This window comes from Hydrogenophaga sp. 2FB (assembly GCF_005503365.1).
Lineage (GTDB): Bacteria > Pseudomonadota > Gammaproteobacteria > Burkholderiales > Burkholderiaceae_C > Hydrogenophaga.
This window is the reverse complement of sequence record NZ_SCML01000016.1, coordinates 1-55,822: the sequence shown is the minus strand read 5'-3', so window position 1 is coordinate 55,822 and position 55,822 is coordinate 1. Positions and strand designations below refer to the sequence as shown.

Sequence of the window (55,822 nt, the reverse complement as noted above, 5' to 3'; positions counted from 1 at the left end):
CTACTGGTTCGACGAGAAGCGGCTGTACGTGCAGGCGGTTCTGGAGCCGGCCACGGGCGCCGAAGTGCCACCGCCACCGCGCGAGATACCCGTGCGCGGCACCACCGGCGGGCAGCATTTTGTGGAGTTCCACTACAACCTGCACGGTGGCACGCTGGGTTTGTGGGTGGTGGCGATCGCGGCCATGACCATGCTGGTGGCCCTGGTCTCCGGTGTCATCACGCACCGCCGCATCTTCAAGGACTTCTTCACCTTCCGAACCGGCAAGGGCCAGCGCAGCTGGCTGGACGCGCACAACGCGGTGGCGGTGCTCAGCCTGCCGTTCCAGTTCATGATCGCCTACACCGGCATCGTCTTCACCGCCACGAACTACCTGCCGGCCGGGGTCATGGCGCACTACGGCGCCAGCGAACCAGACCGCGTGCGCTACATCGCCGACCTGCAGTCCGCGCAACCCCACGCGCGCACCGGCACGCCAATGGCGGTGCCCAACCTCGAGCCCTTCGCCGCACGCGCCGAAGCCTTGATGGGCCAGCCCGTGCGCGCCGTGGTGGTCGACCACCCGGGCGACGCCGGCATGCGCATCGGTGTCTACGGCTGGAACGACGCGAAGGACCTGGAACGCCGCATGTCCGCCGCCAGCGGCATGGTCGAGTTCCTGCCGTCCGGCGAGGTGCTGCGTGTGCGCCACCCGGGGGGCGCGCAAGACGGCGGACCGAGCTTCCTCAGCGAGGTGATGGGCAACCTGCACATGGCGGGCATGGGCGGTTGGGTGGTCAAGTGGTTTTTCTTTCTCTGTGGGCTGGCCGGCACCGCGATGATGGGCACGGGCGCGGTGCTGTTCATGGTCAAGCGCCGCACCCGGTCGCTGGGCGAATTCGGCGCGCGCACACCGCAGGTCTACCGCGCCATCGAAGGGCTCAACATCGCGGCCATCGCCGGGCTGGCCCTGGCCTGCGCGGCGTACCTTTGGGCCAACCGCCTCGTGCCGCTGTCGATCGAGGCGCGCGCCGGCTGGGAGATCCGCGTGTTCTTCGCGGTGTGGATGCTGTCGCTGGTGCACGCGTTGTGGCGCGCACCGGCGCGCGCGTGGGTCGAGCAGCTTGGCGCACTCGCCGCGCTGTGCCTGCTGTTGCCGGTGCTCAACCTGCTGGCGACGGGTGACCAGGTGCTGGCGCAACTGGTGCGCGGTGACGGGGAGAGCGCGGGTGTCGAACTGATCGCGCTGGCCTTCGGTGCGCTGGCGGCCTGTGCCGCGTGCGTCTGCCACCGCCGCTGCACCTCGCCCTCGCGTGGCGCGACGCGCGCACGCCGCGCATCGGTGGAGGAGGCGGCGTGAGCGCAGCACGGAGGGTAGTCCAGTGAGCGCGCGGTACGGCACGCTCTGCGGGGTGGTGCTCGCGTACGCCGGCATGGCGGCCCTGTGCCTTGCCATGGACCGCCACCATGGGCAGGTTTTTGGCGGGCGCGAGCCCTCGGTAGGCCAGCGCGCGCAACTGCGCATCGCCGGTGCCGCGTTGCTGGTGGCGGCGCTGTCGGCCAGTCTGCTCGCCTGGGGCTCGGGCGTGGGCTGGGTCGTGTGGCTGGGCTGCCTCAGCGCGGGTGCGCTGCTCACGGCGGGCCTGTGGCACGCATGGCCACGCACGGCCGCAGCCGTGGCCGTTCCGGGCGCCGCCTGGGGCCTGATCGCGCTGGTCGCCGCGATCTTCTGATGGGTTTCACGAACACATGACACGTCGATGGATTTCGCGCCCCTTCGCCTTGCGCGCGGTGGGCGGCTTGTTGCTGCTGGCCGCGCTGGTCGCCGTGCTCGCCTGGGGCATGCGCGAGCGCATCGACTATGCGAGCGAACCGGTGACACGCCGCGACGTGGAGGTCACGGTCACCGCCATTGGCACCTTGCACCCGTTGCGCTATGTCGACGTGGGCGCGCAGGTCTCCGGCGAGATCAAGCGGCTGCACGCGGGCGTGGGCGATGCGGTCACCCGTGGGCAGTTGCTGGTGGAGATCGATCCCAGCGTGCAGCAGGCCACGGTCGATGCCGGTCGCGCCGCGCTGGCCAGCCTGCAGGCCCAGCTCGCGGACCAGCGCGCGCAGCACACGCTGGCGGCGCGCCAGCTGGCGCGGCAGCGCGCGTTGGCACCCATTGGCGCGACGCGTGAGGAAGACCTGAACGTGGCCGAGGCCGGTTTCGATTCGGCGGTGGCAAAGATCGCGCAGCTCGAGGCGCAGATCGCGCAGACCCGCGCCAACCAGCGCGCCGACGAAGCGCGCCTGGGCTACACGCGCATCTACGCGCCCATGGCCGGCACGCTGATCTCGCTCGAAGCGATCGAAGGCCAGACGCTCAACGCGACCTACCAGACACCGCGCCTGCTGCGCGTGGCCGATCTGGGCACGATGACGGTCTGGACCGAGGTGTCCGAAGCCGACGTGCGCCGCGTGCGGCCCGGCATGGCCGCCACGTTCACCACGCTGGGCGCGCAGGCCGACGAACGCCAATGGGCCGGCACGGTGCGCCAGGTGCTGCCCGCGCCGCCGGTGCGCGACCCGCAGGCCACCGGCGGCGCCGCACCAGCGCCTGCCACCAAGGCCGTGACCTACACCGTGCTGTTCGACGTGGCCAACCCCGATGGCGAACTCATGCCCAACATGACCGCGCAGGTGGCTTTCATTGCCGGGCGTGCGGCGCGCGCCATCGCCGTGCCGCTGTCCGCGATCCAGGCCGACGAGGACCGGCCCGGGTGGTACCGCGCCCGCGTGCTGCGTGCCGATGGACACGCCGAAACACGCGCGTTGCGCGTCGGCCTGCGCAGCCGCCACCTGGCCGAGGTGGTCGAGGGGCTGGAAGAGGGCGAGCGGTTGATCACCGGCGAAACCCGCCTCGGTGGCATGCCGGCGTGGCTCACGTGGTGACGCCACCGGAGGCGGTGCCGCTGATCGAGCTGCGGCACGTGCGCAAGCACTACGGCGGTGGCGCGCAGCCGGCGGTGGAGGTGCTGCACGGCGTCTCGCTCAAGATTGAAGCGGGCGAGTTCGTGGCGTTGGTGGGCGCGTCGGGCTCGGGCAAGTCCACCTTGATGAACCTGCTCGGGTGTCTGGACCGGCCCAGCTCGGGCGCGTACCTTTTCGAGGGCGAGGACGTGGCCGGCTTCGATGCCGACCGCCTCGCCGCGCTGCGCCGCGACACCTTCGGCTTCGTGTTCCAGGGTTACCACCTCATCACGCGCGAGTCGGTGCGCGAGAACGTCGAGATGCCCGCCCTCTACGCCGGCATGCCCGCGGCGCAGCGCACCGAACGCGCCTTGCAATTGCTGGAACGGCTGGGCCTGCAGGCGCGCCAGGACTACCGGCCGCACCAGCTCTCGGGTGGGCAGCAGCAACGTGTGTCCATCGCGCGGGCGCTCATGAACGGCGGGCGCATCATCCTGGCGGATGAGCCCACCGGTGCGCTCGACAGCAAGAGCGGCGCCGAGGTGCTGGCCTTGTTGCGCGAGCTGGCGGCCGCCGGGCACACGGTGATCCTCATCACGCACGACCGCGATGTCGCGGCACAGGCGCAGCGTGTGGTCCAGATCCACGATGGCCATGTCGTCGCCGACTCGGGCAATGGGGTGGACGAGAACACCGCGATCGCCGCGCCGCACCACGCGCACATGAGGCCGGCCGCCCTTCACCGGACCGCCAGCAACACCGCAGGCCTGACCGAGAGCCTGCGCTCGTCATGGCGTGGCATGCGGGCGAGCCGCGTGCGCACCAGCCTCACGCTGCTGGGCATCGTCATTGGCGTGGCGTCGGTCATCGTGATGCTGGCGGTGGGCGAGGGCGCGCGCCGGCGCGTGATCGAGCAGATGGGCACCCTGGGCACCGCGATCATGTACATGGGCAGCAGCGCCCCCGCCACCGGTGGACCGCGCGGCGAGCTGACCCCGGAAGACCTGGAGGCCGTGGCCGAGCTGCCATCGATACGCCGGGTGATGCCCGTGATCGGCAACGAGGTCACGGTGCGGCGCGGCAGCGTCGACCGCGAGGTCTACGTGTTCGCCGCGAACCAGGAGATGCCGGCCGTGCACCATTGGAAGGTGGCGCAGGGCCGCTACTACAGCGAGGCCGAAGACCGCGACCTGGCGCCCCTGGTGGTGCTGGGGCACAAGGCGCGCGAACACTTCTTTGCGGACGACCCGCACCCATTGGGCAAACAACTGCTCATCGGCAGCTCCCCATTCGAGGTGGTGGGTGTGATGGCCGAACGCGGCGCCGACTCGGGCGCCCAGGACTACGACCAGATGGTCTTCATCCCCTACCGCAGCGGCCGCGCCCGCGTGTACCAGGCCATGACGCAACCCGACTACGTGGTGCTCGAAGCCGCGTCCCCGGCCGACGTGGTGCCCGCCGAAGCGGCGGTGCGCCGCCTGTTGACCGCGCGGCACGGCGGGCGCGAGGACTTCGCCATCGGCAACGCCGCCGCACGCCTGCAGGCGGAGTCGGCCACACGCCGCAGCCTCTCGGTGATGCTCGGCCTGGTCGCTGCGGTGTCGCTGGTGGTGGGTGGCATTGGCGTGATGAACGTGATGCTCATGACGGTGCGCGAGCGCACGCGCGAGATCGGCATTCGCATGGCGGTGGGGGCGCGAAGGGCCGACATCCAGCGGCAGTTCCTGGCCGAGTCGGCGTTGATGACGGTGCTCGGCGGCGTGGCGGGGGTGCTCGTCAGCCTGGTCATTGGCACGGCGCTCGTGCTGTCGGGTGTGGCGGTGGTGTTCTCGATCGCCGCGATCCTGGGCGCGTTCGCCTTTGCCGTGGTGACGGGGGTGGTGTTCGGCTGGATGCCGGCGCGTTCGGCAGCGCGGCTGGACCCGGTGGTGGCGCTGGTGGGGGAGTGAGGCGCCTGCGCGGCGTTTCCGTCAAGGCGTCGACAGGAACAACGCCAGGTCATTCGCCATCGCACTGCGGCTGTTCAGCGGCGACCACAGCAGTTCCAGCGCCATCTGCGGCGACTGTCGGATGGGCACACTCACCAGGCCGAAGTCGGGCGCGTACTGCCGGCTCAGCGAATCGAGAATGGCCACGCCCCATCCGTCGCGCACGAAGGCGCAGGCGGTCGAGTAGTGCATGACCTCCACCGTCGGCGCGTACGAAAGCCCCGCGCCTTCCAGCAGACGCACCGTGGCAGAACCCACGGTGAACTGCCGCCCCAGCGACACATAGGGCAGGCCCTGAATGTCGGTCAAGTCGAGCGCCTTGCGGCGCGCCAGGCGGTGACCGGCCGGCACCACGCAGCAGAGCGAGAGCGCCGCCACGTGCAGCTGCCCGGGACCGGGCGGTGAAGGGTCGCGCACGACCAGACCAAAGTCGATGCGCGACTCGCTCACCTGGCGTTCGATCTCCACCGACATGGCGGTGCGCACCGATATCGCCATGCCCGGCACCGATTCACGCAAGCGGCGCAAGGCGGGCGGCAGCAAGGTGGCCGCAGCCGACGCCACGCAGCCGATGACCAGGCGCTGCGGTGCGTCTGCACGCAGCGAATCGGTGAGCCGGCTCAGGCTGTCGAGCGCGGCGAGTGCGTTGGCGATGTCGGGCAACAAGGCTGCGCCCTTGAGGGTGAAACGCAGGCGCCTTTTCTCGCGCTGGAAGATGGCAAACCCCAGGCGCTCTTCCAGATCGCGCAAGAGCGCGCTGGCCGCGGGCTGCGACATGGCGACGTGTTCGGCCGCGAGCGTGACCGAACCCGTGCGGTGCACTTCCCAAAGGAGCTGCATCTCGCGCTGCTTCATGCTGCTTTTCATATGGAATCAGGCGAAAGATCAATTTGACCGACGGGCCGAACGGCGTCGACACTGCGGCGGCGACATGCGAAAGCGCTTTCGGCGCATTACAACATCAGGAGATATTGCGATGGCATCACGACTCGGCCTGCGCCTCATGGGCGCTGGTTTTGTGGCACTGGGACTGCTGGCCACCACCAGCCTGAGCGCCTTGGCGCAGGGCAGCTATCCGGCGCGGCCGATCCGCCTGGTGGTGGGCGCGCCACCCGGCGGCGGGCCAGACAACGTGGCCCGCATCCTGTCGCAGCACATGAACCTGGGCCAGTCGCTCGTGGTCGAGAACCGCAACGGCGCTGCCTCGATGATTGCCACCGAGCATGTGGCCAAGTCGGCGCCCGACGGCTATACGCTGCTGTTGACCAGCCAGACCGGCATCGCGGTCTCGCCGCTGATCAACAAGAGCAAGGCCTACGACGGGCAAAAGGATTTCAGCGGCGTGGTGCTGCTCGGCAACGCGCCGCTGGTGCTGGTCGCCGGTCCGGCGCTGCAGGCCAACACCGTGCCCGAGATCATCGCGCTGGCCAAGTCCAAACCGGGTGCTCTGGACTACGGGAACGGCGGCGTGGGCACGTCGCCCTACATGGCCGGCGCCTTGTTCGGCGCGATGACGGGCACCAGGCTGATGAGCATTCCCTTCCCCGGCGAACAGGCGTCCATGACAGAGATCATTGCCGGCCGTTTGCCCATGATGTTCGCCAACGCGTCGGCCGCCATGCCGCATGTGCGTTCGGGCCGGCTGCGCGGCATCGCCGTGACCAGCGCGACGCGGGTCGACGTGGCCGAGGGCCTGCCGACGGTGGCCGAGTCGGGCGTGCCGGGTTTTGAAATCGGCACCTGGCTGGGCATCGTCGCGCCAGCGGGAACGCCGGCTGCCGTGATCGACAAACTCAATATGGAAGTGCGCCGCATCGTCGCGCTGCCCGAGGTGAAGGACAAGCTGCGCGGGCAGGGCTTCGTGCTCGCCGACAACAGCACGCCAGCCCAGTTCAACACCTTCATGAAAGCCGAATACGCGAAGTGGAGCAAGCTGATCCAGGACGCGGACATCAAGGCCGAGTGAGCGACCGCACCTTATTCATGAAACCCTATGTTTTCGCGGCGGCCCCGTCGCAACCGGGCGCGGCTCCCGTGCTGGGCGCCTGGCACCGCCGGCCCGGCTTCGAAGTGCCTGCGGGTGCTTGCGATTGCCACGTGCATGTCTTCGGCCCCAGAGAGCGCTATCCGCTGGCGGCGGATCGGTCCTTCTCGCCTGGCATCGCGAGCGTGGCAGATCTGCTGGCGATGCACGATCGCATCGGCATCGAGCGCGTCGTCGTCATCCAGGCCAGCCCGCAAGGCACCGACAACAGCGGCGTCGTCGACGCGCTGGTTGAATTGCGCCGCCTGGGGCGCCAGGCGCGTGCAGTGGCCGTGGTGGCGCCCGACGCCTCGAACGCCTTGCTCGGTTCGCTGCACGCGGCCGGCGTGCGTGGGCTGCGGGTGAATCTGCAGTCCTACGGGCAGACCGACCCGGCGTTGGCTGCGGCGCGCATGCGCGCCTGCGCAGGCCAGGCGGCCACCATGAACGGGCATGTGCAGACCTACACCACGCTGCCCGTGATCGCCGCGCTGCAGGACACCATCCGCCAGTTGCCCGTGCCGCTGGTGGTGGACCATTTCGGCCTGGCCGACCCGGCGCTGGGCGCGCAGCAGCCCGGGCTGGACGCGCTGCTCGCGCTCGTGGCCGAAGGGCGGGTGTGGGTGAAGCTCTCGGCGCCTTACCGCCTCGTCGAGCACACGGACGGACACGATGGCCGCTGGTTGGCGCGCGCCTTGATCGACGCCTGCCCCGAGCACATGCTGTGGGGCACCGACTGGCCGCACACCGGGCCCTGGCCCGGCAGGCTTCGCGAGCTGGTGGGCGAAGAGCCATTCCATCCGGTGGACGACGGCGCGCAACTGGACATCTTCGCCAACTGGACCACGGTGGCGGAGCGCCAGCAAATTCTGGTGGACAACCCGCAGCGGCTGTACGACTTTGCGCTCGCCGCAGACTCTGCCGAAGAGCAGGTCTCTTCGCGAGGGAGGGCGCCTTGGCCTCAATCCGTCGCGTAAGCACGCTCAAGCTGCGCCTGCCTTTCGACCACGGCGCGCCGCCGCCCCTGTTCGCGGGCAAGCCGCGCACCACGCTCGACAGCGGCCTGGTCCGGATCGAGCTGGACAACGGCCTGATCGGCTGGGGCGAGGCGTATGCGCCCGACCCCGAGGCACTGGTGTCCTTCGTGCGCTCGCGCATCGAGCCGCTCTTGCTCGGCCTCGACCCGCAAGACGAGAAGATCGTCGCCGCGCTCGACCGCAGCCTGCACAACATGGGCCGCTCCGGTCTCGTGGCCCACGCGATCAGCGGCGTCGACATTGCGCTGTGGGATCTGCGCGGCAAGTTGCAAGGCCTGCCGGTGTACGCGCTGCTGGGCGGCGCGCGGCGCACGTTCATTCCGGCCTACGCCTCTCTGCTGCAGTACTACGGCGACATCGATCGGGTAAAGCGCAATGTGGGCAACAGCCTCGAAGCAGGCTACGGGCAGGTCAAGCTGCACGAGCGCAGCGTGGCGGCAACGGCCGCGGCGCGCGAGGTCATGGGTGCGGACGTGCCACTGATGCTCGACACCAATTGCGCCTGGACCGCCGACGAGGTGCAGCGCGAAGTGGCGGCGTACGAGCCGCTCGACCTGCACTGGATCGAAGAACCGATCTGGCCGCCCGAAGATCTGAGCACACTCGCGCGCCTGCGCGAATCGACGCGCATACCGCTGGCGGCGGGTGAGAACGCCAGCAGCCGCTTCGAGCTCGCCGAGATGGCCCGCCGCCAGCTGGTGGACTATCTGCAGCCCAGCGCGCTCAAGGCCGGCGGCATCACGGCACTTTGGCAACTGTCGCAACAGTGCGCGGGAACGCCCGTGCAGCTGGCGCCGCAGTCGGCCTTCTTCGGGCCGGGCTTCCTCGCCACCTTGCATGTGCTGGCCGCGCAGGCGCAGCCCGTGGCGGTGGAGCGGCTGTTCTGCTCGCTCGGCCACGTTCCCTATGCCGATTCGATCCCCTTCGTTCGCGGTGGCTTTCAGCTCAACGACCGTCCCGGGCTGGGTGCGGACCCGGAGCCCGAGCTGCTCGCCAGTGCTTTCGTCAGCGCCTGACCCGGTCGTTCCATTTCTTCAGGAGACATCCCATGCCAAACCTCCATCGACGCCATCTGCTGGCATCGGCTGCCGCCGTGTGCCTCACGCCGCTGGCCGGCACCGCGCGCGCGCAAAGTTATCCGAGCGGCCCGGTCAAAGTGATCGTGCCCTACGCCCCGGGCGCCGCCACCGACAACCTGGCCCGGCTGCTGAGCCAGGCGCTCGAAGGGCCTATCGGTGCCTCCTTCATCGTCGAGAACCGCGGCGGCGGCGGCACGCAGATCGGCACCAAGGCCGTCGCCTCGGCCACGCCGGACGGGCAGACACTGGGCTTCATCGACACCGCGTTCGTCATCAACCCCGGGCTCTTCGGCAGCGCGCTGCCCTACGACACGCGGCGCGACTTCGCGCCCGTCTCGCTCATGGCCACGGCGCCGCTGGTGCTCATCGCGCACAGCTCCGTGGGGGTCAAAGACCTCAAGGCGTTCATCGAACTGGCCAAGGCCCAGCCGGGCCGCCTGGCCTATGGCTCGGCCGGCGTGGGCAGTGCACCGCACCTGGCGGGCGAGCAGTTGCGCCGCGCGGCCGGCATCGACATCAACCACGCGGCCTACCGAGGTGGTTCCACCGTGCTCAACGACTTGATCGGCGGCCACATCCAGTGCGGCTTCACGACGGTGCCGACCATGGTGGAACACATTCGCGCCGGCACTGTGGTGGCGCTGGCCGTTACCGCGAAATCCGCTCAACTGCCGCAATTGCCCACCTTCGCGGAACTGGGTCTGCCCGCGGTGGACACCACGCCGCTCTTCGGCATGATCGCGCCGGCACGCACGCCCGCGGCCGTGCTGCAGAAGCTGTCTCAGGCCGCCAGTGGCGCCGTGCAGTCCGGCCCCCTTCGCGCGCGCTTGTCAGAGCTGGGCTTTCTGCCGGTGGGCAGCTCCGCCGAGGCGTTCAAGGCGCGCATCGACAGCGAAATTGCCAAGTGGACCGAGGTGATCAAGGCCGGCAACATCAAGCCAGCGTGAGCACGCGCACGATGCACCCGACACCGCGCGACCGGTTTCCCCCGCGCGCCCGCGAGGCCATGTCGGCCGCCGAGCTGGACGCCCACGATGAGATCGTGGGCACGCGCGGCATGTTGCCCGGCCCTGCCAGCCTGATGCTGCATGCGCCCGATGCGGCCCGTGCGTACGACGCCTGGTCGCGCGCCCTCTGGGTGGGCGCGCTGCCCGCGCATGTGGGTGAGCTTGTGTTCCTGTACCTGGCGCGGGTGCACCGTTGCCGTTACCAGTGGATCAACCACGCGGGCAAGGCGCGCAAGGCCGGCATCGCGGCGCCATTGATCGACGCGCTCGGACGCGGCGACACACCACCGGCCGGCACGGCCCCCGAACTGCTCGAAGCCTGGCGCTTCGTGGACGAGCTGCACACGCGGCATGCGGTGGGCGACGGAACCTTCAACGCCATCACGGCGCGCTTCGGCGTGCGCGGCGCTGCGGAACTCGCGGCCTTCTGCGGACTGGCCGCGTCGGTGGCGCTGCTCCTCAATGTTCGGCAGCCGCCGCTTCCTGAAGCAGGGTCGGCGCCGTTCTAGCGGTGTTCACGCGAGCACGGCGGCGCGCACCAGCAGGCCCGCCACCATGCACACGATGAAGTTGCGCAGCAGACGGCGGAACCGTTCCTCGTCGAAGCGGCCGGCGAGGTGGTTTCCCGCCGCGTACGCCGCCAGACTGGCGGTGGTGCACGCCAGCAGTGGCCAGCCACCGGCCGCCGCGGGCCATGTCAGGGCGGTGAGCGCGAGCTGTATGCCTTTGCCCAGCGCGAAGCAGACGTTGAGCGCCAGCAACTGCTCGAAGCGGCTCAGGCGCGCCAGCGAGCCATAGAGCAGCATGAAGGGGGCGCCCACGTTGAGTGCCGACTCCGTCATGCCCGCCAGCACGCCGAAGCCCGGGGCAGCGCCCCGCACCGATGCCACACGAAGGGCCGCTGCGCGTTGCGTCAGCCATGGCACCGCCAGGCTGGCGCTCAGGAGCAGGGCCAGCAAGGTGATGGAGATCACCTCGGGCAGGCTCATCTGCATCAAAGTGCCGGCACCCGCGCCGATGGCGATGCCGGGCAGCAGCCGTGTCTGGCTGGCCAGCGCCGCGCGCGAGCGCACGTGCACCGCCAGCCAGCCCAGCGCCATGGCGAGCAGGGGAAACGCCGCGAGCGCCACGGCGAGCCGGTAGTCGAGGAACAGCGCGAGCAACGGCGTGGCCATCATGGCGAAGCCAAAGCCGAACAGCCCGTGCGCGAAACCCGCCCCAGCGAGGATGGCCGCGGCGGCCAGCAGTTCTGCGTGGGTCACGCCGTCAGAGCACCACGTTGCGGCGCACGCGCTCGGCGGCTTCGTTCAAGCGCGCCACCGCTGTGGGCATGTCGACCGCGAGCACGCGGCCGTTCTCCACGATGGTTTTGCCGTCCACCATCACGCGCTCCACATCGTCGCCCGTGGCCGACAGCACCAGGAACATGAAGGGGTCGTAGCTCGGCGCGGCCTTGAAGGTGTCGGTGCGCACGAACACGATGTCGGCCTTGCAACCCGCCGCGAGGCGGCCCAGATCGGGGCGACCGAGGCCGTCGGCGCCGCCCACCGTGGCCATGGTGAACACATCGAGCGAGCTGGCCACGTCCGCCGAATGCTCCACGATGCGACAGACCGTGGCCGCCATGCGCATGTCGTTGAACATGTCGAACGGAAAGGTGTCGGTGCCCAGGGACTGGCGGATGCCGAGCTTGCGGTACTTGTGGATGGAGTTGATCACGCCACCGCGCCGGGCCTTGACCCAGGGCAGGTGGACCACCGTGGTTTGCGAGTCGCGCAGCGCGGCCACTTCGTTGGCGTCGAGCGAGTCCATGTCGCCGTCGGCCGTCATGATCTGGCCGTGGCCGATGAAGCAGTCGGGGCCCAGCATGCCCGTGCTCTGCATGAACGCCACGGTGGACATGCCGTGTTCCGCACGGATGCGGGCGTATTCGCTCGGCGACTGGCCGGCGTGCACGTGGATCGGGAGCTGGTGCGCGTCCGCCACGCGCCGGGTCTCGCGCAGCATGTCGGCGTCGCAGGTGTCGATCTGCCCTGGCGCGAGCATGGTGTGCAGCCGGCCGTCGAACTTGCCGTCCCAGCCGATGCAGAAGTCGACGCAGTCGCGAAAGCGCTGGCGGCCGTTTTCGGGATAGGGCTCGTACCAGACCTTGCCGCCCGGCGCGTGGCCGTAGTGCATGGCGCGAAAGCGCGGCGCCGACCAGCAGCGCAGGCCGATCCGCATGGCGGTTTCGGCCACCTGCTGCGTGATGGCGATGTCGCCGTCACCGCCGACTTCGTAGTCGTAGCCCATCTCGACCACGGTCGTGGAGCCGGTGCGCGCCAGCTCGGCGAAGGCGCATTCGGCGGCGATCACTTGCGCTTGCGGATCGCAGGCATGGCGCACGGCCGGCAGTGTCTTGTACAGCGTCCCGTAGTTGGTTTCGGTCGCCTGGTTGCTGACGTTGGTGGACTCTTCCAGGTAGCCCTTGGTGAACAGCGTGTCGGTGGTGTGCAGGTGGGTGTTGACGAAGCCCGGCGCCACGATGCGACCGCGCGCATCCAGTTGCTGGTCGCCCGGGCCGGGCGGGTGGGACGCGGCCGCGCCCACCTCCACGATGAGGTCGTTCTCGATCACCACCACGCCATTGGGGATGACCTGGTGCCGCCCGTTGCGCCAGGCGATGACGGTGCCGTTCTGGATGTAGGTTTTCATGGTCTGCTTGCGTTTTCAATCAATGTCAGATGGCGGTGCGGCCCGCATCGATGCGCGGCGCGGGCCGGCCGCCATCGCTCAGGACGAGGATGACCAGGATTTCGTCGGCGCGCGGCGCGTCCTCGAAACCCAGCGTGAGCGTGTCCAGTTCGTCGAAGTGCCAGGCGTCGTCCTTGTGGCTCAAGGGCACGTCGATGCGCGCCCCCATGGCCGCGACCTTGGCCGTCGACGGGATGAGCGCGGCACCGCCACCGATCAGCGCCCGCATGGGCTTGCCCAGGCGCGGATGCAGCACCGCGGCGGCGTGTTCGACCTCGCCCAGCGTGCCGACGATGGCGGCCTTGCCGTAGGCCACCGCAGGGCCGGGCAGCAGGGCGATGGCTTCCGGCAGGTAGCGTTCGGCCAGTTGGGGGCCCAGCGCCTCCAGCACCGACAGATCGCTGGCTTGCGTGCCGACGCAGGGGTTGGCGATGGCCACGGCAACGGCCACGCGCGTTACTGGCCGCGCGGCGGGCGTTGGGCCATCGCGGTGCACCGTCTCGCGCCACACCCAGGTCTTGCGCGGTGTCATGCCAGTGCCTCGATACCGGGTCGCAATTGCACGTGCGCCTGGAAGCGTTCGCCCAGGGCGAGCAGGCGCCCGTCTTCACCCGCCCGGCCGATCAACGAGATGCCGAAGGGCAGGCCGTCCGCGCGCAGCGTGGCGGGCACCGCGAGTGCGCAGAGGTCCAGCGGCCCGACGCCGTAGGTGTAGAAGCCGACCTGGTTGTTGAGCACCAGCGGCTCGGCCAGCATCTCCTTCACGGTGAAGGGGCGCGGCACGGTGGGCGTGACCAACACGTCGACACCTTCCAGCTGGTTGCGCACCAGGCGGCGCAGCGCGCCCAGCCGGTACTGGGCCTGGAAGCCGTCCACGGCGCTGTAGCCACGGGCGCGTTGCAGGATGGCGGCGACCTCGGGCACCAGTTCATCGGGATGCGTGTCCAGCACCTCGCCGTAGCTGGCCGCCCGCTCGGCCACGAGGGCGCTCTCGAAGACCAGGTTCCCTGCCTCGCGAAACGCCGCGAACGGCATGCGCACCGCCGTGCCGCCCAGTTCCTCGAGATGCCGCATGGCTTGCGCGAAGCAGCGTTCGGACTCGGCGTCGCCGAAGAATTCCAGGCGATCCGGCACCGCGAAGCGGAACTGCGCGGGGAACCGGGCGTCGAGCGACCAGGGCTCACCGGGTGTCATCCGGCCAATGGGATCGTCCGCGTCGTGGCCGGCGATGGCCCGCAGCACGGTGCGGGCCTCTGCCACCGTGGGTGCAAACACGGGCACGCAGTCGAACAGGCGGTTGTTGTAGACCATGCCCCGGCTGCTCACGAGGCCAACACTGGGGCGCAGGCCAACGATGTTGTTCATCGCGGCGGGAATGCGGCCCGAGCCACCCGTGTCCGAGCCGAGTGAAAAGCTCACCAGCCCGGCGGCCACCGCCACACCCGAACCCGTGCTAGAGCCGCCGGGGATGATGGCGGGGTCGAAGGTGTTCAGGCAGTGTCCGCCCAGTGCGCGGGTGCCGTTCAACCCGGTGGCGAACTGGTCCAGCGATTGTTTACCGATGAAGATGGCGCCCGCGTCCAACGCTTTCTGCACCGCCACGGCGCTGTGCTCGGCCATGCGCGAAAAACCCGGGCAACCACAAGCGGTCGGCATGCCGGCCACGTCTACGTTGTCCTTCACACCGAAGGGCAGGCCGTAGAGCGGCAACAGGTCAATCTCGCCCAGGCGAGCGGCCAGCGCGTGGGCGCGCGCGGCGATGGCCTCGGGGGAGGCGAGGGCGGTCCACACGTGGTCGTCGCCTCGCTGCTGGATGAGCGCCAACACCCTTGCGGCCACCTCCATCGGGGTGAGGGCGCCGCTGGTGTAGGCCTGGCGCAGGGCATCGAAGCGCAGGGAAACGGTCATGGTGTTCACGTCCTCATTCGGGTTTGATGCCGGCGGCACGGAAGGCATCGCCCCATTTGCGGTTTTCCGCCGCAATGAAGCGCCCGAACTCCTCCGGCGTGGAGCCCAGGGGCTCGATGTACTCGGCCCTGAGCCGCGCCGCCACCTCCGGCAGGGCAAGCACCTTCATGAACTCCGTGTGCAAGCGCGCCACCACGGCGGGCGGCGTCTTCGCCGGCACCAGAACACCGAACCAACCGTAGGCCTCGATGCCCTGGATGCCGAAGTCCGCCAGCGTGGGCACGTTCGGGATCGTGGAGTCGCGTTGGGAACCCAGGACAACCAGGGGCGCGACCTTCTTCGTCGGGTCCTTGGCGTGGGCCATGAAGTTGGCGGGGTTGGTGGCGCCGTACTGGATATGGCCGCCGAGCAGGCTGTTGATCATGGGCGCGGGGCCGGGGTAGGTGATGTGCTGCATGGCCATGCCGGAGTGGCTCTTGAGCATCTCCACGCCAAGGTTCGACAGCGAGCCCGTGCCGGCCGATCCATAGTTGAACGCCGAGGTCTTGCTGCCGGCCGCGACCAACTGCTTGAAGTCGCGCACCTGGGCGCTGGGCCCGACCACCAGCACGTTGGAATAGCGGACCAGCTGGCCCACCGGCGCGAAATCCTCCCGCTTCCAGCGCAGGCTGGTGAAGGCGAATTCGTTGGTGGCGATGTTGGGCGCCTGGAGCAGTACGGTGTAGCCGTCGGGCGCGGCGCGGGCGACGTGTTCGGTGCCGATGTTGGTCGATGCGCCCGGGCGGTTTTCAACGATCACGCCCTGCTTGAACACCTCACCCAGCCTGGGCTGGAACAGGCGCGCCACGAAGTCGCTCGCGCTCCCCGGTGGATAGGGCACGACGATGGACAGGGGCCTGGAGGGGTACTCCTGGGCCTGCGCGAGCGCCGGCGTGGCGCCCAAGGCCACGGTGACGGAGAGCGCGAACAGCGCGGGAAGGAACACGGGCTTGGCGGAGCACGCCGGGCGGTTGAACATGATGAACTCTCCGGATAGGCCCGGCGGATGTGCCGGTCGAGTTCAGTGTCCGCATTGCCCGCTGCGCGGACAAGCAACTAATTGCGGGGCCGTTGCATCGGCGGGCTAGCGCACCGCACGCAAGGCGGCTTCGTCTTGCACCAGGTAGGTGCCGTTCGGCAGGCGCTGCAGGATGCGGGCGTCTTCCAGACGGGACAGCGATATCGAGACCCATTGCCGGGTCGATCCAATCATGCCGGCCAGCTCGGCGTGGCTGAGGTCGATGACGCCCGCGTGCCCGGCGCGCGAGGCCAGCATGACCAGTAGCCGTGCCAGCCGCACCCGCATGGAGTGCGTGGCCAGGAGCTGCAGCAAGGCGCAATAACACTGGGTCTTGTGCACCAGAACGTCCACCAGTGCCAGCGCAAGGTCGCCGTGCCGTTCGCTCAGCGCCCGCAGTTGCGGGCCGGGCAGCCACAGGCAGCGCGCCTTTGCCATGGCCACCGACGTCCAGGCATGCCGGCCGCCGCCGAACACCTGGGGCGCCCCGACATAGTGCCCTTCGCTCCAGTAGCCCAAGGTGAGTTCACGCCCATCTTCGGACACGTAGAACGACTTGATCATCCCGGCTTCGATGAGGTGGATGCCGTCGTGCAGGTCACCCTGGCGGAACAGCTGTTCGCCCGGCTGGTAGTGGCGCGTCTGGCCCAGCGCGAGCACGCTGGCTCGGGTGGCGGGCTCGAGCTGCTGCAGCAGGTTGGGCGGGCCGTCGGTGCGGTCCGGGGGGGAGGACAGCAGCACGGTCTGCTGCAACCAGGGCGAGGTGCGACGGGAGTTCTTCATGGATGCGCAAGGGAGGTGCAATCCGCGAGATTACGGCATCCCTGCCGCGCAGCCGTTCTGCCCTTCCTCAGACGAAATCGATGTGCTTGCTGAACGGCATCTCGCGCAAGCGCTTGCCGGTGGCCGCGAAGATCGCGTTGGCCAGCGCCGGTGCGGCCGGCGGCACCGGGGGCTCGCCCGCGCCGCGCACCTTGGCCGCGTGCTCCAGTCCTTGCACGGTGATCTCGGGGCATTGGTACAGCCGCATGCCCTGGTACGCGTGGAAATTGGTCTGCTGCGCCTTGCCGTCGGCGTAGGTCACTTCGCAGTTCATCGCGTGCCCCAAACCCCAGACCACGGCACCCTTGACCTGGTTGTCGAAGTTGATGGGGTCGACGACCTTGCCCACGTCCAGCGCCACCCACACCTTGTCGATGCGAATGCCCTTGGGCGTGTTCGTCACCTCGATCACCTGGGCGCAAGGCACGCCGAACGATTCGACGAAGGCCACGCCGCGCCCGCGCCCTTCGCCCAGCCGCGCGCCTTTCCAGTTCGACATCTGGCCCACGGCTTCGAGCACCTGGCGCGCCACCGGGTCCTGCATGAGGCGCAGGCGCTCCAGCAGCGGGTCCGCGCCTGCCGAATGGATCAGCTCGTCCAGAAAACCATCGGCAAAAAAACCCGCGCTCGACGCGCCCACGGAACGCCAGGAACTGGTGGGCGCGAGTTCGGGCACCCGGTAGGCGCGCATGCGGAAGTGCGGCAGCGCGTAGGGCAGGTTCCAGGCGCCGGCGGCGATCTGGCGGTCCGGTCCGGGCACCGATTGCCCCAGGCGCTTCATCTGCGAGGCGCTGGACGACACCGAGGCAATGTCCAGCGCGTACGCGTCGACCTGGCCGTTCTTCGTGCTGCCGCGCGCGCGGCTCATGGTGATCTGGCGCGGGAAGTCGTGCGCGAAATCTTCTTCGCGGCTGAAGGTGAGCTTGATCGGCACGCCGGGCATCTGCTTCGCGACCTCGGCCGCGAGCGTGATGTTTTCGCATTCGAGCCGATGGCCGAAGCTGCCGCCGCAGTACTGGTTGTGCAGGTGCACCTGTTCCACGGGCACGCCGGTGAGCTTGGCGACCTTCTCTTGCGCGAAGCGCGGCACCTGGCTGCTGACCCAGATGTCCACGCGCTCGTCGCGCACCTGGGCCACGGCGGAGATCGGCTCCATCGGCGCATGGGCCAGGTAGGGCGCGCGGTACTCCGCGGTGATGGCCGCGGCGCCGAGTGCCGCGTCCACATCACCGTCGTTGCGCCACTCCTTGTCCAGCCGGTCCGCCACGAAGGACGCCGCCACCGCGCTCCAATGCTCGGCCTGTTCGGGCGGGTAGGGGGCCGGCCCCCAATCGAACTGGATGGCGTTGGCCGCCTGGAACGCGCGCCAGGTGTTGTCGGCGATCACCGCCACGCCGTTGGTGACCGGCACGATCTTCTTGACCCCGCGCATGGTCGAGGCGGCCTTCGCATCAAAGCTGTTGAGCTTGCCGCCCTGGCGCGGATTCACTTTGACGGTGGCGTGCAGCATGCCCTCCATGCGCAGGTCGATGCCGAAGGTCAAAGTGCCGGTGGACTTGGGGACGATGTCCAGCCTCGGCATGGGCTTGCCGAGCAGGCGCCACTGCGAAGGGTCGCGCAGCGGCACTTTCTGCACCGGCTCCAAGGTGCCGGCGAGGGCCGCCAGCTCGGTGTAGGCCAGGCGCTTGCCATCGGGCAACACCACCGCGCCGTTCTCGGTCTTGAGCTGATCCACCGGGATGCCGCTTTGCTTCGACGCCGCTGCCTTGAGCGTTTCGCGCGCCACCGCGCCGGCCTGGCGCAGTTTGACGAAGCTGTCGGGCACGGTGCTCGATCCACCGGTGAGCTGCATGCCCATCACCTTGAACAGGGCGCCCATCGTCGCCCGCAGTGCCTGGGCCGAGGTGCTCGTGTCGGTCGACATGAAGGGCACCTGTTCTTCGGCCAGGGCGGTGTTGTAGTAGGCCGCGCTGGGGGGACCAGGTTCGACGGTGAACTGGCCCCAGGCCAGATCGAGTTCCTCCGCGATGAACGCGGCTTGCACCGAGCGCACGCCTTGGCCGAGGTCGGTGTGCGGTGCGATCAGCGTGATGCCGTTGGCGTCGATCTTCACCCAGGGGTTGAACACGGTCTGGCCATCGCCCCGTCCGTTGAGCAAGGGGTTGGCCGGTGTTCGCCGCACCAGGTAGGTACCAAAGACCACACCACCCGCCACCGCCACCGAGGCGATCAGGAAGGTGCGGCGCGTGGCGTTGGCGAGCTTGCTCATGCTGCACCTCCCTTCAACGCCTTGGCCGAGGCCTTCACCGCTTCGCGGATGCGCGGGTAGGTGCCGCAGCGGCAGAGGTTGCCCGACATCGCCTCGTCGATCTGCGCATCGGTGGGCGTCGGATTGGACGCGAGCAAGGCGGCGGCCGACATGATCTGACCGGACTGGCAGTAGCCGCATTGCGCCACCTGGTGCTCGACCCAGGCGCGCTGGACGGCATGCAGCGCGTCGGGTTTGCCGAGCCCCTCGATGGTGGTGACGTTGCCCTGGACTTGGCCCACGGGAACGGAGCAGGAGCGCACGGCCGCGCCGTTGATGTGCACGGTGCAGGCGCCACACATGGCGATGCCGCAACCGTACTTCGGCCCGGTGATCCGGAGCTCGTCACGCAGCACCCACAAGAGCGGCATCTCGGGCTCGACATCCAGATCGTGAACCTGGCCATTGACGTTCAGTCGCATGTGGGAGCCTCCTGGTGGTGACGCTTTGTCCTAGAGGCGCATTTTGGACCGAACGGCGCACGAGCGACAGCGCGAGGCAAGCGACGAAGCCCGCGACATCTCCGCCGTCAGTCCATCCCGTAGGAGTAGGTGGAGCACGTCGAACCAATCTTGAGCAGACGTGGATGTCTGGGTGATCCTTGGTGAACCCTGTGCCGCAGGCTCCCAGAACGTGGCTCACCCTACGAACCAGGCGACAGAACCCGAGTTCATCCGGATAGCGCAGCCCAAGTTACATCCGATCCTCGTTTGATTGCGTGCCCTCAGGAGCATCGTTGTCAGACTGCGCGTGCACCTTGTTCACGTGCTGCAGCAAGGCAGTCCTGCACCGCTGCGATGAGCCGCTCGGACACCAGCTTCACGATCGGTCCGAGCGGCTTGGTTGCATCCACGGCCACGCTGATCTCCTGTGGTTCGGCCCCCCGGTCCCGGATTGGGATGAAGACCAGCTGCCCGGTGGCCAGTTCCTGCGCCACGTCCAGCTCGGACGTGAACACCACATGGTCGCCGCCGAGCGCAAGCTGTTTGACCAGCTGCAGTGAGTTGGTCTCGGTATAGCGGCGGGGCTCCTTGAACAGCCAGTTGTACTGCGCCTCGAGATAGCGCCGGATCGTCAGCGCCTTGCTCTGCAGCGCGACCGGGTGAGCCGTGGCCTCCTGGAAACTCACCGTCTCGCGCTGCGCCAGCGGGTGTCCGGGCGCCACCACGCAGCCCAGGGGTAGCGCGCTTTTCCAGAGCACCAGCAACTCCCGGCGCGGTTTCAGGTTGAAGATGGCCGCCAGGTCGGCCTGGCCGGTCAGCAGGGCAACCTCGGCATCGTCGGGGGTGGCCAGCGTGATGGACAGGCTGACCAGCGGATGCTGCTCGCCCAGATCCCGCACCAGGGCGGGCATGACGCTGGTGGCATGGCTGTCCATGGCCACCAGCGATACATGGCCCTGGTGGACGCCCTGGATGCGCCGGATCTCGGCGACCACGCCACGTTCGTCCTGCCGCCAGTGGCGCGCCAGCGTGATGAGTGCGTCGCCCGAGGGCGTCAACCGCATGCCGCGCGGCAACCGCTCGAACAAGGGCACGCCGAGTTCTTCCTCCAGATGCAGGATCTGCCGGTTGATGGCTGAAGCCGCCACGTGGAGTTCGCGCGCGGCCTTCTGAATGGAGCCCGAGCGCGCAACCTGGTCGGCGTAGCGCAGTCCGGCGGGAACGAGCGAATGGCGCATGGGTGGGAGGGGGGAAGTGCAGGTGGAGTGTACTGATTTTGCGTATGAAGCCCTGCAAAAATGGTGATGGACGGCAATGATTTGCGTCCCTACGATCCGTTCCATGACAACACGATCGAGCCTGGAGCACCTCAATACCTGCGCACCCGAGGTCTTTTGCGCCGCCCTGGCCGAGATCTGGGAGCATGCGCCCTGGGTGGCACGCGGCGTCGTAGGCCTGCGCCCTTTTGCGACCGTCGAAGCGCTACACACGGCGATGGTGGAGGTGGTGGCCGGGCGGGACGAGCCCGCTCGCATCGCCTTCTATGCCGGACACCCGGAGCTGGCCGGTGAAGACGCCCGCCGGGGCACGATGACCGATGCGTCTGTTGCAGAGCAGGGCACGCTTTCGCTGGCGCGGCTGGATACGCACGAGGCAGAGCGCTGGAACGCGCTCAACCGGGCCTACCGTACGCGCTTCGGCTTCCCGTTCATCCTCTGCATCCGCCGCCATACGCGGGAGTCGGCCCTGCAAGCCTTCGAGCAGCGCCTGGAACACGACCGTGCCACCGAGCTAACCACCACACTCGGCGAAATTGCCGCCATCACCCGCCTGCGGCTGGACCGCCTGCTGTCCGATGTTTCCCACGCGGCCAGCCATGGCGAATCCATTCCTTCCTGACCTACCACCGGAGTTACCCATGAACACTCGACGCAGAATTTCCCTCCTGACGTGCGCGCTGGGCCTGCTGGCCGCGGTGGTGCCCGCCGGCGCGCAGGGCACCTATCCCGACCATCCTGTGAAACTCATTGTGGCGCTGCCTGCCGGTGGCGGGGTGGACATCATCGCGCGCCTGGTCGGCCAGAAGCTGGCCGCCGTCACCGGCCAGCCCTTCGTGGTGGACAACCGGGCCGGTGCCTCCGGCCGCATCGGCCTGCCGGTGGTGGCCAAGGCCGCGCCGGACGGCTACACACTGATGGCTTCACCCGCCTCGTTCCTGACCACCAACAAGAGCATCTTCAAAGAGATGCCTTACGACCCGCAGGCCGATTTCGCACCCATCACCAAGCTGGCCAACCAGTCCATGGTGCTGGTGGTCAGGGACAAGCAGAAGTTCTCCAACGCAGGGGCTCTTCTGGCCGCAGCCAAGGCCAATCCCGGTCGTCTGAACTACGCCAGTTCGGGCGACGGCAGCCCGCAACACCTGGCCGCGCTGATGTTCGAGACGCGGGCGCAGGTGCGCATGACCCATGTGGCTTACAAGGGCGGCGCGCTGGCCATCAACGACCTGCTGGGTGGCAACGTTGACCTGCTGTTCGCGCCCCTGCCCGAGGCGCTGCCGTACCTCAAGACCGGCAAGCTGACAGCGCTGGCGCTGATGAGCGACAAGCGCTCGGCGCTGATCGCCGACGTGCCCACGATGCGCGAAGCAGGCATCCCGAACATGGTCATGCAGACCTGGATCGCCCTACTGGCTCCGGCAGGCACGCCGCGCCCCCTCGTGGACCAGCTGAACCGCCAGGTGCACGCCATCCTGCAGAGCGAGGACGTGAAGAAGCAACTGCATGAGATAGGCATGGACCTGGCGCCCACCACCCCCGAGCAACTCCAGCAAACCATCGCACAGGAGATCGCGCTGCATGCGGAACTGGTGAAGGCTGCGGGGCTTGTGCCGCAATAGGGGGCTACAGAGAATTCGGTTCCGTCGCGGCAGTGTCGCGGAGCCCAGTGAAGCCAGGCGGCCGCAGCGATCAGTAAAGTCAGAGAGTGAGGGAGAGCCCGTCCAATGGCATCAGTACCAGTCGACCCCAAGAGCGTCCACGAGTTCGTCGACGAACAGAGCTTCTACGACTGGCTCGCCCGGCATCACGACAAAGAGGACGAGGTCTGGATCAAGATCCATAAGGTGAGTTCGGGACAGGCTTCAGTGACGCCGAAACAAGCCATCGACGTGGCGCTTTGCTGGGGCTGGATCGATGGCCTGCGAAAGGGATTGGATGACAAGAGTTATCTGCAGCGCTATACGCGACGGCGCAGCAAAAGTGTGTGGAGCAAGATCAACGTCGGCAACGTGGCCCGGCTGATCCAAGAAGGCCGGATGACTGAGCACGGGCTCGAGGAAGTGGACGCGGCCAAGGCGGACGGTCGCTGGGACCGCGCCTATGGCAGCGGCAAGGAGATGAAGATCCCTGGCGATCTCCAGGCGGCGATCGACGCCGAGCCCGAGGCCAGGAAGATGCTCACGAGCCTCAGCGAGCAGAACCGCTTTGCGCTCGCCTTTCGCGTCCACAACATGAAGACAGCGGCAGGACGCCAGAAGAAGATCGAGGCTTTTGTCGACATGCTCAAACACGGCGAGACGATCTACCCGCAGAGAAGGAAGTAGGGTTGGGACGCGTCGCTCGCCGGCTGACTTGAAGTCCTAAACGGGCTGCGCCAAAGCGGGCGATCACAGGCGCCTGCATACGGCCGCAAGCCAAAGTCTGGCTTTCTGGCTCCCCGACCTGGACTCGAACCAGGGACCTGCGGATTCACAGTCCTTCGCTCTATGGGAAGGCTCTTTCAGAACCCGGTGACCCTAGGCCAGTTGGTCGGCCTCAGCCGATCGCCTGCAAGCTACGCCACTGCGGCATCGAAGCCGTCGCGAAACCCGGTACGTGCAAGGCAGTGAGGTCCAACTGCCCATCGCGAACGGCCAGGTGGGGGCGGCCCGCGCCGGTGCTGTAGAAGCCCGGGTGCGCCGCCGCGAAGGCCTCGGCCTCTCCCGCCGGCGCGGTGCCGAAGCCATCGACATAGTGATGCCCGTTGCGCTCGATGTGCGTGACGCCCAGGCTGGCCGCGAGCAGCGTGTCCTGCTGCACCGCCAACCCCGCCTGGCAGGTCAGGTCTTCGCCCGAGAGCAGCAGCCGCGGGTCTTGCGCGATGCGGTGGGCGTTGCGCAGCGAGCGGTAGATGCCCTTGCAGGCCTTGCTGGAGATGCCGTTGTAGCCCAGAGCCAGACCTTCGTCGAGCGCGCTGGCGTGGTCGTCGGATTCGTCCAGGATCACCGGCACTTCGATGCCGAGCGATGCGATGGATTCGCGCAGCGCCACCGCGCGCGCCAGCGGCTGTTCGAGCAGCAGCGTGCGCTGCAACATGTCGGCCAGTGCTGGCGTGGTGCGCAGCGTGTGCCAGAAGCGGCCGAGGCTGGTGGCGTCGGTGAAGGTTTCGTTGCCGTCGAGCGTGACGCGATAGTCGCCCGCCGCGCGTTGCAGCACCTCGCCGATGCGCGTGAGCCGTTCGATATCGGCGTCGATCTGGCCGCTCAGCTTGAGCTTGAAATGGTGCAGGCCGTAGTGGCGGATCGCGGACGCCAGGGTCGCGGGCAAGCCGTCTTGTGGATCGTTGCCGGGCTCGTCGTCGGTGAGGCGGTCGGCCAGGCCGACCGTGTGGCGCAGCACCACGCTGTCGGGGCGGGCCAAGGGCAGTTGCGTGCTCCAAGGGTCGCCCAGCACACCGGCGCGCAGACCCTCCACCCACGGCAGGCCCGCGGCGCGCAAGGCCGCGTCGGCCACCGCCTTGTCGAGCAGGGCCGTGCCGAACTGCGCCACCAGGCGGGGCAGGCCACGCGCCGTCGACACGGCGATCGCGTCTTCGCCGGCGGTTTGCGAGTGGGCGTGCGGGCTCAGCGCATCGGACGTGGCGCGCAGGGCGCCCCGCGCGTTGCGCAGCGCCTCGCGCAGTTGCTCGAAGTTCTGTTCGTGCGTGAGGCCGGGTGATTTGTCGAACCACTTGGGCACCATCAGTTCGGCGCTCGCGCCTTCGACCACTTTGCCATCGACTTCGGCATGCACCTGCACGAAGGCCTGCGGGCATTGCGTGACGGTGGCCGCGCCGAAACGGAAGGGCAGGCGCAGGGTGACGTGGCGCTCAAAAAGCCGCACTTCGCGGATGCGCAGGGTCACGGGGGTCATGTGAGGGTTCTCCAGAGTTCGCGGATGTGTTGCAGCGAGGCTTCGGCGCAGCCGGGGCCGTCGGGCACGTAGTCAAAGGGTTCGACCGCGACCCAGCCGCGGTAGTCCATGTCCTTGAGCACCTGCAGCACCGGGCGTTGGTCGGTGTCGCCTTGCCCGGGGCCACGGCGGTTCCTGTCGTTCACCTGCACATGCGCGATGTGGCCGCTGGCAAGGAAGTTGCGCAGCACCTCGTGCACCGGCTGGCGTTCGCTTTGCGACGCCGCGCTCACGTCGAGCATGGTGCGCAGGGCCGGCGACCCGATGCGGTCCACCATCGCAGCGGCCTCGGCCACGGTGTTGATGACATTGGTTTCAAGAGGCCCGAGCGGTTCGAGGCAGTAGACGACGCCGGCCGCGGCCGCGTGCGGCGCGAGTTCGGCCAGCGCGGCTTCGAGGCGCGCGGTGGCGTCGGCCTGGCTCTGGCCCGGCAGCGGCGAGCGCTGTTTGGGCGAGCCGTGCACGAGCACGCGCGCATCGCAGGCGGCGGCGAAGTCGATCAGGCGGCGCAGCAGATCGATCGTGCGGCGGCGCAGGGCGGTGTCGTCGCTGACGAGCGACAAGCCCTCGGGTTTCACCAGCAGCCAGTGCAGGCTGGAGACCTGCAAGCCATGTGCGTGGACCGTGTCGCGCACCTGGCGCGCGGTGGCCGCGTCGAGCGTGGTGGGGTCGTCGGTCAGCGTGAAGGGCGCGATCTCCAAGGCGTCATAGCCCATGCGCGCGGCGGCCTCGCACTGCGCGGCCAGTGGCATGGGTTGCAGCACCTCATTGCACAGCGACAGCTTCATGCCACGGCCCGGGGTGTGGTGCGGCGGCGTACGTAGAGCGACCAGAGCTTCCAGGCAATGGTGCCGAAGATCAAGGCCGCCACGGTGCCGGCAATGGGCCGCGTGAAGAACGGCGAGAGATCGCCGTCGGACAGGATGAGCGCGCGGCGCAGATTCTTCTCCATCAGGTCGCCGAGCACGATGCCCAGCACCAGCGGCGCCATGGGGTAACCGTAGTGGCGCAGGAAGAAACCGATCAGGCCGAAAGCCAGCATCACGTACACGTCGAACAGGCGGCCGGCGATGGCGAAGCTGCCCACCGCGCAGAGCACGAAGACGATGGGCACGATCAGGTGTTGCGGCACGCGCAGCACCTGCACCAGCGCCTTGGTGAGCACCAGGCCGAAGATGAGGATGCCGATGGTGGCGAACAGCATCATGGCCACCACGTCGTACACGAACGAGGGGTTCTCCACCATGATCAGCGGGCCGGGCTTGACGCCGTGGATGATCATCGCGGCCATCAACACGGCGGCGGGCGCCGAGCCGGGAATGGCCAGCGTGAGCACCGGGATGACGGCACCCGGCACGCAGGCGTTGTCACCGGTCTCGGCGGCCATCAAACCTTCGATCGAGCCTTTGCCGAACTTCTCTTTTTCCTTGCTCGCGCGCTTGGCCGCCGCGTAGGACGACCAGGCCGCCACGTCTTCGCCCACACCCGGCACGATGCCCACGCCGGTGCCGATGAGGCCCGAGCGCAGGATGGTGCGCCAGTACTGCAGCACGTCGCGCACCTTGGGGATGACGGTGTCGAAGGGGCTGATCTTCACCGGCGCCTGGCGCTCGCGCATCGCAGTGAGCAGCTCGGCGAAGCCGAACGCGCCCACCAGCGCAGGCACCAGTTGAAGGCCGCCGGCGAGATCGCGCACGCCGAAGGCGAAACGCTCGTAGCCGTACTGTGGCTCCTGGCCGATGGTGGCCACGAACAGGCCCGCGATGCCGGCGATCCAGCCCTTGAGCGGGTCGTCGCCCGTGAGCGTGCCGGCGATGATGACGCCGAACAGGGCGAGCCAGAAGAACTCATAGGCGCCGAACTTCAGCGCCAGGCCACCGAGCACCGGTGTGAGCGTGGCAAGAAAGAACATGCCGATGAGCGTGCCCATCACCGAGCCGGTGGTGGCAATGCCCATGGCGCGGCCGGCCATGCCCTGGCGCGCGAGTGCGTAGCCGTCGAGGCAGGACGCGGCCGAGGCGGGCGTGCCGGGGATGTTGAGCAGGATGGCCGAGCGCGAACCGCCGTAGATCGAGCCCACGTAGGTGCAGATCAGGATCAGCAGCGCCTGGCTGGGCGGCAGCTTGAGCGTGAGCGTGGTCATCAGCGCCAGCGACATCGTGGCGGTGAGGCCGGGCAGGGCGCCCATCACCACGCCCACCAGCGAGGCCAACAGGGCATAGGCGATCGTCTCGGGCGAGCTGAAGCGCGCGATCGATTCGCCGAACAGGATCAATCCGTCAAACATGGTGCTGGCCTAGGGGAGACGGACGAGGAAGATTTGCTCGAAGACGAGCGTGACGACGGCCGAGGTGAGCACACCGGCCGCCACCGACACGATCAGGCGCCGCGCTGGCGTGTGTTCTGCCGGTGCGAAGAGGGCGACAAAGGCGGCGACGAAGAGGGCGGTGACGAGCCAGAACGGCGCGCGTCCGAGCAACAGGCCCGCGTACAGCAGCGAAAGCAGCGTCGTGATGACGATGCGTCGGTTCAGCAGCGGCTCGATCGGTGGCGCGTCCTTCGCGGGTTCCTCGGCGCGTTGCCGCAACCAGCCGCGCAGCATCAGCACGAGGCCGAGCAACGCGACGAACCCGCCGATCAAACCCGGCACGAAGCCCGGCATGGTGTAGAGCTGCGCGCCCATGGATTCGAAGCGGTCCATGCGCAGCGCGCCCAGCACGATCACCAGGCCCAACACCACCCAGCCCGCACCGCCCCAGAGATCGGAGCGGGCGGTTTTTCCACCCTCGGTCATGTGGTCTTTCGTGTGCGGCGTTCAGGGTTTCGGGATGCCGACGGTATCGGGCGACACCTTGGCCTTGCCGGCGGCCTGTTGCGTCCAGGCGTACGACTGTATGGCAGGGAACACGGCCTTCTGCGCTTCGTCACCCGACATCGGGGCGAAGATCGCGCCGCGCGACACCGCATACTTCTTGAGGGCCTCGCTCTTGACCATTTCGGTGGCCCAGATCTTGTTGAGCGTGGCGGCCACTTCGGGTGGCGCGGCCTTGGGCACGAAGATGCCGAAGTAGTTGATCGGGTCCTTGAAGCCGGGGATGAACTGCGACAGTGGCGGGATCGTGCCGAAGCCTTCGATCTCCATGGACTTGTCGCCCACCACCGCCAGCGGGCGGATCTTCTTGGCGCGGATCATGTCGGTCTGCTCGGCGGCGAGCTGCGTCGTCACCTGCGTTTCGCCGGAGGCGGCGGCCACCGCGGCGGGCGCGCCACCGTCGTACGTGACGTGCTTGTAGGTGACGCCGGCCGCGCGCGCGATCGCCTCGATGGCCGAGTGGCCGCTGGAGTTCACACCGGCCGTGGCCACCGACACCGAGTTCGGCTTGGCCTTCATGGCCGCGAGCAGTTCGGCCATGGTCTTGTAGGGGGTGTCGGCATTGACGCCGACCACGGCGATGTGCGCCACGTTCAGGTACAGGTTCCAGTCGCTGGCCGAGGTGTCGAGCATGCCCAGCACCTTGTAGGTGCCCAGGTCCTTGGCGCCGCCCGCGGTCCAGGTGTAGCCGTCGGCCGGTGCGGCCATCGCGTTCTTGGTGCCCACCGAACCCGAAGCGCCGGGCTGGTTCATCACCACGATTTTCTGGCCGAGGTGCTTCTCCAGCTCGGCGGCGGTGACGCGCGAGACCTGGTCGGTGGAGCCGCCCGGCGCCCAGGGCACGATCAAGGTGATGGGGCGGTCAGGCTTCCATTGCGCCATGGCGCTGACCGAAACCACCGCGAGCGCCGCGGTGACGAGAAGTTGGCGGACGGGAACGGTCTTCATGAGATGTCTCCTGGGTATTAATTCACCGAGCGGTTAATAATAGAAACCGCTCCATCCACCGTCAACCCGCAATTTCCCTCAGCTGGTCAGTACATACCCTAGGATCACATCGCACATGTGCGAGAGGCGTTCGCTGTGCGCCTTGGGGGTCATGAGATCGCGGCCGAAGATCGCCGAGAGCGTGTGGTTGTTCGAGAGGTAGAAGTACGACAGCCCGGCGATCGACACGTAGAGCTGCAGCGGATCGATGCCGCTGCGGAAGGTGCCCTCGGCGCGGCCGCGCTCCACCACGTCGCTCAGCATGGCGATCAGCGGCGAGTTGAGCTGGCGCGCCCGCTCCGACTGCTGCAGATGCCGCGCGCGGTGCAGGTTGGCGCTGTTGAGCAGGGTGAGGAACTCGGGATGTTCCAGGTAATAGTTCCAGGTGAATTCCACCAGCCGGCGCAGCGCGGTGGCCGGCTTGAGGTGCTGCAGGTTGAGCTTGCGTTCTTCTTCGCGGATGTGGTGGTACACCTGCTCCAGCACGGCCTGGAACAGCTTTTCCTTGTCCTCGAAGTAGTAGTAGATCAGGCGCTTGTTCAGGCCCGAGCGCTCGGCGATGCGGTCCATGCGCGCGCCGCCAAGACCATGCTCCGCGAACTCGTCGCGCGCCGCATTCAGAATGGTATTCTGCGATCGATCGGCGTCGCGCAGACGCTCTTCTGCGATCGGTGTGGGTGTGCTGCTCATGTCGGAATAATTCACCAATAAGTTAATAAAGTCAATCGCATGCCCCAGATTGCCGGCCACCTGCTTGTGCAATGCCTGATCGCCCAAGGCGTGACGCACGCCTTTGGCGTTCCCGGCGAAAGTTACCTCGCGGTGCTCGACGGCTTTCATGCGCACGCCGAACGCATCCGTTTCGTGACCAACCGCCAGGAGGGCGGTGCCGCCTTCATGGCCGAAGCCCAGGGCAAGCTCACCGGGCGCCCCGGCGTGTGCTTCGTGACGCGCGGGCCGGGGGCCACCAATGCCTCCATCGGCCTGCACACGGCGTTCCAGGACTCTACGCCGATGGTGCTCTTCGTGGGCGACGTGGCCAGCGACGCGCGCGACCGCGAAGCGTTTCAGGAGCTGGACTATGCCGTGTTTTTCGGCCCGTCCACCAAAGGCATGGCCAAGCGCGTGGAGCGCATCGACGATGCCCGCCGCATCCCCGAGTACGTGGCACGCGCCTTCGCCACCGCGATGAACGGCCGCCCCGGTCCGGTGGTGCTGGTGCTGCCCGAAGACATGCTCACGCAGGTGGTAGACGCCGAGCCGCTGCCGCGCGTGGAACCGGTGCAGGCCTGGAGCGACCCGGGCGCGTTGCGCGAATTGCGCACGCTCTTGCTGGCCAGCGAGCGCCCATTGGTGATCGCGGGCGGCGGTGGCTGGACACCGCAGTCCGCCGCCGCGCTGCAGCGCTTCGCCGAGAACTGGCAACTGCCGGTGGCCAACGCGTTTCGCTTCCAGGACTGTTTTGACAACCACCACCCGCTGTACGCCGGCGACGTGGGGCTGGGCATCAACCCCGCCCTGGCGCGGCGCGTGCGCGAGAGCGACCTGCTCATCGCCATCGGTCCGCGCCTGGGCGAGTCCACCACGAGCGGCTACACCCTGGTCGAAGCGCCGGTGCCGGCGCAGAAGCTGGTGCACATCCACAGCAGCGCCGAAGAGCTCGGCCGCGTGTACCAGCCCACGCTGGCGATCAACGCGACCATGAACGCGGCCGCGCGCAGCCTGGAGGTGCTCACGGCGCCGCCCACCGTGGCGTGGAGCGGTTGGGCCCAGGCGTGTCATGCGGACTACGAGGCCAATGTGGATGTCGCCAACGGCGGCATCCAGTTGCCCGGCACCATTGACATGCCCGCGCTCATCCACACGCTGCAGAAGCACCTGCCGGCCGATGCCGTGCTCACCAACGGCGCGGGCAATTTCGCGAGCTGGCTGCACCGCTTCTACCGCTACCACGGCCTGGCCAAGGGTTGCAAGACGCAGCTCGCGCCCACCAATGGCGCCATGGGCTATGGCGTGCCGGCGGGCATTGGCGCGGCCATCCTCACCGGGCGCACCGCGTTCACCATTGCCGGCGACGGCGACTTCCTCATGAACGGGCAGGAACTGGCCACCGCCGTGCAGCACGGTGCGAAGAGCATCGTGCTGCTGCTCAACAACGGCAGCTTCGGCACCATCCGCATGCACCAGGAACGCGAGTACCCGGCGCACGTGAGCGGTTCGGGTTTGGCCAACCCGGACTTCTGCGCCCTGGCCCGCGCCTACGGTTACGCCGCCGAGCGCATCACGCACACGGCCGAGTTCGAGCCCGCGCTGCGGCGCGCGCTGGCTGCGCCCACGGGCAGCGTGATCGAGGTGCTGCTCGACGTGGATGTGATCACCACCCGGGGCACGCTCGGCGCGATCCGGCAGGCGGCGCAGCGCGCGGTCCTGTAAATAAGTCACAAAGCTCACGGCACCCGCGCACACCCTGCCCAGGGCTGTGCTGCCTAGACTGGCTCATCCGTTGATAGGAGTGAGCGATGTTGCAGACAGCAGAGTCGGGTTGGAACAGTGGCGCGGCGCAGATGGACAGCACCGGCGTGCGTGCCGGCATCGGGCGACCGCACCTCATGCGGGTGTTCGACGAGATCGACTACGGCATGTTGATCATCGATCCGCAAGGCGGCATCCTGCATGCGAACCATCTGGCGCGCCACGAACTGGCCAGGGGCTGCATCGTCCGATCGATCGGCAACTGCCTGCTGGGCAGCCGCACCGCGTTCACGGAGCAGATCCAGGAAGCCATCGAATCGTCGTTCCGCGGCCAGCGCAAGCTGGTGATGATGCATGTGGACGACAGAGAACTTTCACTCGCCTTCACCCCGCTGAGCCACCCGCTGGAAGCCGATGCGCCTTCCGTGCTGGTGTTGATGTCGCGCCAGAGCAGCTGCGACAACCTCGCGGTGCGCATGTTTTCCCGCTCGCTCAACCTGAGCCGCAGCGAAGAGTCGGTGCTCGTGCATCTATGCCGGGGGTTGCCGATCGGCGAGATCGCGCGCCTGCATGGCGTGGCCGAGTCGACCGTGCGCAGCCAGATCAAGACACTGCGCGTCAAAGCCGGTGCGTCCAGCATCCGCAGCCTGCTGCAACGGGTCAACAGCCTGCCCCCGGTGGTGCCCGCCTTGCGCATCATTGCGCCGATGTCGCACAATGCCACGGAGTTTTCCCACCCGTGAGCATGGATGCCCGCCTCAGCTGCGCCCTTCGTCGATTCCCCCCAGACCCACCACATTGAAGCCCTCGCGGCCCTTGGGGTGTTGCGCCGGTACCGGCGCGGCGCATTGCTGATTCAGGAAGGCGACACCGGCGACACGCTCTACATCGTCATGCAGGGGCGTTTGCGCGCGTTCGTGTCGGACAGCGAGGGGCGCGAACTGACCCTGGGGCTGTATGGCCCGCTGGAGTACGTGGGAGAAATGTCGCTCGATGGCGGGCCGCGTTCGGCCAACGTGGAGGCGGCCCAAAACGCCACCTGCTCGGTGGTCACGCGCGCCACGCTGCTCGGCTATATCGCCGACCATCCGGAATTCGCGCTGGAGCTCATGGCCCGTCTGATCCGCCGCGCGCGCTTGGCCACGAACAGCGCGCGCAGTGTGGCCTTGATCGACGTCTATGGCCGCCTGGTGAACCTGCTCAACAGCATGGCGGGCAACCCCGATGCCAGCGGCGAGCGCGCCTTGAAGGAGCGCGTGACGCACCAGCAGATCGCGCAGCACCTGGCCTGTTCGCGCGAAATGGTGAGCCGCCTGCTCAAGGACCTGGAGCGGGGTGGCTACATCGATGTGCGGGAGCGCTGGATCGTGCTGTGCAAGGACTTGCCCGCGAAGTGGTGAAGCGCGATCAACGCTCGCTCAGCGAGAACGCCTTTTGCGCCAGGTGTGGCAGCAGCATGCCAACCACCGCGGTTCATCCGACTTGCATCTGGTTCCCTCACATGACTTCCGCTGTTCCAGAAATGAAACGCGCCGTCTCGCGCCACGGCTTTCACCGCAAGCGCCGCCCCGATAAATTGTGCCTGGCAGGAGAACTTTTAATGCCGACATCATCGCAAGGAGCGAACCGTGAATCACGTTGTACAGAGATTCTTTTCGACTGCAGCCTTCGTGCTAACGGTGCCAGCCGCAGCCCTGGCGCAGCAGCCGTTGAAGGCCGGCTTCATTTACTTCGATCCCGTGGGCAATGCGGGTTGGACCTATCAACACGATACGGGCCGCCTGGAAATGGAAAAAGCACTGGCAGGCAAGGTCACCTCGGTGAAAGTGGAGTCGGTCAACGGTCAAGATGCTGCGCAGGTGATGCAGTCCATGATTGGTGATGGCACGAAGTTGATCTTCACGGTGGGGTTCGACTATATGGAACCCACCTTGCGGGTCGCGCGCGACAACCCGGGCGTGTCGTTCATGAACGCCACGGGTTACAAACAAAGTGGCAATGCGGGTAGCTACAACGCCCGTTTCTACGAAGGCCGTTACCTGGCGGGCATCGTCGCCGGGCGAATGAGCAAGAGCGGTGTGGCCGGCTACGTTGCCGCCATTCCAATTCCAGAGGTGGTTCAGGGCGTGAACGCTTTTGCGCGGGGTATGCGCAGCGTCAATCCCAAGGCCGAAGTCAAGGTCGTGATGATCAATGCGTGGTTTGATCCGCCGAAAGAGCGCGATGCGGCCATCAGCCTCATCAATCTGGGGGTGGATGTCGTGACGCACCACACGAACTCGGTGGCCGTGGTACAGGCGGCCGATTCGCGGGGCGTGCATTCGATCGGCTACCACTCGGATATGTCGAAGTTCGCGCCGAAGAAGTCCCTGACCGCCACGGTGCACGAATGGGGCCCCTACTACACCGACATTGCCAAGCGCGCGCTGGCGGGGACCTGGAAGCCCACCAACGACTGGCTCGGCGTCAAGGAAGGCGTCGTGAAACTGGCGCCCTTCGGCCCGGAGGTTCCGCCGTCCGTGCGACAAGAGGTTGCCCGTGCGACGGAGGCGATCGCCACGGGAAAGCTGCACCCGTTTGACGGCCCCGTCGTTGACCAGGACGGTCAGGAGCGACAGAAGCCAGGGACTCGAATGACCGACGACGCGCTGCAGCGCATGAACTACTACGTTCAAGGTGTCTCGAGCCGGTTCCCTCGTCAGTAGGGGCCGAACCGCGCTGGAATGGCCACGTGAAGATCAAGCATTGGAGCGGACTAGGGTCACGTAGCTGTTGAACTTGTCAATGTCCTCGATGCTCTTGTTGAGCAAGTCGATGAATGCCCGCAGCTTCTTGCCCATGTACCGCTGCTTCTGATAGACGCAGTACACGCGGCGCCGCTCGGGCTTCCACTGTGGAAGGACGGGCACCAGGCTGCCGTGCGCCACTTCCGGGCGCGCAAAAAAATCGGGCATCAGCGCGATGCCCAGGCCATCGATGCAGAACGTCTTCATGACCCAATAGTCGTTGGTCTTCATCGCCGATCGGGCCGTATAGGGATGGGACGAATTCTCCGAATGCAGCATCGACGTTGAAGCCGAATCGCTTTCGCGCAGTCGAATGGAGGCATGGTCTACAAGCTGTGTCGGAGACGATGGCATGCCCGCTCGGCGTATGTACGCGGGGCTGGCGTAGAGGCCATAGCTCAGGCGCCCCACCAGTTTGCCGACCAGATTCGGAATGTCGGGCGCTTCGGCACAGACGTAACAATCCACCTCATCCAGGTGTGGCGAGTCGGCACGGCCGCCAATGTGCAACTCGCACTCGATGTTTGGAAACCGCTCCAGATACAGGCGGGTAACCTGAGAGACGAACGTGGTGACGAACTGGTTGTCCGACAGAATGCACAGCCGCCCCTTCCCACCGCTGCCGATCTCCTGAACTTCGGTGCTCGCGGCTTCAATCCGTGCGTTCACCTCTGCGAGCAAGGTATCGCAGTGCACTTGAAACGCGCGGCCCGCATCCGTGGGCAGGATCTTGCGCGGAGAGTGCACAAGCAACTGGACGCCGAGCTGCTCTTCCAGCCGCTGGATATGTCGGCTGAGCGTGGCCTTCGATATGCCGGACTGTGCCTCGGCTTTTGTGAGGCTTCCCATCCGCATGATGAGTGCGAAAGCCTCGATCAACTTCAGATCCATGTTCATGGGGTGTCCTTGGCCGTTGTCCCAAGCACGCGATGTCGTCTTGGGTTTTGTTCTTCGTCAAATCACCCGCTGACAGTACGCCAACAAATCGCCTGGGCTGTTCCAGAAATGAAACGGGCTGTCTAGCGCATGCGCTTTCATGGATGGTGGTGGATCGATATTCTGACCGTCAAAGCGATGCCTCAACGGGTTCCGAGGAACTCAGATTTGAATTGGATGGAGTTGTCCGTGAAACGCAGACCGTTTGTAGTACGCCGCAAGTGGGAAACCGCTGAAGGAGTTTTCGGCTTCGAGCTTGTACCCGAAGATGGCCTGCCACTGGATCGCACCGAACCAGGGGCACATGTTGAATTCATCCTCCAACGCGCCGGATTGCCAACACTCACAAGGCATTACTCGCTATGCAACGCGCCGGACGAGACCGATGCCTATGTGTTCGGTGTCAAGAAGGAGACGTTATCGCGCGGGGGGTCCAGGCACCTGCATGCGTTGCAGGTCGGTGGCCGCATCGTGTTGGGTTCCACACACAACCACTTTCCTCTCGCGCGAGAGGGCTCGTCTCATTTGCTGCTGGCAGGCGGCATTGGCATCACGCCGCTGCTGGCGATGATGCAGAAGCTGAGCCTTCTGGAAAAGGCGTACGAGCTGCACTATTTTGTGCGCGGGCCATCGCACGTCGCTTTCCTGGATCGGCTTGAGACCGCGCGCCTGGAAGGGCGCCTTCACATCCATGCGGGCCTGGATGGTGCGCAAACCCGAAAGGTGCTCGAAGAGGTGCTTCAGCCACCGGGCTCCGATGCCCACGCGTACTGCTGTGGTCCTGGTGCTTTCATGGCAGCCGTGGAAGACATCGCGGCGCATCGGTGGCCGACAGAACACCTGCACTTCGAGCGCTTCCAGGCGGACGACAGCGCGCTGGCGAGGCCGGAGCGTCCCTTCACCGTCGTCATGCACAAAACCGGCATGCGCTGCGACGTCCATGTGGGCGAGACGATCGTGGGCGCGATGGCCCGGGCCGGCATCGACCTGGACACCTCCTGCGAGCAGGGGGTGTGCGGGACATGCCTGACCCGGGTCCTGGAAGGTACGCCGGACCACCGAGACGCCTACCTGAGCAACGCGGAGCGTTTGAGCAACACGCACATCCTTCCCTGCGTTTCTCGATCCCATACACCCGTGCTCGTCCTGGACCGGTAGTCCATCGGACGAAATGCATGGCCACCCGACGACGCGCGCCGAATTTCATACAACAACCAGGAGACATCATGAGCAAGCCCTTGATCGAAGACCGCAGTTTTCTCCGCCACTTCTGGCATCCGGTGTGCACCCGTGAGGAGCTGGAGCAGGCAAATCCTTCAGGCCGAGGTCCGCTCGCGGTCACGCTGCTCGGCGAAAAGCTGGTGGTTGCGAACCTCGCCGGCAAGATCGCCGTGATGCAGGACCGGTGTGCGCACCGATCCGCGGCGCTGTCCAGGGGGGCGGTCGAAGGCGATCAGTTGCGATGCAACTACCACGGCTGGCGCTACGACGCGAGTGGCCGGACGGTGCACATTCCCGCGTGCCCTGAACAGCCCATTCCGCGCAAGGCCCGCAGCCCTGCCTACGAATGCGAAATGCGCTACGACCTGGTCTGGGTTCGCCTGGACAGCTCGTGGCAATGCACGGAGATCCCCTACTTCAGCGAGTGGGACAAGCCCGAGATGCGCAACGTGGTCGTTCCTTCCTATGTGTGGAACACGGCGCCGGAGCGGCGCTGGGAGAACTTCACCGATCTCTCTCATTTCGCCTTCGTGCACCCGGGGACGTTGTACGACCCAGGCTTCGACAGGCCACCTGTTCCTTCTGTGGATCGGGTTGACGGCGAAATGCGCTTCGCCATCGAGCCGCCCCCGGAAATGCAGGACAAACTTCCTGAGAACTCGCCGCTGGGCTCCTTCACCTACCGTTGCTCAATGCCTTACTCGATCAACCTGGTGATCAGCCTGTACCGCGACGGCACGACCTTCACGCTCTGGACCACGGCCAGCCCCATCGATGAGAGCCACTGCCGGAATTTCCTGATCGTCAGTCGTGCGCAGAAGGACGATGACCCCGACAACGCGCATCTCGCCTTCCAGAAGCAAGTGCTGCTGGAGGATCAGCCCATCATCGAATCGCAGACACCGGCGGAGATCACGATGGACGAGGTTTCACTGGTCACCGACAAGGTGTCTAACCAGTACCGCAAGTGGATGCGTGAACTGTCGCTGGCCGCCCTGGATGGCAAGGATGCTTTCGTGAAAGCACTTCAAACGAACGCAATCGACAAACGCCTGGTGCAAAGCCCTGCCATGACCCTCGGCGCCACGGAGACGACGACATGACGAATACGACGCACAGTAGCCATCCCATGAAATTCCCCTTCTCTCTGGGTTGCAACGGCCGAGGTGTCGTGCACGTAGAAGGCACACCCACGTCGGTGGACGAGCAGTTCCGGATGGTGAAGGCGGCGGGTGTCTTTGACCACTTCGACCGCATGCCACAACCCGGCGAGGAACGGGAGTACCTGGAAGCGTCTCAGCGCCACGGCATACCGATCCGGACCGGGCTGTGGTGGTACACCGCCGGCAAGGACGAGAAATTGCTGGAGAAGAACCTTCGCGTCAGCATGGAAGGTGGCGCCGAGTTCCACGACGTCATGCTCCACATCCGCCACGATCGCGGCACCGTTGTGACGGACGACGAAATTGTCGACTTCTACCTGCTGGCGCATGAGCTGGGCGAACGCATCGGCATCGAGATCGGCTTTGAAAATCACATCTACATGTGGTCAGAAGACCCTCGGCGCATCGAGCCGATCGCGGAAAGAATCCGACAGGAAGGCATACCTTTCAAGTTCGTTCTCGACCACAGCCATGTCTTGATCAAGCTGGACAACCCTGAAGAGCAGGACATCATCGGCATCCGCGACGACGTGGAAAGCGGTGCATTGATCATCGACCCATACCAGGACGGGAATGTGCTCGATCGCTGGATCGCGACGAACACGGTTCATTGGCTCCAGGTTCGACCGGTGTCACCCGCCGGTCCGAAGAACATCTGGGCGATCAAGGACAACAACAGCTATGCCGGCGGATCCTACGGGCGGCCTTGCCAGTACCCCTTCGTCAGGCCACATCCCGGTGAATGGCATTCCCAATGGCATGCCTACCGCGTGGAGCCCGCCAAAGAAATTGTGCGTCGGATGTTTCGCCACCACCGCGACACACCCGGCAGCCCGTTGCGGTATCTCACGGCGGACATGATCGACATGGCCGACTATGGCGAGAACGCGAAGTACTCCCTGTTCGACCAGAACGTGGCAATCGCGCGATGGCTGCGATCGACGTGGGACAGCATCGCCGCGGAAAGCCCAAGAAGCTTGCCGGCCACCGTGACCCCCTCTGCGCTGGAGAACACCAAATGAAGACGCAAGCCGCCGTGGCCTGGACAGCAGGCCAACCCCTCACCACCGAAACCGTGGACCTGCAAGGTCCCAAGTTCGGCGAAGTGCTGGTGGAGATCAAGGCCACCGGCATCTGCCACACCGACTACTACGCGCTCTCGGGCGCGGACCCCGAAGGCATCTACATGGAAGGCAAGATCAACATCGACGATCTCATCACCCACACGATGCCGCTGGCCGACATCAACAAAGGCTTCGACCGGATGAAGCGCGGCGAGTCGACTCGTGGGGTGGTCCTCTATTGAGCTGGCCTTCTGCCGCAAGGCATGGATCGGTATGAGAGCCCCATCGCTCCTCTCCAATCTGGATCTCCACACGATACGTGTGCTGCACACCTTGCTCATGGAACGCAGCGTGTCCAAAGCGGCGCTGCGCCTGGGAATGCACCAACCCGCGGTCTCCGTCGTCCTGAAGCGGCTGCGCCACTTGTCTGGCGACCCGCTCCTGGTGCGGGCTGGCCACCTCATGATCCCCACCGATGCCGGTATGCGCATGATCGAGCCCATCGCGGGCATCCTGCAGGCCACCGAAACACTTTTTTCCACCGCTCTGGGCTTTGACCCACAGACCACGGAGCGCACGTTCCATCTCGCCGCCACGGATTCGCTCGACCCCGTTTTCCTGCCGCTGCTGGTGTCAAAAATCAAGCGACTGGCACCCTGTTGCCGTATAGATATCCATCCGTTGTCCGCGGATTCTGACTATTCGGAGCGGCTCGCTGAAGGTGGCCTGGATGTGGTCGTGGGGAATTGGGTGAAACCACCCGGTGAGCTGTACATCGGCAGCCTGTTTACAGACGAGATCGTATGCCTGGTCTCCCGTTCACACCCCGCAATACAAAGTGGATGGACGACAAAGAGCTGGCTCAATGCCCAACACATCACCAATACGCCGACGCATCTTGGCGCGCGCAACGTGATCGACGAGCAACTCCAATCGCTCGGCCTGCAACGCAACATTGCAGCGCGATGCGCTCATTTCAACCTGATGCCTCAGATGGTCGCCTCAAGCCAGCTCGTCCTGACAACGGGGCTTCAATTCTGCCGCCGATTTACAGAGGCATTGCCGTTGGCAGTTGTTGATTGCCCCATCCACCTGCCCAAGTTGGCGTACTACCAGTTGTGGCACGAACGCTCGCACACATCGTCCTCATGCCGGTGGCTGAGAGACCAAGTCAAGTCCGTTGCTGGGACATTGCGATAGATTTTCCATCCGCTAAAGGCTGTTGAGGATGGCGCGCGCCTCCACCGGCGCGGCCGTGCTGGTGCCCGCCAGCCGCACCACACTGCCACTGCGGCTGCCCGCACCCAGCACACCCCTCAGGGCCGGGTTGTCGTCACAGGGCTTCAAGGTTTGAGGGGCCTTGCGCACACCGGGGCGCTGCGGTCGACCAGCGTCCGGGTCGGGTTTGCGCGGCGAGTACAGCGCGAAATGCCCGCTGGGCGACGCGTGCTCGCGGGTGCCACCCACGCTCACGGTGCGCTGTCCGGTGGACAGGCTGTTGAAGGTGCCGCTGCGCCGGATCGGTGTCGGGTCGCTCGCATGGTCCACGAAGGAGCCGATGTTGCCGCTGGTGTCGTAGCGCCGGTCTTCCAGGTACGACTGTTTGGCACCCGTGTTCTGGCCAATGGCCACGTCGTCGCGTTCGATGTACGCGTCGAACAGCGTGGCGGAGGTGCCGGTGTTGGTCAGCGTGACCGTCCACGAGCCGGCCAAGGTCGTGGCGGTTGTGGCATCGCGGCTGAAGGTGGGGGCGATGGCGAGCAGGGCGCAGGTGCCGTGGTGTCCCAAGGCGGTGCTGGTGGGGTAGATCAGGCCACACAAGGGCGCGCCGTGCGCGTTGTTCCACAAGCCGCCATGGTCCATCGGCATGGCGGGCAGCGGTTGTGCATGGCCTGGTGGCGTGATGCCGATCTGCACGCTTTGCGCACCATCGGGCAGCCAGATTTCCAGGTAGCTCTCGGTGCGGTCGTCGGGCTGCACGCGCCAGTGCAGCGCCACGGACTCGCCGGGGGGCAGCGTGGCGTTGGCGTGGGTGCGGCTCTGGTAGGCGTTGCCGGCGGGCACGGTGATGTGCAGGTTGCCCGCGTAGAGCGCGATCAACTGGTCCATCGCCGCTTCGAGCACCGAGGTGCCGTCGTGCGGGCCTGCCAGGGTGCCCCAGCTGATGTTCACCACCACCTGGGCGCCCGGCGCGCAACGCGCGAGGATGTACATGAGCCCGTCGAGCACGCTCACGTTCATGGCGCCGCCCGAGGTGTCGAGCACGTTTGACCAGTCGAGTTGCACGGCCACCAGATCGCAGCGGCTGGCCTCGTCGTCCATGGGGTGGAGCAGGGTGCCTTTGCCACAGGCCTGGCTCATGACGTGCGTGCCGTGGTTGACCGGGCGGGTCAGGTCCCAGAGCTGCAGGTGTTCGTAGAGTGCGTCTTCGTCCACATGCCCGTGGCGCGAAAAGACCATCATGGCCGCGTCGATCCGGGCGGCCGAGAGTTCGTGGCCGTAGCCCATGTCGTGCGGCGTCGGGCCGGCGCGGGCCGGGTCCAGCGGAACGCAGTGGTGTGGCTGGTTGCCCGGCCAGTTGCCGTTGACGGTGTCGTCCTGCCGCCAGAAGTGCTTCACGCGCGCCAGGCCGAAACGGTTCAGGAGCTGGTCGTTGGCAAAGGCCAGGCCGCCATCGATCAGGCCCAGCACCTTGCCGGAGAGCAATCCCTGGGCGGGCGTGGGCGGGCTGTCGGGCGTGCACGGGTCGACCAGCGCATGCGTGTGGTGGCCCACCGGCAGTCCCAGTTCGAAGCGCTGGATGAGGCCGCGCAGGTGCGCGTCGCTGCGCAGCTTGTCGAAGAAGCGGCGCTTCACGCGCGCGCTGCAAAAGCGCAGGCCGGGCACGTTGAGGTAAACGCGGGGAATCTGCAGCCAGGCGGTGGAAGAGGCCGCGACGAGTGCGGGCACATCCGCGTGTTCGGTCAGCTCGATGACGATCGGCAGCCACTTGGGCAAGGGCTTGCCGTGTTTGCAGTGGTAGCCCGCGAAGTGGTTGGCCTCAGCCCAGATCAGGTAGGGGTCTTCACCGTCGATGGCGCCGGGCGCTTGCCAGTGAATGCCGGTGAACGCGCCGGTGGGCAGCGGTGACCAGCCCGCTGCGCTCATGCCCACTCCTTGAGCGCTTCCCCCCACAGCCAGGCCAGCAGCGGCGCATTGCCCACGGCGGTGGTGCCGGCCGAGCGGGTGTAGGCGTTGCCACTGGTCTGGTCCATCGACTGGTTCAGACTGAAGTCGAGCGGTTCACCGTGCGGGCCCTCGAACAGGCGGCCATCGAAGCCGCGCTCGTGCACGCGGGTGCCGGTGGCGCGGGCCACCAGGAACTCCGCGAGCGCCGTGCCGAGCAAACGCCCGGCCGCGCTGTCCACCGGGTAGTGCACACCGGCGACCACGCGGTTGGTGGCAATGCGCGCGGCCAGTCGCTGCAATTGCTCGCGGCTTTCGGTGCCGTTGGGTGGAGTGCCTGCGCCCGGTGCCGCGTTCAACAACGCCTCCAGCAGCGTCGCCACGGCAAAGGCCTCGGTGGCGTGGCCGCTGGGCCAGCTGCCGTGGCCGGGCGTGGGAATCATGGGCTGGATCTGCGGCGAGAACACCATCGGCCGGATGCTGGCGAAGATCTGCTTGAAGCGCATCTCCACATGCACGCACAGCGAAAACACCAGCTCCATGAGCTGCAGCGTCTTCTTGTGGCGGTGCGGCTGCAGCCCGACCACTGACGACCAGAACTCCACCGGTGGCGTCATCTGCGCTGTGATTTCGATCCCGCGGTCCGCGCGCAGATCGGCGTAGGCCGCGACCAGATCGAGTTGCTTCTTGAACTGCGCCTTGGTGGGCGCGCGCATGCGGATCAGGGTCTTGCGCTGGATGTTGGCCGCCTGCAGGTTGGCGAACTCCAGCATGGCCTGCTTGCTGCCGTTGTGGGTCTTGAACAGCAGGCCTTCCACGAGTTCGGTGAAGCAGGCTTCGACCCGCGGCCCGTCGCTCCACAGGGCGAGGTTGGCGGGTTTGTCGAAGCCCGGTTCGTTCGCGTGCAGCACGGCGCCGTTGAAGGGGCCGACGATGGCGGCTCGGCTGAGGATGAGGGCATCGGCGTTCACCAGGGTGTTCGCGACACCCCCGCTCACACCACCACTGACGCCGCCGCTAACACCACCGCTAACACCACCGCTAACACCACCACTAACACCACCACTGACTCCACCGCTCATGTTGAATACTCCTCTTGGGTTTAGTGATTCGGCAGTCCGAGGGCCGCAAAGGCCTTGGCGCCTCGTTGTCGCACGGCACTCTGACTTCCGGACGCAAGGTATTTGGCCACCGTCAGATCGGGCTGAAGTGTCCGCATCAATTCGAACGTTTTGTGCGCTTCAGCCTGCTCACCGATTTCGTACTGGCAGATGAGCAGCGCCCGAATCGTGGGGAGGTGATAGCGGTTCTTCTTCAGCGAGGAGTGGCACATCTCGATGGCTTGTTCCAGGCGGCCCTGTGCCAGGTAGCTGTTGGCCAACATCATCTCAAAGTAGTATTTCTGCGGGTCGAGCGGCGACAGGTGCAAGGCGTTTTCCGCCTCCGCAATGGAGTCCTCTGGCGTGCCCCACATCTGCGACCACACGCTGTTGTACAGCCAGGCCATGGGGTCGTTCGGGTTGCTCTGTGTGGCTTCCTGCAGCAAGCGGTGCGAGGCTTCCACATCGTTCCCGAGGTGGCACAGCGCATGGCCCTTGATGGCCATGGCCAGCGAGCTGTTGGGTTCGAGGTCGAGCGCGCGGTCGGCGGTGTCGATGGCGCGCTGGAAGTCGCGCGCGGGCTCATTCGACAGACCTTGCACCACTTGCAAGATGTGCCACTTGGCCAACCACGCCCACGGCGTGGCCACGCGCTTGTGGCGTTCCACGACGGCCTCGAGCAGTTGCAGGCTGCGTTGCAGGTCACGCGGCGTGGAGCGGTGCATGAGGGTGATGCCGCCGAGCATCAACGCGTTGCTGTCCAGCTGCGGCACGGGCACTACCAGGGTGCGCTGCACCACGTCGTGGAGCAGGGCGTGGGCGCAGGCGCTGCTGAGCGTATCGAGCAGGCTGCTCTGCGCTTCCAGCAGGTCGCGGGTGTCGCCCGTGATGCGCTCGGCCCAGATCACCTCGCCGCGCTTGCGGTCGGAAAGCTCGGCCATGATGACGACCTTGTCGCCATAGGTGACGTAGCTGCCGCCGAGCACGAAGTTGGCTTCCAGGTGCTGGCCGATCTGCTCCGTGCTGCTCTTGCGGCCGCGGAACGCGGTGGTCGACAGGCGCGAGATCACGCGCAGGTTCTGGCTGCGCGAGAGTTGGGCGATCACGCCGTCGGCGATGAGTTCGCCGATGACGAACTGTTCGGCCGCATGACTGCGGGTCTCGAACGGGACGATGGCAATGGCCGGCCGGAAGTCGGTGGCGGCGCCCTCGGGCACGCGCGCGCGCGCCGCGGCCGAGCTGCTGGAGACGGGGTACACCTGCCAGGTGCGCACCGGCTCGGGCCAGTGCTTGAGGTAGCTCTCGCCGCGGTCTTCCACCTCGGCATCGATGCCGATCACGATGCCGTCGAAGACGCTGGCGGTGACGATGGTTTCGCCGGGTGACGCGAGGTCGGCCACGCGCGCGGCCAGGTTCACGCCCTGGCCGTACACGTCGTTCTCGTCCACATACAGGTTCGTGGCGTTCAGCCCGGCGCGCAGGTGCAGCTGTTGCGCGGCGGGCAGCGTCTTGTTGAGCGGGATGAAGTAGTTGTGCAGCGCCAGCGCGGCCTGCACGGCGTCGGTGGATCGGTCGAACTCGACGAGCAGGCCATCGCCCAGACTCTTGACCAGGCGGCCGTGGTGCGCGGGCAAAACCTCGGACACGGCGTGGTGCACAAAGCCGCGCCACTGGTTCACCACCGCGGCCTCGTTGGCCGCCATCAGCCGAACCGACTCGACCAGATCGACCACCAGCACCACCTTGTGCCGCTGCTGTGGCAGCGAGAGCGTTGCCGACAGGTTCCCCTCGCCGGCAGGGGCTGTGAGGGTGCTCGGGTGCGGGTTGACGGACATGCCAGGGATGGGTCGGAGGTTGTTGCAGTTTCTCACATGTGTGAAAAACCCTGAGTTGCCGAGCGCAAAAGCGGCAAGGCCGACTTGCGTCGGCCTTGCTTCGTCATCCTTGCCGCACCCGCGAGGGGCGCGGACAGCAGGATCACTTCAGGTGCGCGTTGACCAGCTTGGTCATCTCGAACATGGACGCTTGTGCCTTCTTGAAGATTTCCTTCAGCTTGGCGTCGGCGTTGATCATGCGGCGGTTGACCGAGTCCTGCAGCTTGTTCTTCTTGATGTAGTCCCAGATCTTCTTGGTGACTTCGGTGCGTGGCAGCGGAGCGGCGCCCACGATGGCGGCCAGAGCGGCGCTGGGGGTCAGCGCTTTCATGAACGCGGCATTGGGGGTGCGCTTCTTGGCAGGCGCTGCCTTCTTCGCCGGAGCTGCTGCCTTCTTGGCCGGTGCGGCCTTTTTCGCAGGAGCTGCTGCCTTCTTGGCAGGAGCGGCCTTCTTCGCCGGAGCTGCTGCCTTCTTGGCCGGTGCGGCCTTCTTTGCAGGAGCCGCGGCCTTCTTCGCCGGTGCCGCTTTTTTAGCGGGCGCTTTTTTCGCAGTTGCCATGATTGATTTCCTTCTAGAAGTTGACGAATCGCCAGTGGAGAACGCGCTCTCTCGCTGGTGTCTCGCATGCTAATAGAGTTGCCTGCGCAATCCAAGGAGGGCAATGCATTTTTTTCAAGGTTTGCACAGGGGGAACACCGGTTTTTGTAGAGGAAAACAACACTTCCTCTCACACGGGTGGCTCAGAGGCGCGTCCTCAGGCGGTCAAGCCCTTGTAGAGCATGTACGCCGCGAGCATGTACAGCAGGCTCGCGAACACGCGCTTGAGCGACTTCACCGGCAGCGCGTGCGCGGCCTTCACACCCAGCGGCGCCATCAACACGCTCATGCTCGCGATGACCAGCAACGCGGGCAGGTAGAGGTAGCCGAACGAACCCGCCGGCAGGTTCTGCAGGCTCTGGCCCGCGATCACGTAGCCGACGGCGTTGGCCAGCGCGATCGGAAAACCCAGCGCGGCGCTGGTGGCCACGGCGTTGTGGATGGTCACGTTGCACCAGGTCATGAAGGGCACGCTGACGAAACCGCCACCCGCACCGACCAGGCCCGACAACATGCCGATGACGCTGCCCGCGCCCACCAGGCCTGGCGTGCCGGGGAGGGTGCGCGTGGGCTTGGGCTTCTTGTCGATCAGCATCTGCGTGGCCGAGAAGCTGACGAAGCCGGCGAAGACGAAGGCCAGCCACGAACCCTTGAGCAGGGCGAAGAAGCCCAGGCTGGCGATGGCCGAACCGAGCACGATGCCGGGGGCCAGGCCCTTGACGATGTCCCAACGCACGGCGCCGCGCTTGTGGTGTGCGCGGACGCTGGAGATGGAGGTGAAGATGATGGTGGCCATCGACGTGGCGATGGCCATCTTGACCGCGAGGTCGGCGTCGACGCCGCGCTGCGTGAGGATGAAGGTGATGAAGGGCACCATCAACATGCCCCCACCGATGCCCAACAAGCCGGCCAGGAAACCGGTACCGAGGCCGAGCGCGGCCAACTCTGCGATCAACAGGGGATCAAGGGGCATGAGAAAAAGGGTGTCTGCAAGTGCCGCCGGACCGGCATCCTGAACCGGGGTTCAGGTGGGCGAGGGCAGCGTGGCTTCGGGTTCGTCTGACGCGAGACGCTCGCACCAGCCACGCAATGTACCAAGCCCGGGCTCTATGAGCATTGGTTCAAGGAAATATAAAGCCCGGCGCGCACTGCAGACGGTTTGAATTGTAGGCGCTGCTCGTGGGACGAGCGTGCCATCGGTCGATAAAGTTCGCGCGATGACGGGCGGCGACTCAGAGCAGTCGACCGTCCTTGTCCAGGGTCTGATCGAGACGGCGCATGAGGTCTTCCACGCGGGCCTGCGTTTGGGGGTCCAGCGGCTCGGCGTCAAAGCCCGCGTCGGCGAAGGCGCTGTTCTCGGCCTGTGCGAACGACGAAGCCTGAAAACTCTCGGCCTCTTTTTGCGAGAGTTCGAACGCGAGGTTGAGCGAGGCCAGCACGGCGATGCGGTCGCGCGCCTTCACTTTGCCGGCGTCACGGATGCGGCACATCGCGGTGTCGACGCGTTCGACCGCATCGAGCAGCGAGGCTTCGCCGCCGGGTGGGCACGAGAGCAGGTAGCTCTGACCCATGATCTGCACTTCGATCTGTTTGCTGCCGGGCTTGCTCATGGGAATACCTCCGTGCTACGCGCTGCGGTGCGAGCTGTCTTGGGGCTGTCCTGCGAGGCGCTCATGAGCGCTCCTTGCGGGTTTCGTTGAGGGCCTGCGCCACGTCGGGTGGCAGGCGTTCGAGCAGCGCATCGATGCGCGCACGCGCGGCCATCAAACGGGATTTGAGCGAATCGCGTTCGGCCTGCAGGGCCTGCACCTGGTCCACCAGCAAGCTGTTGGTGCGTTGCAGTTCCTCGTGGCGCAGCAACAGCCGCTCCACGCGTTCGGTGATCTGGTCAAGGTGCTTTGGGTCGGCCATGGTTGGGACTTGCTGTTTTTGCATTGTAGGGTTGCCCCAGCGCGCCGCGGCTTAGAATGCGCAGTGTTGGTGCTCGCGGTGTGGTTCACATGCCGCAGTTCAACGGGAAGCAGGAGGGTCCCGTCCATCCCTGGACAGACCTAACCTGCGCTGCCCCCGCAACGGTAAGCAGACGAGGGTGCTCATGGCACCCTCAACTTTCATCCCGCAGCCACTGGACGACGCACAGGCGTTGACTGGGAAGGCGATGAAGGTGGTTCTGTCAGCCCGGATACCGGCCAACAAGGTGGTGGTGCGTCCGACAACAACGGCCGCGCCGCCGTGACGCCCAAGCACCGTCGGGGAAGACGGTGAGGGCTTTGTCGCTTGTTCTCTCACCATGAAAAACCGCAACCTGCGCGCCCCACTGGCCGCAATTCCGCTGGCGATGCTGGCGTGCTTTGGCACGTCCGTCGTCCACGCCCAGTCCGCTTCGGAGGCCACCCTCAAGGAAACCGTGGTCACCGCCACACGGGTCGAAACCCGCACCGACGAGGTGCTGAGCGACGTCGTCGTGATCGATGCGGAGGTCATCGAGCAATCCACGGCCCGTTCCTTGTCCGAGGTGCTGTCGCGCCGCGCGGGCCTGCAAATGTCCGCCAACGGCGGCCGTGGCAAACAGTCGGGCCTGTTCGTGCGCGGCACCGAAACCCGCCACGTGCTGTTGCTGATCGACGGCGTGCGTTATGGCTCCAGCACCGCCGGTTCGGCGAACTGGGACAACATTCCGCTGAGCGCGATCGACCGTATCGAGGTGCTCAAGGGGCCGGCGTCGGCGCTGTACGGCAGCGACGCGGTGGGCGGTGTGGTGCAGATTTTCACCAAGCGCGGTACGAAGGGTTTCCATCCGCAGGCCAGTGCGACCGTGGGCAGTTTTGGCCACCACGAGGTCACTGCTGGCCTGAGTGGCGGCAACGACAGCTTTACCTATAACCTGAGCGTCGGTTCGCTGCGCGAGGACGGCTTCTCGTCGACCAGCCGGCGCATCGGTGCCAGCCACAACCCCGACAAGGACGGCTTCGACCAGGACAGCCTCTCGGCCTCGCTGCGCTGGGCGATCGCGCCGGGCTGGACCACCGACGTCAACTTCACCCAGGCCGACGGCACCAGCCAGTTCGACCAGGGGCCGGGCGCGTTCAACACGCGCATTGAAAGCACCACCCGCGTGGCGGGCTGGGGTCTGGAGCGCAAGTGGTCGGCCGATTCGCGCACGCAGTTGCGCGTGTCGCGCAGCGATGACCAGGGCGACACCTATGGCTCCACGGTGCGGCCCGACGTGTTCAACACCGCGCAAACGCAGATCACCTTGCAGCACGACTGGAACACCGCCATCGGCAATCTGCTCGTGGGTGCGGAGTCGATCAAGGAAGCGGTGTCGGGCACGCAGGCCTATGCGGTGCGCTCGCGCACGACCGATGCAGCCTTCGTCGGCCTGACCGGCCAGGCCGGCAAGCACCTCTGGCAGGCCAATCTGCGGCGCGACGAGAACTCGCAGTTCGGCGGTGCCACCACCGGTTTCGCCAGCTACGGTTTTCAGATCACGCCCAACTGGCGGCCGCACGTGGCCTACGGCACCTCGTTCAAGATGCCGTCGTTCAACACGCTGTACTACGTGTCGCCTTTCTTTGTGGGCAATCCGAGCACCCAGCCCGAGCGCGGCAAGAACCGCGAAGCGGGGCTGACGTACTCGCAAGGTTTGCACGAGGTCAAGCTCACGCGCTTCGACAACCGCGTGCGCGGCTTCATTACCCGCCAGCCCGTGGTGGCCAACGTGCCCCGCGCCCGCATGGAGGGCTGGTCGCTGACCTACACCGGTTCGGCGGGCGCGTGGAGCTGGTACACCAACCTCGAACTCCTGGACGCGCGCAACGAAATGAACCAGCGCAAGCTGCAGCGCCGCGCCGACGAGGTGCTGTCCGCCAGCCTGGACCACAAGATCGGCGCCTGGACCTGGGGCACGTCGGTGCAACTCGTGTCCGAGCGCTTCGACGACGCGGCCAACGCGCGGCGCCTGCCCGGCTTCGGCACGGTGGACCTGCATGCGCGCTACGCCCTGAACAAGGACTGGTCGCTGGCCCTGCGCCTGAACAACGTGGGCGACAAGTTCTACGAAACCGCGTACGGCTACAACCAGCCGGGCCGCGCGGCCTTCGTCACGCTCAACTGGGCGCCACGGAAGTGACCCGGCATTGCGCGGCCATTCTGGTGGCAGCCCCGGCCTCGGGCCAGGGCAAGACCACCGTGGCCGCGGCCTTGGCGCGCCTGCACGCGCGCGCCGGTCGGCGGGTGCGGGCGTTCAAGTGCGGGCCGGATTTTCTGGACCCGCACTGGCTGGCCCTGGCCACCGGGCACCCGGTGCACAACCTCGATCTGTGGATGACGGGTGAAGACGATGCGCGTGCGCGCCTGCACGACGCCGCCCGCGAGGCCGATCTGATCGTGGTCGAAGGGGTGATGGGGCTGTTCGATGGCCAACCCAGCGCGGCCGATCTGGCGCAGCGCTTTGGTCTGCCGGTGCTCGCGGTGATCGATGCCTCGGCCATGGCGGGGACGTTCGGTGCGCTGGCCTTTGGCCTGCAGCACTACCGGGCGGGCCTGCGCTGGGCCGGTGTGTTGGCCAACCGCGTGGCGGGCGAACGGCACGCGCAGATGCTGAGGGACGGGTTGGTCGACGAGCCCTCCACCTGGCTCGGCGCGGTCCTGCGCGATGCCGCGTTTTCGCTGCCGGAACGCCACCTGGGTTTGACGGTGGCCGCCGAATTGCCCGACGCCCTGGCCCGGCTCGATGCCGCCGCCGACGCCCTCGCCACCACGCCTCTGGGCCAGATGGACGGCGCGGCGCTGGCCCGCTGGTCGGTGGGTTTCGAGGCGCCAGACCAGCCGTCCACCGAGGCGCCCTTGCTCAAAGGCAAGACCGTCGCCATCGCGCGCGACACCGCCTTCTGTTTCATCTACCCGGCCAACCTCGACGTGCTGCGCGCGCTCGGCGCCGAGCTGGTTTTCTTCTCGCCCCTGGCCGACGAACCGCTGCCGCCGTGCGACGCGGTGTGGTTGCCCGGTGGTTATCCCGAGCTGCACGCCGCCACGCTGGCCGCGGGTTCCCGCACGCGCGACAGCCTGCGCGCCCACGTGCAGGCGGGCCGTCCGGTGTGGGCCGAATGCGGCGGCATGATGCCGCTGTTCGATGCCCTCGTGTCCAGCGACGGCGATGCCGTGGCCACCTGGGGCCTGTTGCCCGGCCAGGTGGTCATGCAGAAACGCCTGGCCGCGCTCGGGCCGCAGCAGCTCTCGCTGCCGGACGGTGCGTTGCGTGGACACACCTTTCATTACTCGCGCTGCGAGTCCGCGCTCGAGCCGGTTCGCCACACCGAGTCGCCGCGCGGCGCGGCGGGCGAAGCCGTGTACCGCGTGGGCGCGGTGCAGGCCAGCTATTTCCACGCCTGGTTTGCGTCCAGCCCGGCGGCCACCGCGTCGCTTTTCTTGCCAGGAGGCTCTGCATGAACATGAACCTGGGCCCGCAGCGCGTCGTCTGCCTGACCGAAGAAACCACCGAGTGGCTGTATCTGCTCGGACAGGAGAGTCGCATCGTCGGCATTTCGGGCTACACGGTGCGCCCGCGCCGTGCGCGCGAGGAGAAGCCCAAGGTCAGCGCGTTCCTGAGCGCGAAGATCGACAAGATCCTGGCGTTGAAGCCCGACTGCGTGTTCGGCTTCTCCGACCTGCAGGCCGACATCGCGGCGTTGCTGATCCGTGCCGGCGTGCAGGTCACCGTGTTCAACCAGCGCAGCGTGGACGAGATCCTGTCCATGCTGTACCAGGTGGCGGCCATTGTGGGTTGCGCCGACGAGGGGCTGGCCTGGATCGACGCCACGCGCTTGCGGCTGGACGGCATCCGCGCGTCGGTGGCGGCCCTGCAGGCCAGCGGCAAGCGCCGCCCGCGCGTGTTCTTCGAAGAGTGGGACGAGCCACACATCAGTGGCATCCGCTGGGTGTCCGAGCTGCTGGGCATCGCCGGTGGCGACGACGTGTTTCCCGAACTTGCCGCCATGCCGATGGGCAAGGACCGCATCATTGCCGACGGTGCCGAGATCGTGCGGCGCAACCCGGACATCGTCATCGGCTCCTGGTGCGGCAAACATTTCCGGCCCGAGAAGGTGGCCGCGCGCGAAGGCTGGCAGCACGTGAACGCGGTGAAGACCGGCCAACTGTTCGAAATCAAGTCGGCCGACATCCTGCAGCCCGGCCCGGCTTCGCTCACCGACGGCGTTGATCAGATGCACCGCATCGTCACGAACTGGATGCAAGCGCATGGCTGACACCATCGCCCGCAGCGAATTCATCCTCGGCGGCCAGCGCAGTGGCAAGTCGCGCCGCGCGGAAATGCTGGCGCGCCAGTGGGTGGATGCTTCCACGCACCACCGCGCGGTGATGATCGCCACCGGCCAGGCCTGGGACGAGGAAATGCGCGAGCGCATCGCGCGCCACCAGCGCGACCGCGCCGAGCGCGTGCCCGGCATGGCCACGGTGGAAGAGCCGATCGCCCTGGCCGAAGCGCTGAACGAACACGGCGCGCCGCAGACGCTGGTGGTGGTGGACTGCCTCACGTTGTGGCTGACGAATCTGTTGATGCCCGCCGAGGGCGCGGCGGCCGATGCCACCGAGCCGACCCAGGCGCTGTGCCAGGCCATCGCCAGCGCGCGCGGCCCGGTCGTGCTGGTGGGCAACGAGATTGGCCTGGGCGTGATCCCCCTGGGGCGCGAAACGCGCGCCTTCGTGGACGAGCTCGGCAGATTGAACCAGGCTGTGGTGGCCGCTTGCGCGCGCGTCACGCTGATGGCGGCGGGGCTGCCGCTCACATTGAAAGAGGCGACATGAAAAACGCAGCAGCCAGGTGGCTGTGGATCGGACTGCTGGCCTGCACCGGCACGCTGCACGCGGCCGGCGTGCAAATCACCGACGACCGCGGCGTGACCGTGACGCTGGCGCAATCGCCGCAGCGCATCGTGTCGCTGCTGCCGTCGCTGACCGAAACGGTGTGCGAGCTGGGCCAGTGCGAGCGGCTCGTGGGCGTGGACCGGTATTCGAACCACCCCGCTTTCGTGCGCACCTTGCCGCAGACCGGTGGCGGCATCGACCCCAACATCGAAGCCATCGTGGCCTTGAAGCCCGATGTGGTGCTCATGGCCACCTCGTCGCGCGGCGTGGCGCGGCTGGAGTCGCTGGGCGTGAAGGTGCTGGCGATGGAGCCCAGGAGTTCGGCCGACGCGCAGCGCGTCATGGGCAAGCTTGGCCAGTTGCTCGAGGTGCCCGATGCACAGCGCATCTGGCGCGCCATCGACGCCGGCGTGTCGGCGGTGGCGCAGTCCTTGCCGCCCGGCGCGCGTTCCTTGCGGGTGTATTACGAGGTGAGCGCCGGAGGTTACGCGGCCGGCACGGGCTCCTTCATCGGCGAGATGATGGCGCGTCTGGGTGTGAAGAACATCGTGGCGCCGGCGCTCGGGCCGTTTCCGCGCATCAACCCCGAGTACGTGGTGCGCGCCAACCCCGACCTGATCATGGTCGGCTCGCGCAACGTGCAGGGCCTTGAACTGCGGCCGGGCTGGCGTGGCATCCGCGCGCTGCGCGAGAAGCGCCTGTGTGTGTTCACGGCCGACGAATCCGACGTGCTGGTGCGCCCCGGCCCGCGCATGGCCGAGGCCGCGCGCATCATGGCGCGCTGCATCACCGAGAAGGGTTTGCGATGAGCGGAGCGCGCCACAGCCTCTGGCTCGGCAGTGCCTTGTTGATCGCCACGGCGGCCTTGTTGCTGCTGGGTGTGGGCGTGGGCAGCACCGGTTTCGACAGCGTGCTGCACGCGCAGCACGACCCCGTGGCCTGGCAGATCCTGTGGGACATTCGGCTGCCGCGCACGCTGGGCGCCTGGGTGGCCGGCGGCCTGCTCGGCCTGGCCGGCGCGGTGGCACAAGGCTTGTTCCGCAACCCGCTGGCCGATCCGTATTTGCTTGGAAGCGCCTCGGGCGCGGCGCTCGGCGTGGCCTTGGCGCTGGCCCTGTTCGGCACCACACCCTTCGCCACGCAGTGGCTGGTGCGCCTGGGCCTGACCGGCGCGGCGTTTGCGGGCGCGGTCATTGGCGTGGTGCTCACGCTGGCGCTGGCCAAGGGCGTGCAGCACACGCTGCGCCTGTTGCTGGCCGGCGTGATCGTGGGCGTGGTGCTCGGCGCGGGCCGCGATCTCGTCACCATCGCCTCGCCCGACACCTTGCAGGCCATGCAGGGCTTCATGCTGGGCAGCACCGGTTTCGTGGGTTGGGCGTCGTGCGGCGTGATGGCCGCCATGCTGCTGGCCTCGCTGCTGGTGGCGGCGTCGTTCGGGCGTGTGCTCGACGGCCTGGCCCTGGGCGAAGCCACCGCCGTCAGCCTGGGCCTGCCGCTCGCCGTGGTGCGCGCGGTGCTGGTGGCGGTGCTGGCGCTGGCGACCGGCGCGGCCGTGGCGCAGACCGGCTTGATCGCTTTCGTGGGCCTGGCCTCGCCGCACCTGGTGCGTTCCATCGTGAAGACCACGCACGGGCGGTTGATCGTGTTGAGCGCCTTGATGGGTGGCTTGCTGCTGATGGCCGCCGATGTGCTCGCGCGCTGGATCATCGCGCCGCAGGAACTGCCGGTGGGTGTACTCACCGCCGTGCTCGGCGGCAGCTATCTGTTGTGGTTGATGCACCGTCGGCGCCGGCCGGGGGGTGGGTTATGAGCGCCGCACGGCCGCCCGAAGGCGCTTGCACCGCAGTGCGCAGCACGGAGGGATTGCGAATGCCCGCGGCGCTGCAAGCCACGGGCATCGGCGTGGCGCTGGGCGGCACGCCCGTGCTGCATGGCGTCGACGTGGTGCTGCCCGCCGCGCGCTGGACCAGCGTGGTCGGGCCCAACGGCGCGGGCAAGTCGACCCTGCTGAAAGCGCTCGCTGGCCTGCTGCCACACAGCGGCGAGGTGCAACTGCTCGCGCGCCCGCTGGCGCAATGGCGCGGCCGCGAACGCGCGCGCTGCCTGGCCTGGCTGGGGCAGGGCGAGCAGGGCGCGGACGACCTCAGCGTGTGGGACGTGGCCATGCTCGGCCGCTTGCCGCACCAGGCCTGGCTCGCGCCGCCGTCCGAGGCCGACCGCATCGCGGTGGAGCAATCGTTGCGCGCCACCCAGGCCTGGGACTGGCGCGAACGGCCGCTCGGCGCGCTCTCGGGCGGCGAGCGCCAGCGCGTGCTGCTCGCGCGCCTGCTCGCGGTGCAGGCCGACGTGATGCTGATGGACGAACCGCTGGCCAACCTCGACCCACCGCACCAGGCCGACTGGCTGTTGCTGGTGCGCGACCTCGTGGCGCACGGCAAGACGGTGGTGAGCGTGCTGCACGAAATCGGCATGGCGCTGCACGCCGACCAGATGGTGGTGATGGCCGATGGCCGTGTGCACCACCAGGGTGGTTGCAACGACCCCGCGACCCACCAGGCCCTCGAACAGGTTTTTGACCACCGCATCGCGATCCACCCGCTGGGCGACCAGTGGGTCGCGCTGCCCCGCTGACCTCTCTATTACTGGAGCTCTAACCATGCAGATCGAAGAACCCCCTGTCTTGCGCGACACCCCCAAGCCCCAGGGCGAGCGGCGCGGCCTCGTGCTCGTGAACACCGGCACCGGCAAGGGCAAGAGTACGGCCGCGTTCGGCCTGGCCTTGCGCGCTCATGGCCGCGGCAAGTCGGTGAAGGTCTACCAGTTCATGAAGGTGCCGTCGGCGCGCTTTGGTGAGCACCGCTTGTTCGAGCAACTGGGCATTCCCATCGAAGGCCTGGGCGACGGCTTCAGCTGGAAGAGCCGCGATCTGGAGCACTCGGCCCGGTTGGCGCTGGAGGGCTGGGCCAAGGCCGAGGCCAGCATCCGCGCGGGCGAACACTTCATGATCGTGCTCGACGAAATCATGTACCCGGTGCGCTATGGCTGGGTGCCCTTGGAGGCGGTGTTGACCTGCTTGCGCGAGCGCCCGCCGCAAGTGCATGTGGTGCTGACCGGGCGCGGCGCGCCGGCCGAGCTGATCGACCTGGCCGACACCGTGACCGAGATGACGCTGGTCAAGCACCACTTCAAAGCCGGCGTCCCCGCGCAACGAGGCATTGAAGACTGATGAAAGCCTGGCTGCACCCCCGCCACGCTTCGCGTGTCCCCCCTCAAGGGGGCGATACCTGCGGCCCGGCGGAGCCGGTTCCGCGGTATCCCTGGGTTCGGCCTTTGGCGCTCGGGCTGCTCGGCGGTCTCAACATCGCGCCCGCGCTGGCGCAACACCGCATCGTCACGCTCTCGCCCTCGCTCACCGAAGCCGTGTGCGCGCTCGGGCATTGCGCCGAACTGGTCGGCACCGACCGCTATTCGAGCTGGCCCGGCAACGTGGCCAGGCTGCCCAAGGTCGGTGGCCTGCAGGACGCGCAGATCGAAAGCATCGTGGCGTTGAAACCCGACATGGTGCTGCTTGGTCCGCGCAGCCGCGCGGGCGAGCGCCTGACGCAACTGGGCGTGCCGGTGCAGGTGTTCGACGCGCGCACGCACGCCGACCTGAAGCGCATGCTGCTCGCGCTCGGCCAGTCGTTGGGCGAGCAGGCGCGCGCGGCCGAACTGGTGCAGCGCATCGACCGCGAACTGGACGCCGCCGCACGCCGCGTGCCCGCCGCGCTGCGCGGGCGCACCGTGTATGTCGAGGTCGGCATCGGTCCCACCGCGGCGAGCGACAAGAGCTTCATCGGCGAAACCGTCGCGCGGCTCGGGCTGAACAACATCGTCGTGCACGCGGGCGACGGCCCCCTGTTTCCCCGCGTCAACCCCGAGATGGTGGTGCGCCGCGCGCCCGATCTGATCCTCGGCCCCCAGACCACGCTCTCGACCGTGACCGACCGCCCCGGCTGGGCCGGCATGCAGGCGCTGCGCCAGCGGCAGGTCTGCCAGCTCGATGCCGAGCGCATGGACCTGCTCTCGCGCCCCGGCCCACGCCTGGGCGAGGCCGCGCACATGCTGGTCGATTGTTTGCTCGCCTTGCCCACCCGCCCCTGATTTCTGG

Annotated in this window: 53 protein-coding genes, 1 other RNA gene, 1 pseudogene and 1 riboswitch (1 of these 56 cut by a window edge); of the genes and pseudogenes, 30 read left to right on the top strand and 25 right to left on the bottom strand. The window is 67.1% G+C overall.

Annotation, left to right across the window (positions count from 1 at the left end; translation table 11 throughout):
- The 4 genes in view from FFS09_RS11470 to FFS09_RS11455 are tightly spaced (at most 22 nt apart) and all read left to right on the top strand, a layout consistent with a single transcriptional unit that may run on beyond the window.
- On the top strand, positions 1-1,339 hold the 3' portion of the coding sequence (locus FFS09_RS11470) for a PepSY-associated TM helix domain-containing protein (protein ID WP_137919055.1). It extends 293 nt beyond the left edge of the window; the window shows 1,339 of its 1,632 coding nt (coding positions 294-1,632); its start codon lies off the left edge, out of view; its stop codon occupies positions 1,337-1,339.
- A 22-nt stretch (positions 1,340-1,361) separates the two neighbouring features.
- A complete protein-coding gene (locus tag FFS09_RS11465; protein ID WP_252374332.1) occupies positions 1,362-1,712 on the top strand; it encodes a DUF3325 domain-containing protein in 351 nt (116 codons plus the stop codon).
- 16 nt (positions 1,713-1,728) lie between these two features.
- Entirely contained in the window at positions 1,729-2,916 is a 1,188-nt protein-coding gene (locus FFS09_RS11460; protein ID WP_137919003.1) for an efflux RND transporter periplasmic adaptor subunit, read from the top strand.
- A complete protein-coding gene (locus FFS09_RS11455; protein ID WP_289509299.1) occupies positions 2,901-4,883 on the top strand; it encodes an ABC transporter permease in 1,983 nt (660 codons plus the stop codon). The genes FFS09_RS11460 and FFS09_RS11455 overlap by 16 nt, the downstream gene beginning before the upstream one ends.
- Before the next feature lie 21 nt (positions 4,884-4,904).
- Here the strand turns inward: FFS09_RS11455 and FFS09_RS11450 are convergent, their stop codons facing one another.
- Entirely contained in the window at positions 4,905-5,777 is an 873-nt protein-coding gene (locus FFS09_RS11450; RefSeq protein ID WP_171019983.1) for a LysR family transcriptional regulator, read from the bottom strand.
- Between the two features lie 121 nt (positions 5,778-5,898).
- Between FFS09_RS11450 and FFS09_RS11445 the strand changes: the two genes are divergently transcribed.
- From FFS09_RS11445 to FFS09_RS11425, 5 genes are read left to right on the top strand one after another with little or no spacing between them, the layout of a single operon-like run.
- Positions 5,899-6,888 carry a tripartite tricarboxylate transporter substrate binding protein gene (locus FFS09_RS11445; protein WP_171019982.1) on the top strand — a complete coding sequence of 330 codons (990 nt, stop codon included), beginning with the start codon at positions 5,899-5,901 and terminating at the stop codon, positions 6,886-6,888.
- 17 nt (positions 6,889-6,905) lie between these two features.
- Positions 6,906-7,922 (top strand): amidohydrolase family protein, encoded by a 1,017-nt coding sequence (locus FFS09_RS11440; protein ID WP_137919000.1) that lies wholly within the window; start codon positions 6,906-6,908, stop codon positions 7,920-7,922.
- Positions 7,901-8,998, top strand: coding sequence for a mandelate racemase/muconate lactonizing enzyme family protein (locus FFS09_RS11435; protein WP_137918999.1), 1,098 nt, complete (start codon positions 7,901-7,903; stop codon positions 8,996-8,998). Before FFS09_RS11440 ends, FFS09_RS11435 begins: the two co-directional genes overlap by 22 nt.
- A gap of 32 nt (positions 8,999-9,030) precedes the next feature.
- Entirely contained in the window at positions 9,031-10,008 is a 978-nt protein-coding gene (locus tag FFS09_RS11430; protein ID WP_137918998.1) for a Bug family tripartite tricarboxylate transporter substrate binding protein, read from the top strand.
- The gene (locus FFS09_RS11425; protein ID WP_137918997.1) at positions 10,005-10,577 is read left to right on the top strand and encodes a carboxymuconolactone decarboxylase family protein; all 573 of its coding nucleotides are present in this window, start codon (positions 10,005-10,007) and stop codon (positions 10,575-10,577) included. The genes FFS09_RS11430 and FFS09_RS11425 overlap by 4 nt, the downstream gene beginning before the upstream one ends.
- A gap of 6 nt (positions 10,578-10,583) precedes the next feature.
- Here the strand turns inward: FFS09_RS11425 and FFS09_RS11420 are convergent, their stop codons facing one another.
- From FFS09_RS11420 to FFS09_RS11380, 9 genes are all read right to left on the bottom strand, one after another.
- The gene (locus FFS09_RS11420) at positions 10,584-11,330 is read right to left on the bottom strand and encodes a sulfite exporter TauE/SafE family protein (RefSeq protein WP_137918996.1); all 747 of its coding nucleotides are present in this window, start codon (positions 11,328-11,330) and stop codon (positions 10,584-10,586) included.
- Between the two features lie 4 nt (positions 11,331-11,334).
- Positions 11,335-12,762 carry an amidohydrolase family protein gene (locus FFS09_RS11415; RefSeq protein ID WP_137918995.1) on the bottom strand — a complete coding sequence of 476 codons (1,428 nt, stop codon included), beginning with the start codon at positions 12,760-12,762 and terminating at the stop codon, positions 11,335-11,337.
- 25 nt (positions 12,763-12,787) lie between these two features.
- Entirely contained in the window at positions 12,788-13,333 is a 546-nt protein-coding gene (locus FFS09_RS11410; protein WP_137918994.1) for an amino acid synthesis family protein, read from the bottom strand.
- Positions 13,330-14,709 (bottom strand): allophanate hydrolase, encoded by a 1,380-nt coding sequence (locus tag FFS09_RS11405; protein ID WP_171019981.1) that lies wholly within the window; start codon positions 14,707-14,709, stop codon positions 13,330-13,332. The genes FFS09_RS11410 and FFS09_RS11405 overlap by 4 nt, the downstream gene beginning before the upstream one ends.
- A gap of 13 nt (positions 14,710-14,722) precedes the next feature.
- On the bottom strand, positions 14,723-15,727 hold the full coding sequence (locus tag FFS09_RS11400; protein WP_137918992.1) for a Bug family tripartite tricarboxylate transporter substrate binding protein: 1,005 nt from the start codon (positions 15,725-15,727) through the stop codon (positions 14,723-14,725).
- A gap of 105 nt (positions 15,728-15,832) precedes the next feature.
- The gene (locus FFS09_RS11395) at positions 15,833-16,549 is read right to left on the bottom strand and encodes a Crp/Fnr family transcriptional regulator (RefSeq protein ID WP_137918991.1); all 717 of its coding nucleotides are present in this window, start codon (positions 16,547-16,549) and stop codon (positions 15,833-15,835) included.
- Positions 16,550-16,616: 67 nt separating this feature from the next.
- Entirely contained in the window at positions 16,617-18,857 is a 2,241-nt protein-coding gene (locus FFS09_RS11390; protein ID WP_137918990.1) for a xanthine dehydrogenase family protein molybdopterin-binding subunit, read from the bottom strand.
- Complete coding sequence (locus FFS09_RS11385) at positions 18,854-19,318, bottom strand: (2Fe-2S)-binding protein (RefSeq protein ID WP_137918989.1); 465 nt, start codon at positions 19,316-19,318, stop codon at positions 18,854-18,856. Before FFS09_RS11385 ends, FFS09_RS11390 begins: the two co-directional genes overlap by 4 nt.
- A 317-nt stretch (positions 19,319-19,635) precedes the next feature.
- The gene (locus tag FFS09_RS11380; RefSeq protein ID WP_171019980.1) at positions 19,636-20,577 is read right to left on the bottom strand and encodes a LysR family transcriptional regulator; all 942 of its coding nucleotides are present in this window, start codon (positions 20,575-20,577) and stop codon (positions 19,636-19,638) included.
- A gap of 103 nt (positions 20,578-20,680) precedes the next feature.
- Here FFS09_RS11380 and uraD point away from each other — a divergent pair, with 103 nt between their 5' ends.
- The 3 genes from uraD to FFS09_RS11365 all read left to right on the top strand — a co-directional run bounded on the left by uraD (position 20,681) and on the right by FFS09_RS11365 (position 22,943).
- On the top strand, positions 20,681-21,238 hold the full coding sequence (gene uraD / locus FFS09_RS11375; protein WP_171019979.1) for a 2-oxo-4-hydroxy-4-carboxy-5-ureidoimidazoline decarboxylase: 558 nt from the start codon (positions 20,681-20,683) through the stop codon (positions 21,236-21,238).
- A 19-nt stretch (positions 21,239-21,257) separates the two neighbouring features.
- Positions 21,258-22,238, top strand: a complete 981-nt coding sequence (locus FFS09_RS11370; protein ID WP_252374331.1) for a Bug family tripartite tricarboxylate transporter substrate binding protein — start codon at positions 21,258-21,260, stop codon at positions 22,236-22,238.
- A 105-nt stretch (positions 22,239-22,343) separates the two neighbouring features.
- Entirely contained in the window at positions 22,344-22,943 is a 600-nt protein-coding gene (locus tag FFS09_RS11365; RefSeq protein ID WP_137918985.1) for a YdeI/OmpD-associated family protein, read from the top strand.
- A gap of 211 nt (positions 22,944-23,154) precedes the next feature.
- Here FFS09_RS11365 and FFS09_RS11360 read toward each other — a convergent pair whose 3' ends face one another.
- From FFS09_RS11360 to FFS09_RS11335, 6 genes are all read right to left on the bottom strand, one after another.
- Positions 23,155-24,510, bottom strand: a complete 1,356-nt coding sequence (locus FFS09_RS11360) for an enolase-like domain-containing protein (RefSeq protein ID WP_137918984.1) — start codon at positions 24,508-24,510, stop codon at positions 23,155-23,157.
- Positions 24,507-25,337: a sugar phosphate isomerase/epimerase family protein gene (locus FFS09_RS11355; protein ID WP_137918983.1), complete on the bottom strand. Its 831-nt coding sequence runs from the start codon at positions 25,335-25,337 to the stop codon at positions 24,507-24,509. The genes FFS09_RS11360 and FFS09_RS11355 overlap by 4 nt, the downstream gene beginning before the upstream one ends.
- Positions 25,334-26,836, bottom strand: coding sequence for a tripartite tricarboxylate transporter permease (locus FFS09_RS11350; protein WP_137918982.1), 1,503 nt, complete (start codon positions 26,834-26,836; stop codon positions 25,334-25,336). Before FFS09_RS11350 ends, FFS09_RS11355 begins: the two co-directional genes overlap by 4 nt.
- 9 nt (positions 26,837-26,845) lie before the next feature.
- Positions 26,846-27,343: a tripartite tricarboxylate transporter TctB family protein gene (locus tag FFS09_RS11345; protein WP_137918981.1), complete on the bottom strand. Its 498-nt coding sequence runs from the start codon at positions 27,341-27,343 to the stop codon at positions 26,846-26,848.
- 21 nt (positions 27,344-27,364) lie between these two features.
- Positions 27,365-28,369, bottom strand: coding sequence for a Bug family tripartite tricarboxylate transporter substrate binding protein (locus FFS09_RS11340; RefSeq protein ID WP_137918980.1), 1,005 nt, complete (start codon positions 28,367-28,369; stop codon positions 27,365-27,367).
- Between the two features lie 78 nt (positions 28,370-28,447).
- Entirely contained in the window at positions 28,448-29,098 is a 651-nt protein-coding gene (locus FFS09_RS11335) for a TetR/AcrR family transcriptional regulator (protein WP_137918979.1), read from the bottom strand.
- A 39-nt stretch (positions 29,099-29,137) separates the two neighbouring features.
- On the opposite strand from FFS09_RS11335, the gene FFS09_RS11330 reads away from it, so the two are divergent.
- From FFS09_RS11330 to FFS09_RS11315, 4 genes are all read left to right on the top strand, one after another.
- Positions 29,138-30,841, top strand: a complete 1,704-nt coding sequence (locus FFS09_RS11330; RefSeq protein ID WP_137918978.1) for a thiamine pyrophosphate-binding protein — start codon at positions 29,138-29,140, stop codon at positions 30,839-30,841.
- An 86-nt stretch (positions 30,842-30,927) separates the two neighbouring features.
- Positions 30,928-31,623 (top strand): helix-turn-helix transcriptional regulator, encoded by a 696-nt coding sequence (locus FFS09_RS11325; protein ID WP_137918977.1) that lies wholly within the window; start codon positions 30,928-30,930, stop codon positions 31,621-31,623.
- A 6-nt stretch (positions 31,624-31,629) separates the two neighbouring features.
- On the top strand, positions 31,630-32,280 hold the full coding sequence (locus tag FFS09_RS11320) for a Crp/Fnr family transcriptional regulator (protein ID WP_137918976.1): 651 nt from the start codon (positions 31,630-31,632) through the stop codon (positions 32,278-32,280).
- Between the two features lie 228 nt (positions 32,281-32,508).
- Positions 32,509-33,585, top strand: coding sequence for a BMP family ABC transporter substrate-binding protein (locus FFS09_RS11315; RefSeq protein WP_137918975.1), 1,077 nt, complete (start codon positions 32,509-32,511; stop codon positions 33,583-33,585).
- 33 nt (positions 33,586-33,618) lie between these two features.
- Here FFS09_RS11315 and FFS09_RS11310 read toward each other — a convergent pair whose 3' ends face one another.
- Positions 33,619-34,563: a LysR family transcriptional regulator gene (locus FFS09_RS11310; protein ID WP_137918974.1), complete on the bottom strand. Its 945-nt coding sequence runs from the start codon at positions 34,561-34,563 to the stop codon at positions 33,619-33,621.
- Positions 34,564-34,791: 228 nt separating this feature from the next.
- Here FFS09_RS11310 and FFS09_RS11305 point away from each other — a divergent pair, with 228 nt between their 5' ends.
- From FFS09_RS11305 to FFS09_RS11285, 5 genes and pseudogenes are all read left to right on the top strand, one after another.
- On the top strand, positions 34,792-35,760 hold the full coding sequence (locus FFS09_RS11305; protein WP_171019978.1) for a PDR/VanB family oxidoreductase: 969 nt from the start codon (positions 34,792-34,794) through the stop codon (positions 35,758-35,760).
- Positions 35,761-35,828: 68 nt separating this feature from the next.
- A complete protein-coding gene (locus FFS09_RS11300) occupies positions 35,829-36,926 on the top strand; it encodes a Rieske 2Fe-2S domain-containing protein (RefSeq protein ID WP_137918972.1) in 1,098 nt (365 codons plus the stop codon).
- 26 nt (positions 36,927-36,952) lie between these two features.
- Positions 36,953-38,008, top strand: coding sequence for an IolE/MocC family protein (locus FFS09_RS11295; RefSeq protein ID WP_137918971.1), 1,056 nt, complete (start codon positions 36,953-36,955; stop codon positions 38,006-38,008).
- A pseudogene (locus FFS09_RS31095) lies at positions 38,005-38,172 on the top strand (S-(hydroxymethyl)glutathione dehydrogenase); the annotation flags it as partial. The gene FFS09_RS11295 and the pseudogene FFS09_RS31095, both read left to right, overlap by 4 nt.
- A 151-nt stretch (positions 38,173-38,323) precedes the next feature.
- Positions 38,324-39,250, top strand: coding sequence for a LysR family transcriptional regulator (locus FFS09_RS11285; protein ID WP_137918969.1), 927 nt, complete (start codon positions 38,324-38,326; stop codon positions 39,248-39,250).
- Between the two features lie 12 nt (positions 39,251-39,262).
- Here FFS09_RS11285 and FFS09_RS11280 read toward each other — a convergent pair whose 3' ends face one another.
- From FFS09_RS11280 to FFS09_RS11240, 8 genes are all read right to left on the bottom strand, one after another.
- A complete protein-coding gene (locus FFS09_RS11280; protein ID WP_137918968.1) occupies positions 39,263-41,197 on the bottom strand; it encodes a S8/S53 family peptidase in 1,935 nt (644 codons plus the stop codon).
- Positions 41,194-42,186, bottom strand: coding sequence for a phosphatase PAP2 family protein (locus tag FFS09_RS11275; protein ID WP_137918967.1), 993 nt, complete (start codon positions 42,184-42,186; stop codon positions 41,194-41,196). Before FFS09_RS11275 ends, FFS09_RS11280 begins: the two co-directional genes overlap by 4 nt.
- Positions 42,187-42,317: 131 nt before the next feature.
- On the bottom strand, positions 42,318-44,150 hold the full coding sequence (locus FFS09_RS11265) for an adenylate/guanylate cyclase domain-containing protein (RefSeq protein ID WP_137918966.1): 1,833 nt from the start codon (positions 44,148-44,150) through the stop codon (positions 42,318-42,320).
- A 142-nt stretch (positions 44,151-44,292) separates the two neighbouring features.
- Positions 44,293-44,748, bottom strand: coding sequence for an SWIB/MDM2 domain-containing protein (locus FFS09_RS11260; RefSeq protein WP_137918965.1), 456 nt, complete (start codon positions 44,746-44,748; stop codon positions 44,293-44,295).
- Between the two features lie 196 nt (positions 44,749-44,944).
- Entirely contained in the window at positions 44,945-45,760 is an 816-nt protein-coding gene (locus FFS09_RS11255; protein WP_137918964.1) for a sulfite exporter TauE/SafE family protein, read from the bottom strand.
- 7 nt (positions 45,761-45,767) lie between these two features.
- Positions 45,768-45,947: non-coding RNA, 6S RNA (gene ssrS, locus FFS09_RS11250), on the bottom strand.
- Positions 45,948-46,019: 72 nt separating this feature from the next.
- Positions 46,020-46,397, bottom strand: coding sequence for a cell division protein ZapA (locus tag FFS09_RS11245; RefSeq protein WP_137918963.1), 378 nt, complete (start codon positions 46,395-46,397; stop codon positions 46,020-46,022).
- A 61-nt stretch (positions 46,398-46,458) separates the two neighbouring features.
- A complete protein-coding gene (locus FFS09_RS11240; protein ID WP_137918962.1) occupies positions 46,459-46,698 on the bottom strand; it encodes a DUF904 domain-containing protein in 240 nt (79 codons plus the stop codon).
- Between the two features lie 50 nt (positions 46,699-46,748).
- Positions 46,749-46,995: riboswitch (cobalamin riboswitch) on the top strand.
- 82 nt (positions 46,996-47,077) lie between these two features.
- Here FFS09_RS11240 and FFS09_RS11235 point away from each other — a divergent pair.
- The 9 genes from FFS09_RS11235 (at position 47,078) to FFS09_RS11195 (ending at position 55,815) form a co-directional block, all read left to right on the top strand.
- Positions 47,078-48,919 carry a TonB-dependent receptor domain-containing protein gene (locus tag FFS09_RS11235; RefSeq protein ID WP_137918961.1) on the top strand — a complete coding sequence of 614 codons (1,842 nt, stop codon included), beginning with the start codon at positions 47,078-47,080 and terminating at the stop codon, positions 48,917-48,919.
- Complete coding sequence (locus FFS09_RS11230) at positions 48,916-50,238, top strand: cobyrinic acid a,c-diamide synthase CobB (RefSeq protein ID WP_252374329.1); 1,323 nt, start codon at positions 48,916-48,918, stop codon at positions 50,236-50,238. Before FFS09_RS11235 ends, FFS09_RS11230 begins: the two co-directional genes overlap by 4 nt.
- Positions 50,235-51,053 carry a cobalamin-binding protein gene (locus FFS09_RS11225; protein WP_502703726.1) on the top strand — a complete coding sequence of 273 codons (819 nt, stop codon included), beginning with the start codon at positions 50,235-50,237 and terminating at the stop codon, positions 51,051-51,053. The genes FFS09_RS11230 and FFS09_RS11225 overlap by 4 nt, the downstream gene beginning before the upstream one ends.
- Complete coding sequence (cobU, locus tag FFS09_RS11220; RefSeq protein WP_137918960.1) at positions 51,046-51,612, top strand: bifunctional adenosylcobinamide kinase/adenosylcobinamide-phosphate guanylyltransferase; 567 nt, start codon at positions 51,046-51,048, stop codon at positions 51,610-51,612. The genes FFS09_RS11225 and cobU overlap by 8 nt, the downstream gene beginning before the upstream one ends.
- Positions 51,609-52,481 carry an ABC transporter substrate-binding protein gene (locus FFS09_RS11215; RefSeq protein ID WP_137918959.1) on the top strand — a complete coding sequence of 291 codons (873 nt, stop codon included), beginning with the start codon at positions 51,609-51,611 and terminating at the stop codon, positions 52,479-52,481. Before cobU ends, FFS09_RS11215 begins: the two co-directional genes overlap by 4 nt.
- Positions 52,478-53,482, top strand: coding sequence for a FecCD family ABC transporter permease (locus FFS09_RS11210; RefSeq protein WP_137918958.1), 1,005 nt, complete (start codon positions 52,478-52,480; stop codon positions 53,480-53,482). Before FFS09_RS11215 ends, FFS09_RS11210 begins: the two co-directional genes overlap by 4 nt.
- Before the next feature lie 59 nt (positions 53,483-53,541).
- Positions 53,542-54,303 carry an ABC transporter ATP-binding protein gene (locus FFS09_RS11205; RefSeq protein ID WP_137918957.1) on the top strand — a complete coding sequence of 254 codons (762 nt, stop codon included), beginning with the start codon at positions 53,542-53,544 and terminating at the stop codon, positions 54,301-54,303.
- 25 nt (positions 54,304-54,328) lie between these two features.
- On the top strand, positions 54,329-54,898 hold the full coding sequence (gene cobO / locus FFS09_RS11200; protein ID WP_137918956.1) for a cob(I)yrinic acid a,c-diamide adenosyltransferase: 570 nt from the start codon (positions 54,329-54,331) through the stop codon (positions 54,896-54,898).
- A gap of 104 nt (positions 54,899-55,002) precedes the next feature.
- Entirely contained in the window at positions 55,003-55,815 is an 813-nt protein-coding gene (locus FFS09_RS11195) for an ABC transporter substrate-binding protein (protein ID WP_252374328.1), read from the top strand.
- Positions 55,816-55,822 lie beyond the last annotated feature (7 nt).

Bases quoted from the DNA above. Each gene is read 5' to 3' on its own strand.
- FFS09_RS11430 (WP_137918998.1), top strand. From the start codon at position 9,031: ATGCCAAACCTCCATCGACGCCATCTGCTGGCATCGGCTGCCGCCGTG.
- FFS09_RS11280 (WP_137918968.1), bottom strand. From the start codon at position 41,197: ATGAGCGCAGCGGGCTGGTCACCGCTGCCCACCGGCGCGTTCACCGGC.
- FFS09_RS11395 (WP_137918991.1), bottom strand. From the start codon at position 16,549: ATGAAGAACTCCCGTCGCACCTCGCCCTGGTTGCAGCAGACCGTGCTG.
- FFS09_RS11300 (WP_137918972.1), top strand. From the start codon at position 35,829: ATGAGCAAGCCCTTGATCGAAGACCGCAGTTTTCTCCGCCACTTCTGG.
- FFS09_RS11370 (WP_252374331.1), top strand. From the start codon at position 21,258: ATGAACACTCGACGCAGAATTTCCCTCCTGACGTGCGCGCTGGGCCTG.
- FFS09_RS11235 (WP_137918961.1), top strand. From the start codon at position 47,078: ATGAAAAACCGCAACCTGCGCGCCCCACTGGCCGCAATTCCGCTGGCG.
- cobU (WP_137918960.1), top strand. From the start codon at position 51,046: ATGGCTGACACCATCGCCCGCAGCGAATTCATCCTCGGCGGCCAGCGC.
- FFS09_RS11390 (WP_137918990.1), bottom strand. From the start codon at position 18,857: ATGAGCAAGCTCGCCAACGCCACGCGCCGCACCTTCCTGATCGCCTCG.
- cobO (WP_137918956.1), top strand. From the start codon at position 54,329: ATGCAGATCGAAGAACCCCCTGTCTTGCGCGACACCCCCAAGCCCCAG.
- FFS09_RS11310 (WP_137918974.1), bottom strand. From the start codon at position 34,563: ATGAACATGGATCTGAAGTTGATCGAGGCTTTCGCACTCATCATGCGG.
- FFS09_RS11440 (WP_137919000.1), top strand. From the start codon at position 6,906: ATGAAACCCTATGTTTTCGCGGCGGCCCCGTCGCAACCGGGCGCGGCT.
- uraD (WP_171019979.1), top strand. From the start codon at position 20,681: ATGACAACACGATCGAGCCTGGAGCACCTCAATACCTGCGCACCCGAG.
- FFS09_RS11380 (WP_171019980.1), bottom strand. From the start codon at position 20,577: ATGCGCCATTCGCTCGTTCCCGCCGGACTGCGCTACGCCGACCAGGTT.
- FFS09_RS11335 (WP_137918979.1), bottom strand. From the start codon at position 29,098: ATGAGCAGCACACCCACACCGATCGCAGAAGAGCGTCTGCGCGACGCC.
- FFS09_RS11215 (WP_137918959.1), top strand. From the start codon at position 51,609: ATGAAAAACGCAGCAGCCAGGTGGCTGTGGATCGGACTGCTGGCCTGC.
- FFS09_RS11360 (WP_137918984.1), bottom strand. From the start codon at position 24,510: ATGACCCCCGTGACCCTGCGCATCCGCGAAGTGCGGCTTTTTGAGCGC.
- FFS09_RS11340 (WP_137918980.1), bottom strand. From the start codon at position 28,369: ATGAAGACCGTTCCCGTCCGCCAACTTCTCGTCACCGCGGCGCTCGCG.
- FFS09_RS11240 (WP_137918962.1), bottom strand. From the start codon at position 46,698: ATGGCCGACCCAAAGCACCTTGACCAGATCACCGAACGCGTGGAGCGG.
- FFS09_RS11445 (WP_171019982.1), top strand. From the start codon at position 5,899: ATGGCATCACGACTCGGCCTGCGCCTCATGGGCGCTGGTTTTGTGGCA.
- FFS09_RS11245 (WP_137918963.1), bottom strand. From the start codon at position 46,397: ATGAGCAAGCCCGGCAGCAAACAGATCGAAGTGCAGATCATGGGTCAG.
- FFS09_RS11255 (WP_137918964.1), bottom strand. From the start codon at position 45,760: ATGCCCCTTGATCCCCTGTTGATCGCAGAGTTGGCCGCGCTCGGCCTC.
- FFS09_RS11295 (WP_137918971.1), top strand. From the start codon at position 36,953: ATGAAATTCCCCTTCTCTCTGGGTTGCAACGGCCGAGGTGTCGTGCAC.
- FFS09_RS11400 (WP_137918992.1), bottom strand. From the start codon at position 15,727: ATGTTCAACCGCCCGGCGTGCTCCGCCAAGCCCGTGTTCCTTCCCGCG.
- FFS09_RS11460 (WP_137919003.1), top strand. From the start codon at position 1,729: ATGACACGTCGATGGATTTCGCGCCCCTTCGCCTTGCGCGCGGTGGGC.
- FFS09_RS11260 (WP_137918965.1), bottom strand. From the start codon at position 44,748: ATGGCAACTGCGAAAAAAGCGCCCGCTAAAAAAGCGGCACCGGCGAAG.
- FFS09_RS11350 (WP_137918982.1), bottom strand. From the start codon at position 26,836: ATGTTTGACGGATTGATCCTGTTCGGCGAATCGATCGCGCGCTTCAGC.
- FFS09_RS11225 (WP_502703726.1), top strand. From the start codon at position 50,235: ATGAACATGAACCTGGGCCCGCAGCGCGTCGTCTGCCTGACCGAAGAA.
- FFS09_RS11265 (WP_137918966.1), bottom strand. From the start codon at position 44,150: ATGTCCGTCAACCCGCACCCGAGCACCCTCACAGCCCCTGCCGGCGAG.
- FFS09_RS11450 (WP_171019983.1), bottom strand. From the start codon at position 5,777: ATGAAGCAGCGCGAGATGCAGCTCCTTTGGGAAGTGCACCGCACGGGT.
- FFS09_RS11205 (WP_137918957.1), top strand. From the start codon at position 53,542: ATGCCCGCGGCGCTGCAAGCCACGGGCATCGGCGTGGCGCTGGGCGGC.
- FFS09_RS11410 (WP_137918994.1), bottom strand. From the start codon at position 13,333: ATGACACCGCGCAAGACCTGGGTGTGGCGCGAGACGGTGCACCGCGAT.
- FFS09_RS11210 (WP_137918958.1), top strand. From the start codon at position 52,478: ATGAGCGGAGCGCGCCACAGCCTCTGGCTCGGCAGTGCCTTGTTGATC.
- FFS09_RS11405 (WP_171019981.1), bottom strand. From the start codon at position 14,709: ATGACCGTTTCCCTGCGCTTCGATGCCCTGCGCCAGGCCTACACCAGC.
- FFS09_RS11285 (WP_137918969.1), top strand. From the start codon at position 38,324: ATGAGAGCCCCATCGCTCCTCTCCAATCTGGATCTCCACACGATACGT.
- FFS09_RS11385 (WP_137918989.1), bottom strand. From the start codon at position 19,318: ATGCGACTGAACGTCAATGGCCAGGTTCACGATCTGGATGTCGAGCCC.
- FFS09_RS11320 (WP_137918976.1), top strand. From the start codon at position 31,630: ATGCCCGCCTCAGCTGCGCCCTTCGTCGATTCCCCCCAGACCCACCAC.
- FFS09_RS11330 (WP_137918978.1), top strand. From the start codon at position 29,138: ATGCCCCAGATTGCCGGCCACCTGCTTGTGCAATGCCTGATCGCCCAA.
- FFS09_RS11365 (WP_137918985.1), top strand. From the start codon at position 22,344: ATGGCATCAGTACCAGTCGACCCCAAGAGCGTCCACGAGTTCGTCGAC.
- FFS09_RS11325 (WP_137918977.1), top strand. From the start codon at position 30,928: ATGTTGCAGACAGCAGAGTCGGGTTGGAACAGTGGCGCGGCGCAGATG.
- FFS09_RS11355 (WP_137918983.1), bottom strand. From the start codon at position 25,337: ATGAAGCTGTCGCTGTGCAATGAGGTGCTGCAACCCATGCCACTGGCC.
- FFS09_RS11345 (WP_137918981.1), bottom strand. From the start codon at position 27,343: ATGACCGAGGGTGGAAAAACCGCCCGCTCCGATCTCTGGGGCGGTGCG.
- FFS09_RS11415 (WP_137918995.1), bottom strand. From the start codon at position 12,762: ATGAAAACCTACATCCAGAACGGCACCGTCATCGCCTGGCGCAACGGG.